This is a genomic window from Parageobacillus galactosidasius (assembly GCF_002217735.1).
In the GTDB taxonomy this organism is placed as follows: domain Bacteria; phylum Bacillota; class Bacilli; order Bacillales; family Anoxybacillaceae; genus Parageobacillus_B; species Parageobacillus_B toebii.
In genome coordinates this window covers 403,701-461,371 of the sequence record NZ_NDYL01000001.1, presented here as the reverse complement: position 1 = coordinate 461,371, position 57,671 = coordinate 403,701, and the positions used below count along the sequence as shown (strand labels likewise).

Genomic DNA, 57,671 nt, shown 5'->3' with positions numbered 1-57,671 from the left:
AAGGGGAAGATGTGCAAAAAGGCTGGAATCCTGGTTACTTCTATGGTGTCCATCGCCAAAAACAAGAAGGATTAAATTTCATCGGCTTTAATGTGCCAGTTGGCCGCTTGAGCGCGGATGAAGTATTCGAAATCGCGCGCATAGCCCGCCAATACGGCAACGGCGAAGTCCGCACATGCAATTCACAAAACCTAATTATTCCAAATATTCCAGATAAATATGTTGACGCTGTATTACAGGAAAAAGTGTTTGAACGGATTTCTATCCGTCCGAACACATTCACCGGCTATTCTGTTTCTTGTACTGGCACTGAATTTTGCAATTTGGCGCTCGTCGAGACGAAAGAACGGATGCGGCGCGTCGCTGAATATTTAGATCAGCATTTAGAACTGGACGTTCCAGTACGCATTCATATGGTTGGCTGTCCAAACTCATGTGGCCAACGGCAAATTGGAGATATCGGCCTGCAAGGAATCAAAACAAAAACAAAAGACAGAGGCATGATTGAAGCGTTTGAAATTTACGTCGGCGGCACGCTCTACAACGGCGGCAAATACAATCAAAAATTAAAAGGAAAAGTAGATGCGGAACGAATTTCCGAAGTGCTTTTGCAGCTATTAACCTATTTCAAAGAAACAAAATTGCCGGGCGAAACATTCTTAGCTTACTTAGATCGCGTTGGAATAGAAGCGTTGCAAACAAAACTAGACAGCATTTTAGCGCAAGTCAGCACGGTAGCATAAAAGGTGACAGCAATGTTTCTTTATCGATTTGAAGTAACAACAAAAACAGAAATCATCTATGTCGTCATTGCCGCAAACGATGATGAACAAGCATTTCGCCTCGTCGAAGTAGAATTAGAAAAACATTTTTTAAAAGTTCCTGATTATACGGATATTTCTCTACATGAAAAAAAACTGATTCGTCGCGGAGGCGGGTTCGTTGTCTACAGCGAACCCCGCCATTCTTCATAAAAAACATGCAAACGAGAAAGGGCTGAAACAAAGATGGGAAAAGTATACCTAGTTGGAGCGGGCCCTGGTGACCCTGAACTAATTACCATAAAAGGCCTCAAATGCATCCAGCAAGCCGATGTTATTTTATACGACCGCCTCATCAATGAAGAGCTGTTATCCTATGCGAAAAAAGATGCAGAACTCATCTTTTGCGGCAAATTGCCGGGTTACCATACCATGCAGCAAGAAACCATTAATCATTTCCTCGTTCGGTACGCCAAAAAAGGAAAAACGGTTGTTCGTTTGAAAGGCGGCGACCCGTTCGTATTTGGCAGAGGCGGTGAGGAAGCAGAGGCGCTTGCGAAACATGGAATCGAGTTTGAAATCGTTCCCGGCATTACTTCTGGAATCGCCGCTGCTGCTTACGCTGGTATTCCTGTCACCCATCGAGATTTCAGCTCTAGCGTCGCCTTCATCACCGGTCATAAGCGGAAAGGAAGCGAAGAAGAAATCAAATGGGAAAATCTCGCGAAAGGCATTGATACGCTTGCCATTTACATGGGCATCAGCAATCTCCCATATATTTGCAGCCAGCTCATCCAATACGGGAAAGCTCCTTCAACCCCCGTTGCGGTCATTCAATGGGGAACCATGTCCGAACAACGGACTGTAACTGCTACCTTATCGACGATCGCTGAGGTTGTCGCAAAAGAAAAGATCGAAAATCCAAGCATGATTATTATCGGGAACGTCGTAAAACTTCGCGAAAACATTCAATGGTTTGAACAGCTTCTTCAAAAACAACAGACGGCCGCTAACGCAGCATTATGACGAGGTGGAATATGCAAGCGATATTGTACGTCTGTCACGGCAGCCGCATCGCCAAAGCTCGCGCGGAAGCAAGTAACTTTGTAGAACAATGCAAGGCAAATATCAATGTTCCCATTCAAGAACTTTGTTTTATTGAACTTGCCTATCCAGATATTGTCACTGGAATCGATATTTGCGTTCAAAAAGGGGCATCTCGCATCGTTGTTCTCCCGCTTCTGCTTTTATCAGCAGGACATGCTAAACATGATATTCCAGAGGCAATCCGGCAAGCAAAACAGCGCCATCCCCACTTAGAAATCGTGCTTGGAGAACCGTTTGGCGTGCATGAAATGATGATTGATATTGTTGTAGACCGGATAAAAGAACAAGCAGTGCCGCTAGACCATGAATCGATGATTCTGCTTATCGGACGCGGCAGCAGCGATCCGGATACAAAGCGTGATATCACCGCGATCGCTAATCTGCTTCAAGCAAAAACAAACGTCCCGCGCGTTGATATATGTTTTTTAGCCGCCATCCGGCCAACATTGGAAGACGGTTTATATGAAGCAAGCCGTTCTTTCTACAAAAAAATTTTCGTCGTTCCTTATTTATTATTTACTGGCGTATTAATGAAAACAATTGAAAAACAGCTCCGTTCTCTTTCTTCATCCAATAAACAGTGGATTTTATGCAACTATTTAGGATACCATCCTTTTTTGCAGAATATGATCAAAGAAAACGCACAAATATTGTTACGAGCGAATAAGGGAGCTTAACATCGCCAAGCTCCCTTTCGCTTTTCGTCCTCCCTCTTATCTTACATCCACATATACAAAATCCCCTATCTATTGTATGATGAGAATAGAAAAAAGATGGCGAGGGGCGAGCAATATGAAACGGTTTCACTTAATCGTTCATGGGCGCGTTCAAGGCGTGGGATTCCGGTATTTTACCCAATATGAAGCACTAAAACGGCAATTGACAGGCTGGGTCAGAAACAATGACGATGGAACAGTGGAACTTGAAGTACAAGGAAATGAAGAGGCGATCCAGTTATTTATTGACACGATCCGAGAAGGAACGCTTTTTGCGAAAGTAACCGATGTTTCCGCACAAGAAATTCCAATTATTAATAATGAAACGCAATTTCGCATCATGTACTAAGGGGCTGCAAATAGATACAGCTCTTTTATTTGTAATATAAGTTTATCTGGAAGATTCAACTTCTGGCGGACAAGAAGTTTGCCGCAGATTTTTCGTCTGTCCGGGGCAAGGCCGTGGCTTGCCTCAATCACGCTTATGCGCAGCCGAAAAACATCGTGATTCTTTGATCAAAAGGCAAAACTTACATCTATAATGCTACTGTATGATGGTGAGCAATTACGCAGGAAGGGGATGTGTAGATGTGTAGTGTAAACACGTTTCAATAATGCATCGGTTCGCATATTCGTTTTTTCGATTCGCTTCGCGGCAAACAGGGTTAAAAACATCAATGGAAGCTTGCGGATATTCACCGCACACATCCACACCTACTACCTTTTTATAGAATAATAGATGACGCAGACAGGAAAGCAAAAACGAAAGCGGCATCGTTCCTTGATCCCAGTTTGTCACCGCATCATCACGGCAAAGCACGTCTTTATCAATACTAATATATATACAATGAGTAGGAATGACGGAAAAAAGCATGCTTGGAGAAATATCGTAATGATCAATTGGGAAGACAGTAATATTAGAAGATAAACGAAGATACTGTTGTGAAGGTTTTGGACCGATCATAACCACCTTTTTTAAATAAGGATGCTTTAGCGCATACGATACCCATGAACCGCACGAAATAACAGGAACATCCCCAGTTCCAACATCCGTATGATGGTCAAACAAAACGAGAGTAAAAGGCTCCTTTATTTCTTGAATAAGCAAATAAGAAACATAGTGATAGTTTCCGTTTCCGATGAACACCGCTCCTTTTTGTTTACGAAGACGTATGCGTCTCTCAATCTCGCGTAATGATTCGGGTTCACAATACAAGTTTGTATGTGCTAAATCGGTAAAATCGATCCATTCATGTGGAAAATGAAAAAGCTGTTTTTGCGAAACATACGTATTGTCAAAGTTTAAAAACGTTATGCCATTTCCTTGAAAACTCATCAATAACACCTCTTCTCTATTTTGGCGTAAAATCGAAGCTTGATGAGTCTCAATAACTGTCTTCTTTTATTATAATCAAGAAGTTCGATAGACGAAATATTTTCGTTTTTTTGCTCGTTTCATGTAAAATAATAGAAAATAAATAGCAGGAGGGATTCGCTTGCAGCCGATTGATGTTTGGGAAGTGCAAGCCGCATTAAACCGCTTTGCCAACCAAGACGTATATATTCATTTAGAGACGACAAATGGAGCATATGCTTCTCACCATAATGAAGGATTTTTTTCTGCTGGAGCTTATATTCGCAACGGTCTTATTCGTTTCAGCCGCGGGAAAATCGTTGGAAACGGGCCGTATCGTGTCGGCTTAAAACTTGATTTCGGCTGGGTGTATGCGGAAGGATTAACAGACTGGGAAATGACAGAGAAAGGACAATTGCTGTTAGCCGGGCACGATTATGAAGGAAGGCTGGCTGTTGCACTGCAATTAAGCCACGAGCCATTTTAATGAAGGAGTGATTTTCATGGAAAGACATATATTAGTCGTATTCCCCCATCCCGACGACGAGGCGTTTGGAGTGTCTGGAACGTTAGCGCAGCACGCTGAAAGTGGCACACCGATTACGTACGCCTGCTTAACCCTTGGGGAAATGGGAAGAAATATGGGAGTGCCGCCATTTGCCAACCGTGAAACACTTCCTCTCATTCGCAAAAAAGAACTCGAAGAAGCATGTAAAACTATCGGCATCCATGACTTGCGCTTACTTGGATACCGCGATAAAACGATAGAATTTGAGGATGAAGAATTGCTTGCCGATCGAATCGGAGAAATTGTCGCAGAAACGAATCCATCGCTTGTCATTACGTTTTACCCTGGTTATAGCGTCCATCCTGATCATGACGCATGCGGCGCCGCCGTTATTCGCGCTCTCAAGCGCCTTCCGAAAGACAAGCGCCCTGTCGTTCACTGCGTCGCATTTGCAAAAAACTGTGAGCAAGACTTGGGCAAGCCAGATGTCATCCGTGATGTCAGTTCGGTCATCGAAAAAAAACTTGCTGCCATCCAAGCGCACCGCTCACAAACGGAAGGATTGATGAAAGCGGCGAAAAAACGCGGCGGCGACGTGTTAGAATGGCTGAAGACCGAGCGGTTTTGGACGTATAAATGGGATGATTGAGAAGAAACAAGCAGGTCGATCTTTATTGAAGCAGACCTGCTTGTGAAATATACTTCTTCCCCCACATTCTGATAAAACAAGTTTTATGCTAAAATTCACGTTTGCGGTAAAACTGTAACGAAAGGAAAAAGGAAATCGTCAATAATGAAATCATCGCCACTATGACGATTGCCATCACTTCGACATCAGAAAGACGTTCAAGATAATGAACCACATTTTGAATAAATGGATGATTAGCTTGTTCAAAAAATTTTGGAACAAGCGCAAATGTGCCGAAAAATAAAGCAAAACTCACCAATCTAGAGTGAATAAATCCAACTTTAAAAAGCACCGGAAAGTAAATGCTGTTAATAAAAATGACAGCACATAACGCAACTATTATACTTTCGAGTGAAACACTGTGAACCTGGATAGAAGGACCTATCATTTGCAATATGTACGCAATCACTAGGTAATACGCAATAGCAATGATGGTAAAAACAAATATAGAACAATATCTTGCCATTACAATAGTCCGTCTTGTTAAAGGAAAACTATTTAACAAAATATCAGCTTTGTTTTTATCGTCATGCGCACATGCTGATAGTATTAGTATGTAATTCACCGCAATAATACTAACAAGAAAAACAACTGCGCTATCTTGTTTTAAAAATATGATCATCACTATAATATAAATTGCGGCAAATAAAAGCGTTTTCTTAAGAAGTAGTATATCTTTCAATATAAGTTGAAACATTTGTTACATCCCCCTTTGAAAATACACGATAATATCTTCAAGAGAAGGCTTATCCACAATAACTTTGTCTCCTAACATTCTTTTTATTTTTTGCTTATCTTTCACTAATGCCTCAAATCCAAATTGATTTTCTCTAACACCAATCAAAAGTGACTGTATATCGCTATGTAACAATTCCTTTGGCCCTTTAACAAGCCCATAGTTTTCAAATATTTCGTCTTTTGTACAAGAAAATATAGTTTCCCCATCATGAATAAATGTAATGTAATCCGCTATCTTATCTAAATCGGAAGTAATATGCGTAGAAAAAAACACGCCCTTGTTTTCGTCTTGTATAAAAGAGGACAGTATATCAAGCAGTTCGCTTCGAATAATTGGATCAAGCCCTGAAGTAGGTTCATCCATTATTAATAATTCGGCATGATGGGATAATGCTATTGCAAGGGAAAGTTTCATTTTCATTCCTTTTGATAGATGTTTAATTTTCTTTTTTAAAGGCAATGAAAATTCCTTTACATATTTATTAAATAGCTCGTTATCCCATTTTCTATAAAGAGATGCAACTACTCGTTTCACTTCTGATATGGTTAGTTCATCATAAAAATAGTTTTCGTCGAACACAAATCCGATCCGTTCTTTTATTTCTTTCTCATATTTCACATTATCCAGGCCAAAAACTTGAATTTCTCCCCCATCTTTATGAATAAGGTTCATAATTAGCTTAATTGTTGTGCTTTTTCCTGCTCCATTTGGACCGATAAATCCCATAATATATCCTTTTTCCAAAGCAAAACTAACGTTTTTTAATGAAAATCCTTGGAACTCTTTTCGCAAATTTCTGACCTCTAAAATAGGTTCCATATTATACCTCCTCATAAATGACTTTTAATATTTCCTGCATTTCTTCCATGGTTAAATTAATCGATTTTCCTGCTTCGACTGCTTCTGTTAACTTTTCCTCAATCATCTTTAGCTGATTTTCTTTTAATAACTCTTTGTTTTGAGCCGCCACAAAGGTTCCTTTTCCTTGTACCGTAACAATATAGCCTTCATTCTCCAATTCTTGATATGCCCTTTTCGTCGTAATAACACTTATTTGCAGTTCCTTTGCCAGAGTCCTTATAGAAGGCAGCATTTCATTTTCCGAAAGTTCGCCTTTGATAATAAGGTTTTTTATTTGTTTTACAATTTGCTGATAAATTGGTTCATCTGATGAGTTAGATATAATAATATTCATCGTCATCACTCATTCCTTCTAAATAAAAAAGCAATACTGTATATATACAATATATACAGTATTGCTCGTTATGTCAATATTTTCTATTTATCTATTTGCCTAAGTAAATGTTTTAAATCTTCCACCCAATTCCCCCTCTTCCGAAATGATTCATCCGCAATTGCTTTAAATAATTTTTTCCTTTTTTGTTCATCGTGCACATTTCGTAAAATCCATTGCCGGCATTGGTAAAGAAAATCGATATACCGTCCGTAGTCATCATCGTACAGTTCCTCAAGCTGGCGGCGAATTTGCTGGGCGATGGTCGGGCTTGCGCCGCCTGTCGAAATCGCAATCGTCAATCTGCCGCGCCTTATGACCGCAGGAACATGAAAATTGGACCGTTCCGGATCATCGGCAATGTTAATAAGCTGATAAGGCTTCGCCGCTTTCGCCACCGCTTCGTTGACATCCCGATTATTCGTTGCGGCAATCACAACCCATGCTTCTTCCAAATCGTCAGGAGAAAACGTTTTTTGTCGCCAAATAAGTTTTCCAGCTGCTTCTAACTGTTGAATTCCCGATGTAATCGTAGGAGCCACAACCGTAATGTTTGCCTTTGCTTCAAGCAATCCATGAATTTTCCGTTCCGCTACCTTTCCGCCGCCGATGACGACAACGTGCTGATTTGCGATATTTAGCATAACCGGATATCCCATACGAATTTCCCCTTTATAAAAAACAGCCGTGTAGAAACCCACGGCCTTTTTCTCCATTATATTATCTTTGCGTTGCTGCTTGAATCCATTTTGCCAACCGTTCATTTTCTTTTTTCATATGCTCCAGCCATTGGGGCAATAACATGGCCATGGCATTTTTGTCGTTTTCCTTCATCGCTTCATATGTTTGATAATGAAGCTTGCGCAATTTTTGCTTTTCCTCTTTTGACATCCACTTTTTCCGTTTATGTAATTGGTTCAATTCTTGTTTAAATTGTTCTTTCGTTATTTCTTTATTAGCGAAACGATCAATTAATTGGTCAAGCGCTGCTTCACGCTTCTTTTTCATTTCCTTGCATTTTGCTTTCAACGCTTTTTTCACTTGTTCGTCCTGCATTTGTTTTCTTAGCGTTTTCCGCTCATCAAGCACCTTTTGCCATTCATCCGCTTGGTCTGGCGTATATTGTCTGACTATTTTCATCCATTTTTGTTCATCTAATTCTCCATGCTTGAACATATGTCCTGCAAGCACATGACCGATTGCTTCCGTGTCTCGCTGTTTTACATTTGCATTCTCATGTACCGCAAACGCTCCTGTCGGGATGATGAGCATCATCACTATCGCAAAAGAAAGCCACATTTTTTTCATTCCATTTCCACTCTCCTTTTAATAACTGAATCGGCTTCCTGCTGCAAGTGCTGTTTGTTTTCTTTATCAGGCGAGAAAACAAATTCGCAAAACCTAACGATATTTTCCCCTTTTTTCTAAAAACGTTGCATAAAAAACAAAAAAAGCTTGCTGTGGAAAAACTGCAAGCTTTCCCTAGATTACCGAAATTTTTCATCAATTCGCCGCTGGTAGTCGCGCAATGCTTGGGAATTTGTTTTATTTCGCTTTTTCATGAGCGCATTCCACCGCAACAATTTCTCATTTAGCTTCTTCTTTAATTTCTCTTTTTCGTCTTCATCTTCACAGCAGCGCAACAAATCTTCTAGCGTCATTAAATCTTTTTTTAACTCGACTTCCTCAAAGACGTAGCCGGCGTTTTTTAACATCAAATAACCGATTCGCAAATCTTCTGGAATATGGGACAAATCCTCCAGTTCAAGCGGTTTTCCAAAGCCGGGAAGATTGTCAAATTCGCCGTTTTTCATCGCTTCACGGATTTTATCTTCAGCAACTCTCCAAATAATATCCATCATTTCATCTCCTATGCTTGCAGCACTTTACAGCGATGTTCATACAAAAACGCTTTTAACTCCTTATACGATAACGGCTGCGCAAAATAATATCCTTGTGCTTCATCACAATGCTTATCCTTTAAGTATGCGACTTCCGCTTCTGTCTCTACTCCTTCGGCAAGCACCTTCACGCCAATATTATGCCCGAGGCGAATAATAGATGGCAAAATCGCCTCTTTTTTTCCTTGAATGTTTCGTACAAATGAACGGTCAATTTTTAAACGGTCGATCGGAAGGTCTGTTAAATAACTTAACGAGCTATATCCTGTTCCAAAGTCATCCATGCTAATCGTAACGCCGATCGATTTTAGCCTTTTTAAAATAGTAATCGCTCTTTCTGTATCTATCGTCATTCGTTCCGTAATTTCCAAATCTAAATGGTGTGGCGGCAGTCCTGTCTCCTCCAATAGTTTCATAAGCTTATGAACAAAGCGGCGATTTTCAAATTCATACGGAGATAAATTTACAGACACCGATAAATTTGGAAAATCATTTAACAATTGTTTCGTTTGTTGACATGCCATGCGGATTACCCATTCGTTAATCGGTATAATCATTCCCGTTTGTTCTGCAACAGGGATAAACGCATAAGGGGATATCAATCCTTTTTCTGGATGATTCCAGCGAATCAGCGCCTCCATTCCTGTCACCATACCGGTGTCTAACTGAATTTGCGGTTGATAATAAAGCTCAAATTCTCCTTTTTCCAACGCACGGCGCAATTCTCTCTCCATCCCAATTTTTTCTTGAATTACTCGAGCCATTGGCTCTTCAAAGAACAAAAATTGACTTGCCGGTTTTTGACGCAACTTGTACCGTGCAATATCCGCTTTTCGAATTAGTGTTTTTGGATCCATTCCATCTTGCGGATATAAACTGATTCCAATTTTTATCGTAACATATAGTTCACGACCTTCAACGATCACTGGCTCATCAGCGATTTCGCTAAACTGATTTGCTGCAGCTGTCGCCTTTTCTTTTGTGCTTCCCGACAAAATAGCAATAAATTCATTTCCGCTCCATCTTCCTAACAAGACATCTTTACAACTTCGTTTTTTCCACTCTTCTACAATTTGCAGCAACACTTGATCGCCAACGGAATATCCGTAAAAATCGTTAATGGTTTTCATACCGCTAATTTCAAGAAACATAATCGCCACTTCTTCCTGACGATCAAACGCTTCTTGAATTTTTTCCGTGATGGCGCGATGCAATGCCTCTTTGTTCGGCAGACCTGTCAGATCGTCATGAGTAGCGATATAATGCATCTTATCTTCATTGTTCTTTCGTTCTGTAATATCACGGATCGCAGTGACGTTCACCTTTCTGCCGTCATAGTCATACTCACGTTGAACCATTTCCGCTGGAAAAATGGTCCCATCTTTTCTCCGCAATTGAATTTCATAGAGCTCTTCTTGATCATTATGTTCTATCTTTTTCAACGATTCAAGAATCATTAAATCTTGAACCGGCATATGAATAAGTTCGCTTTCTACATATCCGAACAACCGGCATGCAGCCTTGTTAGCTTCGATTACCTTTCCATGCGCATGTACAATAATTCCTTCCATTATACTTTCCGCCAATCGTTTAAAACGATTTTCACTCACTTCTAGTGCTTGCTTATGTTTCTCAAACAACTTCCGTTCGACTTGCATATATATACCTAATAAATAAAACGCCTTCCAGACGAGGAGAACAAGGGAACAGATCCACATCCCTTTCTGACGCTCTTTTTCTAGTCTTTCCTTATATATTTTTGCATCATAACCAATCCCTAAAACCGCGTCTACCGTTCCATCCTGTTTGAATACCGGCATAAACACACCGATGCTTTCTCCCCATTCATCCTTCGTAGGGTATTTCTCCATAGCAAATTTTCCTTGAAAAGCCTGTTCAAGCTCGGGAATATAGGTGCGATAAACCGTACCGATCGGCAAATGCTGCTCTCTCTTATCATTTATCTTCCCCTTGCGTTTGTAATCCACTTCCGAGGCAACAACAAAGTAATAATTCCCTCGTTCATTCTTTTTTAACGTGTACATACTCAATATTTCGGAATGATCATTTTGCCATTGTTCCATCATTTGTAAAATATGAACATAAGTTTCATCATTTTCATCTGTTTGTTCATTCAACTGCTCATGATGCATATTTGACAAACCGTCAGCCAACAACCTTGCCAAATTCCTGGCACCTTCTTCATATTCCTTATGTTCTTCTTTTTCTAAATAATTGATATAGATGATTCCGCTAAAAAGCAATGCCGCAGCAATCATGTAAAAACTTACTGTTAACCGAGGCGCAATTTGGAAAAGCGATAATGATAGCTTCTTTTTCACGACACGATAGAGCCATAGATGTATAACAAGAACAATGAATATAGCAATCAATACAAACAACGTATATTCGATTTCTTTCGACATAAGTGACCACCATATTATTTTAAATTCGGCTTCTCATGAACATTATAGAAGCATTATTCCTGCCCTTCCTCCCCACCCCATTCCTATTTTTTCGACATTTTACGACATCATTCGCAATTATTTGGTACATAAGTATTGTACTATGATTAGTTATATTTTCATTTATCGACAAAAAACACTACTTAATAGCAAAAATTTATATGAGAACTTAGCACCAAGTCACATATTTGTAACTTTTCTGTAATATTATTTAATTCAACTGTAAAAGAACAGCGGTAATTCCTTTGTTATACTATAGCCATGGAAAGTCGAATTGGAAAAATTGTTGTCGGGGGTTTACGGAAAATGAAAAAATTCATCGCATTAGTTTCACTATCTTTTTTAGTTATGTTTTCTTCCTTATTTACAAACACTTCTAGTACGGAAGCAGCTGGAAACTCAAAATTACTGATCACTGAAGCGAAAAAACTGATCGGCACTCCATACAGATATGGCGGGACAACACCAAAAGGATTTGATTGTTCGGGATTTGTCTACTATACACATAAAAAAATCGGAAAAATTTTACCGCGCACTTCCAAACAAATGTATCAAAAAGGAAAAACGGTACATAAATCAAACTTACGTGCGGGCGACCTAGTGTTCTTTAATACATCTAAAACCAAAACAGGCGTTTCTCATGTAGCAATTTACATCGGGAACAACCAAATTATTCATGCTACATCCAAAGGAGTAAAAATTGACAGTTTAAATAATTCTTATTGGAAGTCAAAATATGTTGGAGCAAAACGGTTATAAGGGAAGCATGAAAAACTCTCTGGCATATTAAGTAAACATACTTGATATGTAGGAGAGTTTTTCATTTTTCAAAAAAAGTGCCCTCCTTTATTAGGAGGGCGTTCTATATATTCATAGGGGATCGGGGGAATACTTGGAAAACTTTTCGCTACTATTTATTCCCCCTTTTTTGTTATTTTATACATGAAAATAAAAAAATTTTTTTCTAATGTTCATTTATGTGGAGAAACTTAACAATTGATACATTTCGTCATTTTATAGTCATAAATGTGAGAAATAAGTCGAAAGTTATATATGTGTGAACTTATAGTTATGCTTTTTTTACTTCTTTCGGTAGATTTTTTAAGTATATTAAAGGCAGGTGTTGACAATGTTCGGTTCGTCGGAGATTGGAATCGACCTAGGAACGATGAATATACTGCTATATAGTAAAAATAAAGGAATTGTCTTTAACGAACCAGCGGTGATCGCTTTCGACGTCCAAACGAATGAAGTGCTCACCATTGGAACGGAAGCAAAAATGATGATCGGTAAAACACCTAATAATGTTGAAACAATATATCCATTAAAACATGGTGTTATTGCAGATTTTGACAAAACGACAACAATGCTAAAACAAGTGTTTAAGCTCGCTAGCAAGCGCATCGGTTTTTCCATTAAAAAACCAAATGTTGTCATTAGCATTCCATTTCATTCTACTTCCGTAGAACGCCGCTCTTTTTATGAATTAGCAAAACATTGCGGTGCCAAACAAGTATATTTACTCGAGGAGCCAATCGCTGCGGCGATCGGCGCCGACTTGCCAGTAGATGAGCCAGTGGCAAATGTCGTTGTTAATTTGGGAGCCGGCAAAACAGAGGCAGCGATTATTTCTCTCGGCGGAGTTGTCGCATGCCAGTCGCTTCGCATCGGCGGCAATCAACTCGACGAGGATATTATTCAATACGTAAGGCAACATTATAACTTGCTCATTGGCGAGCAGACAGCGGAACGAATTAAAATCGAAATTGGCCATGCACCAATTGCTCATGAAGAAAAAACAATGACCATTCATGGCCGTGATTTAGTGACCGGTTTTCTTAAAGCCGTTCCATTGAGTTCTACAGAAGTGCAAAAAGCGATGGAAGAATCGCTTTCACAAATTCTTAGCGCGATTCGAACTGTGCTCGAAGAATGTCCTGCGGAACTTAGCGGCGATATTATTGACCACGGCATCGTCTTAACCGGCGGCGTCGCCCTTCTTCACGGAATCGAGAAATGGCTAAGTTCAGAATTGCATGTTCCAGTCCATACTGCTCCGAACCCGCTTGAAGCAGTAGCAATCGGAACGGGAAAAGCACTCAGTACGATTCAAAAGCTTATCACTTCCGTTCCGTAAAGAGTCTTTTCACTAAAAACCCCCGCATATAGAATAATGCGGGGGTTTTTTATGCACCGGACAAGAGTCCTTTGTTTGTCATAACTGTTATAATGTTTTATGAATGCGCCTTTTTTCGCAACTCTTAGTCCACTAGGCACCGTCCCTCTCTACAAACGTTATTATGGAATCATCCACGATAAAATATTAGATTGCAAAAATACGAGTATACCAATCAAAATAATTAGGAAAATACTATGCTTCACCGTAAATCGGAATAAATCGGATTCTTTTCCGGTTAATCCGACGGCCGCGCAGGCTACCGCAATCGATTGCGGCGAAATCATTTTTCCGACAACCCCGCCGGAAGAGTTCGCTGCTAGCGCTAAAACAGGATCCATGCCAATGGAAGTCGCCGTCACTTTTTGTAAATTGGCAAACAGTAAGTTCGAGGACGTATCGGAACCAGTAATAAATACGCCGAGCCATCCTAAAAACGGGGAGAAAAACGGGAATAAGAAATTTGTCTTCGCTAAGGCCATCCCAAGCGTCGTGCTCATACCGGAGGCGTTTGTTACATATGCAAAACCGACAACCGAAGCAATCGTAACAATTGGAAACTTTAATTCATTTAATGTTTCGATAAACGTACTTCCCCAATCTTTCCAAGACATTTTTATAATAAATTTGGTTACCACCGCAGCCAACAAAATAGCTGTACCGGCTGCGCCGAGCAGTTCTAGTTTATATACTGCCGCAATCGGCTGGCCGCTTCCATTAATGATTTTATTGTTCAATCCCGGTACTTCCGGCATAAATGTCAGCTGATAACCAATTGCGTTGACTAGCTTTAACAGCCCATTCGTTCCCTCGTAATGTCCTGTCAAAGCCGCTTTCACTTGCGGAATTCCCCAGAGGGAAATGAATGCGGTTAGCACTAAAAATGGAGACCATGCCTTAAATACTTCCCCGCTTGTATAGGCAGCTTTATTTGCTTGGGCTGCTGCTGCCACTTCGGATTCCGTTGAAAAACGATACGTGCTTTTTGGCTTCCAATACCTTAAAAAGACGGCGAGTGCAAACATCGAAACTAAAGCCGATAAAATGTCCGGAAGCTCAGGACCTAAAAAGTTAGAGCTAACATATTGCGTAATCGCAAAGGAGACCCCTGACACAATGATCGCCGGCAATACCTCCACTGTTTTTTTCCATCCAGCCATAATAAGGACAAGATAAAACGGAATCAATACCGACAAGAAAGGCAATTGCCGCCCTACCATTTTCGAAATTTCCATCGCCGGAATACCAGTTGGCCCTTCCATCGCAGTAATCGGAATTCCGATCGCCCCAAAGGCAACTGGAGCTGTGTTGGCAATTAAGCAAATTCCCGCTGCATACAACGGATTGAATCCTAAGCCGACAAGCAGTGCTGCAGAAATAGCTACCGGCGCCCCAAATCCAGCTGCTCCCTCAAGAAACGCCCCAAATGAGAACGCTATCAACAATGCTTGCAGACGACGGTCTTCCGTGATCGACAACACGGAGTTGCGAATAATATCAAACTGGCCGGATTTAACTGTCAGTTTATACAAAAAGACGGAAGTGATAATAATCCATCCAATTGGCAATAATCCATAAACGGCTCCTTGTGTTATCGACATCACTGCCATTCCGGCCGGCATCCTGTAAGCGATTACAGAAATTGCTAAAGCAAGAAGCAAGGTGGTAACTCCAGCTATATGGCCCTTCATCCGCTTGATAGCCAGCGCCCAGAAAAAATATAAAATTGGAATAAGTGCTACAATAGCTGATAACCAAAGATGATCAGCTATTGGCGTAAAATCTTGTTTCCACTGCATCAACACTCCTCCTATATTTTGTTAATTTTTTCTCTTGTTCTCACATTGTTGTAGCTGACAATTCACCCATCAAGTCATCAGATGACCGGATAATAAAATACTGTTCTGAGTCAAATTATAGAAGATGATGAGCCAAAAATGCAATATGGTTTTTTAATTTTCTAAATCTTTAGTTTTATAAAGCATTTTTTGAAGAGAGAAGATTTCTTATTACCGTCTCATTCCGTGTATTATAATAATAAACAACGTCAGTTCCTTTCCCGTTTGCTTTTTTATTGAACATCCAATGCTAAATAACAAATGTAGCTGACCTTTCCGTTAGCAGAAATAATTCAAAACGTGTATCATCAAGTTAGGACTTATATCGAGGTGAATACATTGGAATTTAAACAAATTAAAACGAAAAAGATTTACGAAGAAGTAGCGGAAGCAATTTTTCATATGATCAAGACCGGTGTATTAAAACCTGGAGATAAATTGGACTCTGTTCAGCAACTGGCTGAGAAGTTTCAAGTGGGACGAGCCGCCATTCGTGAAGCGCTAACTGCTTTAAAAGCAATGGGGCTCATCGAATTAAAGCAAGGAGAAGGCACCTATGTCCGAGAATTTGATCCAGCAACGATTTCCTTTCCTCTTTCCATTGCGGTATTAATGAATAAAGAAGATATTTGGCACTTACTTGAAGTGCGCAAACTGTTGGAAGTAGGCGCTGCCTCCTTAGCTGCACAAAAACGGACAGATGACGATTTAATTGCGATGGAACAAGCTCTTCACGAAATGCAGGAAGCGATTGGAAACGATGAGCTTGGGGAAAAAGCGGACCTTGCTTTTCATATGGCAGTTGCGGCCGCCTCCCACAATCCGATTTTAGTGAGCTTAATGAACAGCGTATCAGAAATGATGATAGAAACGATGCGGGAAACCCGGCGGATTTGGCTGTTTTCCAAGCAAACAACAACGGAAAAACTGCTTCAACAACACACCGAAATTTTTAAAGCAATAAAAGAAAAAAACGCCGATGCCGCGCAAGAACGAATGCTTCAGCATTTAACCAACGTGGAAAATATACTTCATAAATATATATATTCTCGATAAGCGCCCGGTAAAACAGCTGGGTGCTTTATTTTTTATATTGCAAAATTTCGTAAAAGAATACTTTTCATCACTGAAAATAGTATATAATGTTATACAAGATCATCAGATGACCTGTTCACCTAATCATATATTAATTGGAAGGGGATTCACAATGAAAGTTTCATTATTCGTCACCTGCCTCATCGATTTATTCTATACCAATGCTGGAAAAGCAACGGTGGAGCTATTGAAGCGTTTAGGGTGCGAAATGGACTTTCCGGAAGCGCAAACATGCTGTGGCCAGCCCGCCTATAACAGCGGTTATGTAAAAGAAGCGAAAGAAGCAATGAAACATATGATCCGTACGTTTGAACATGCCGATTATGTTGTCACTCCTTCCGGCTCGTGCGCAACCATGTTGAAAGAATATCCACGCGTTTTCCAAGGAGATCGCGAATGGGAATCGAAGGCGAAAGCACTCGCTGATAAAACGTATGAACTCACCCAATTCATCGTCGACGTGTTGAAGGTGGAGGACGTCGGCGCTAAATTTCAGGGACGCGCAACTTATCATACCTCGTGCCATATGACACGTCTGCTCGGCGTCAAAGAAGCGCCTTTTAAGCTTCTAAAAAATGTAAAGGGATTGGAACTTGTTCCGTTGCCGAATGCCTATCAGTGCTGCGGGTTCGGTGGAACGTTTTCTGTAAAAATGGGAACGATTTCCGAACAAATGGTGGATGAAAAAATTGAACATATCGAAGAAGTAAATGCAGATTATCTAATCGGAGCCGACTGCGGCTGTTTAATGAACATTGGCGGACGTTTAAAGCGGCAAGGGAAGCCAATCAAAGTGATGCACATTGCTGAAGTACTAAACAGCAGATAAAAGGAGGGATTCACATGGCGATGAAAATTGACGGTGCAAATTTCCATGAACGAGTCGAAATAAATCTTCACAACACGTTTATGCGCGGCGCTGTCGCAGGAGCACAAGAACGGCTACATACAAGACGGCTCGAAGCGGCCGAAGAGCTTGGAAACTGGGAAGAATGGCGCGCACTCGGGGAAGAAATTCGTCAGCATACACTAGAAAACTTAGATTATTATTTAATGCAATTAAGCGAAAACGTTGCCAAACGCGGAGGCCACGTCTTTTTCGCGCAAACCGCAGAAGAAGCAAATGACTATATTCGCAATGTCGTCATTCGGAAAAACGCGAAAAAAATTGTCAAATCAAAATCGATGGTAACGGAAGAAATTAATTTAAATCCTGTGTTGGAAGCAGTGGGCTGTGAAGTCATTGAAACGGATCTTGGCGAATACATTTTGCAAGTGGACGATCACGATCCTCCTTCACACATCGTCGCTCCAGCACTTCATAAAAATAAAGAACAAATTCGCGACGTCTTTCGCGAAAAGCTCGGCTACAAGCAAACGGAAAAACCGGAAGAACTCGCGCTTCATGCCCGCAAAATGCTCCGTCGCGAATACTTAACCGCCGATATCGGCATCACCGGCTGCAACTTTGCCATTGCCGAATCCGGCTCCATTACGCTCGTCACCAATGAAGGAAACGCCGATTTAGTTACCGCCCTTCCGAAAACGCAAATCACCGTCATGGGGATGGAGCGCATTGTCCCGACGTTTGAAGAAATGGAAGTGCTTGTCAGCCTTTTAACGCGGAGTGCTGTCGGACAAAAATTAACGAGCTATATTACGGTATTAACGGGACCACGCGATGATGGCGACGTGGACGGTCCGGAAGAGTTTCATTTAGTCATCGTTGATAACGGCCGCTCCAACATTCTCGGCACAGAGTTTCAGCCGGTATTGCAATGTATTCGCTGCGCTGCCTGCGTCAACGTATGCCCGGTTTATCGCCATATTGGGGGACATTCGTATGGCTCCATTTATTCCGGTCCGATTGGCGCCGTTCTGTCACCGTTGTTAGGAGGATATGACAATTATAAAGAGCTGCCGTACGCCTCCACACTTTGTGCGGCCTGTACGGAAGCGTGCCCAGTCAGAATTCCGCTTCATGAATTGTTGTTAAAACACCGTCAAGTGATCGTCGAGCGCGAAGAAAAAGCGCCGATTTCGGAAAAATTGGCGATGAAAGCGTTCGGTTTAGGCGCTGCTTCACCCTTCCTTTACAAGCTCGGTTCTAAAGTTGCCCCAAGAGCATTGACGCCGTTTACAAAAGACGACCGAATTTCCAAAGGGCCTGGACCACTGAAAGCATGGACGGAAATTCGCGAGTTTCCTGCGCCAAATAAAGAACGATTCCGCGACTGGTTTCGCGAACATCAAAAAGGAGTTGGAAAATGATGCAGACTGGCATGATTTATAACCGTAACAAGTTTTTGCAAACTGTTGCCAATCGGCTTGGACGCAAACAACGTACAACAGGAGTATCCCGGCCGCATTGGAGCCACCAGCCGCAATGGAGGGTATTTCAAGGTTATAGCCAAGATGATTTATTGAAGGAGTTGAAAGCGCAATGTCCGCGCATTCATACCCAATGCGTTGAAACAACAGCTGTTGAACTAAAAGAAACGTTAAAAGAAGTTGTCGACAAGCACGGGGGCGGCCCGATTGTGACATGGGACGACCCGCGCTTTGATGAATACGGATTAACCCGCTTACTGCGCAACGAATGGCCGAATGAAAACATCGATGTCCACATCTGGGACGCATCTGCCGGCAGAAAAAATATCAACTATGCCGAACAAGCAAACATCGGTATTACATTCAGTGATATTACGCTTGCCGAATCAGGAACAGTCGTGCTATTTAGCGGAAATGGAAAAGGACGCACCGTCAGCTTTCTGCCAAAAACGTATATTGCCATCATCGCAAAAAGCACGATCGTACCGCGCATGACCCAAGCGGCCGCCTACATTCATGAACAAATCGAAAAAGGGCATCTCATTCCTTCATGCATTAATTTTATCACGGGACCAAGCAATTCGGCCGATATTGAAATGAACTTAGTCGTCGGGGTGCACGGCCCGATGAAAGCCACTTACATTGTCGTTAATGACCGTTAATATGTCTGTTTCCATAATAAACGGGCACGTCCGGAATGAACGTGCCCGTTTTTAATACCCTTTCTGCACATCCACTTTGTTGCAAAGCGGTTCATTCGCTTCAATTCGCTGTAGTGTTTGTAAAAAGCAGTCCACTGCCTCTTCAGCAGATGTCAATGCAGAAATATGCGGGGTGATGATGACGTTCGGATGTTGCCATAACGGCGATTCAGGCGGCAATGGTTCGTTTTCGAAGACATCTAAAACGGCAAGACGAACATTTCGGTTTTCCAACGCATCCCATAATGCCATTTCATCAACAGTTGCCCCCCTGCCTACGTTAATAAAACTAGCATTATTTAAAAGGGCAAAAAACTGTTCGTCAAATAAATGATACGTTTCGTTTGTCAATGGAAGCGCGGCAATGACCCAATCGGCTTTCGGCAACACTTCGCTCGCTTGATCGGTTGGAAATACTTTAACAAAATGCGGTTTCATCTGCCCGCTTCGTGAAATTCCAATCGGTTGAACACCAAACATGCCCAAATAACTAGCCAGCTGCTGTCCGATATGTCCTGTCCCATAAATAACGACACATTGACTTTGCAATGGCTGCGGGGGAATTGGCTTCCACTGCCGCTGTGATTGGTACCATCCATAAACGTCATGACATTGTAAATCGCGAAGCATATAGCTAAGGCAATATTCGCTAATTTGTTTACCGAACGAGCCGACCGTCTTTGTCAGCAACACATCTTCTTTCCACTCTCTATTCCATAAAAATGAATCGACGCCTGCTCCGAGAGAATGCACCCAACGAATGTTGCCAAATTCAAAACGAGGTGCTGGGCGAAACCCGACATATGCGTCCGCCCAAAAAAAGTCGTCTCGACATACCTCATTTTCAGCAACAAAACGAAAATTTTTATTGACCCCCTTTTCTTGCAATAGCTTTGCCATCTCCGAATATAACCGTCCCGTTACTAAAATATTATGAATTTTCATCAACCTTCCTCCTTTACCACCAATCAGTTATGAAAGAAAAAGGGATATCCCCAAATGGAGAAATCCCTCCGTTTACACAATGGTCCCTTCTTTGCTTTCTGCTCTTTTATTTGTTATATATCCAGCAGCTAACACGAAAATCGTTAATCCAGCGCTAACAGCATACGTTAACGTTCCTTCGCGGAAATGAAGAAGCTGCATAAACCCTTCGTCTTCCATCATCATTTTTCCGCCTGTCCATGCCAAAATCCCAGATCCGACATAAGCGATCCAGCGATATTTTTCCATGACTTTCACAATTGCTTTTGACCCGAAAATCATAATCGGAATACTGATCGCCACTCCAAACGCAATCATGCCGATATGTCCTTCTGATGCTCCCGCTACCGCAACGACATTATCCAAACTCATCACCACATCGGCGACAATAATCGTCATAATGGCTTTGAAAAGGCGGTCTGATGACTGAATATGCGTCTCTTCTTCTTGTTCAAGAAGCACTTTATAAGCAATCCAAAGCAATAACAACCCGCCTGCTAAATGGACAAACGGAATTTCTAATAAAAACACAATGACTGTCGCAAATAAAATACGTAAAAGAACCGCACCGCCTGTCCCCCAAAAAATCGCTTTATTTTGCTGGTGCTTCGGCAACTTGCGCGTCGCCATCGCAATGACAACCGCATTATCACCGGATAAAATGATATCAATCGCTATAATCTTAAATAATGCCAACAGCGCTTCCGAAGATATTGTCAAATAAACGCACCTCTTCTCCTTTTCTGAAACTAACTTTTTCCCCTTTTTCTTTCATCTTACCGCAAATGCTCCCTATCAGCAACTTCTCAAAAATCGCAGAGTCAGTCAAGACTTTGTGGGAACTTTTTTGATTCCTGAAAACAGATGTAAGTCATAGGTTAGCGAACCATTTTTTTGAATTTCATCCGTAAGCGCTTTCGAACTCTCATCCCTTGCCATGCCAGATCGATATGTATACTTTTTTTACAATCCCTTGAGTTCAGACAGGGCATGATAGATCGGTGTCCCGGACGATTGCTGTAAATATGGCACGTTATTCCGCGTGATCTCCGGCCAAAGACTGCGGACGCGTTGTTTCGCCTTGTTCACGATCGTCTGTTTGGTAGATGCCGTTTCCTCCGCCGGATGCGACGATTCTTCTCCTAAACAACGTCCGAAAAGACGAATCCCATCCATCCGGGCAATCATTGCCTTGAAAAACGCCCTGAGTCCCTTGTCTGTCCAACTGCGGCGGTATTTCACCCGATACGCCAGCTGGCTCATCACGCTTTCAGCCCTCCCCATCGGATACATGCCCGTTGTGTCCACTCCTTGCTCACAGCTCAGCGAAGGTGTTTTGCAAGGCTCGAAACAAATCAAGTTCGATCTCTTTCCATGTCAACGAATTTGTGGTAAGATGTTGTTGAATATTCATAGGACTCTCTCCTCCTGTTTGATGGTGTGGACAATGATCATCTTACCAGGGAGAGAGTCCTTTTTCATGTTTCCTGCTTGGGATCCTACCGCGCTTCGCTTGGTGGCCCCGATGAGGGGGGATTGCGAACCTACGTTCCCAACCCCCTCATCGGGGAACTTCTAAGAATTTCTCCCACAAACATTTTACTCACACCAGTGAATGGACCTGCAACGCAAGGACCTCCGGGACCTCCGGGACCTCCAGGACCTCCAGGACCTCCAGGGGCTGGTGCTATTATTCCGTATGCATCTGGACTAACTCCTGTTGCACTGTCTACAACTGATGTTTTAGGTGTAGTAGTTAGTACTGGATCTATCCTTGGATTCGGAAGTTCTGCGCCAACTGTTGACCTTAGTGCAGGAACACTAAATCTAGGCACCGCCGCCATAAACATTCCTGACTTCGCATTTGTGGTTCCTCGTGCCGGAACAGTCACATCCATATCTGCATTCTTTAGCGCTACAGTAGGTGTAACTTTAGCTACAGCTGGAACAGTCAGAGCAGAATTATGGAGGGCATCTGCACTAAGCAACTCCTTTACTCCAACAGGCGTTTTTGTAGATTTAGCACCAAACTTCGGCCCTATAGTTTCCGTTGGCAATACTGCTGCTAATACTGCTGCGGCGTCACTTCCAGTAGCTGCGGGTGATAAACTATTACTGGTTTTTTCTTTAAGGACATCTGGATCTACTCTAATTAATATCGGCGCCCTTACAGGTTTTGCAAGTGCAGGTATTGGAATCAGTTAATAAATAGCCCATGACCTAGTCGACACAAAAGGGAGACATCCTCATAATAAGGATGCCTCTCCAAAGTGTTGAAAAAGGAAAAAGTTCACGCTCCTCGTGAACTTTTTCTTTTCTTTCATGATCCCTATCCGCGATCCACTGTGTAGAGCCCGCAATGATTTAAAATCTGCGTCCACCACCTATATTTCCTCCGCTAGCTCTTTCTCCTGCGGCTGTTTCATCACCACATCGTTAATCAGTCTTTCACTTTTTATGGTCAATAAGTGACACGACATAACTGCAAAAAAGGAAAACGGCACCGTCCCGAACAGTCTACGCTGTTCGGGACAGCGCCGATAATCGGTGATCCGATTTCAATCGTGCTCCACATCACCATGGAATAGTCAAGTTAAGCGGCGGCTTGCTGAGTACGTCAGCCAGCTGCTGTTTGATATCGGCCAATGTCTCCGGCGACTTGGCTTCGGCGCGCAGAACAAGGATAGGCTGCGTATTCGACGGACGCACCAATCCCCAACCATCCTTGAACTGAATGCGGGCGCCGTCCACGTCCACGACCTCATGACTGCTTGCAAACCGCTGTTTGACCGCGGCGATGGCTTCCGCCTTCTGCTCTTCCGGACAAGGCACGCGCGTCTCCGGAGTGGCATGATACCGTGGGACGTCGGCAAATAGCTGCGACAGCTTGCGGTCATCATTGGAGAGTATACGCAACAACCGCCCCGCCGCGTACAAGGCGTCATCATAGCCGTAGAACTCGTCATTGAAGAACAGATGTCCGGACATTTCTCCTGCAAACGGAATCTCTGGCCGGCTGCGCAGTGTCGCCTTAATATGTGAATGGCCAGTGCGATGGAAGAACGGTTTGCCGCCAAGCCGTTCGATTTCCTCGACCAACGCCTGCGAACACTTGACCTCAACCGGCGCTTCGGCCCCTGGATAGCGACGGAGAATCTCACGCCAGAATAAAATCATCAATTGGTCGCCCCAGAGGATGTTTCCTGCCTCGTCGACGACTCCCAATCGGTCACCGTCGCCATCGAATGCCACACCGAGATCCGCCTTTTCCCGTCGCACCACGTCAATTAAATCCTTCAGATTCTCCGGTACCACCGGATCTGGATGGTGATTAGGGAATGTCGGATCGGATTCGCAATACAAAGGTATGACCTCGCAGCCCCATGCCTCCAAGGCTTTCGGCGCAATCGCCGAAGGGGTCCCGTTGCCGCAATCGACCACTACCTTGAGCTTGCGCGATCCCAGCTGGATCTTGTCTTGCAGCATTTTCAGATAGGCCGGTTCGATGTCAAGCGTCTCCACATATCCTTCCTTCCACGTGTCGATGCGGCTGATCCCTTGTGAGTGGAGAATCCGCTCCATCGTCCGCCGCAATTCCTGAATGCGCTCGCCATAAATGGTAGTCTTATTCATTGCAATCTTAAAACCGTTTTCGTCGCCTGGATTGTGGCTTGCGGTGATGATCATGCCGCACGGCACATTAGTGTACTCGAGGCTGTAGTAGAACATCGGGGTCGTCACCTGACCGATGTCAATCACCCGACACGACGCCTGGCTAAGCCCCGCAATCAGCGCACGGTGTAATGCAGGTGAAGAGATGCGGTTGTCGTGGCCAACCACCACTTTCTCCTCACCGGCTTGCCGTACCATTTCCGCAAACGCCAATCCTAACAAATAGGCAAAATTCTCGTCGAGCTCCTCTCCTGCGCGTCCGCGAATATCGTACTCTTTAAACACGTGCTTCGGTAGAACGGATCGTTGTTCCATCGAAAGACTCATTGAAAGCCACCTCCAATTGCAAGGAATTTGCCATAGCTTCCGTCAATAAATAGGAAAGTGTCGACTCAGCCCCTCGATTCGGATTCGGCCCATCCGAATTTAGGCCGTCACAGCAGCTCCCATCGCTCAGATCGGCGAGGGGAACACCGAGGTCGTTATCGCCATAAAACCAATCGCGGCAGCGACGAACGACTTCTCGGTACGTGTCGTCTCCCAATACCCGATAGGCCTCGCGGGCGGCCAAGGCCAGTTTCATCACATCAACGGGTTGCTGATCCCAGTCAGCGCGTCCGTTGCGGCTGCACCAACCGCGATTGCCGATAGGACGGATGACGCCTCCCTGGCCGCTCATCTTATCCAGCAGGAAGTCGAGGCTTTCTTTAGCTACCTGCAGCGTCTCAACGCGGCCGCGATACCGATAGGCCACAAACAACGCCCACGGCAACAGCCCATTGGCGTAGGTGATTTGCGGCTCATACCAACGCCAGTCATCCGTTCTGTTCATGTGGTAAGCGTCGAGCAAACTCCGCTCAAATACGTCCGCCAGATTGATGAGATCAGCCTCGGTCACACCAGAAGGCAAATCCAAACCGTCTCTCCGCTTAGACAATAGCAGGCAACAAGTCGCAAGAGCCCATGCCTGACCGCGCAAAAACCGCAACCCGCGGCTGGCCGAAAGCGCCCGGCCCAGGATCTCGGCGGCCACACATCTCCGGGCCTCATCATCGAGATTTACGTACGCCACTGCCGCAGCCCAGAGTGATCGGCCTAGGCAGTCGTCTGAGCGTGATTCTGATTCCGGCGTCCGGTCAAAATGAAAGTTATTCTGGAACCAGCCGTCCTCCCTCTGCGCCCAGAGCAAGAAGGCCAAGTATCGATCCAACAGCCGATATAGCCTGTTTTGCTCCTTGGACTCATCGTCTCCAAATAAATCAAGCCACTCCATGCACACCCAGATGGCACGCGCATTGTCATCGGTTGAGTATCCCTCGCGTCGGCGCGGAATGCGCCCCAAGCTATGCTCAAGCAGCCCCGTGTCGTCAGTCATGCGTTCTAAATGATCGAACTTAACGACTGACAGAGGCAACGGGATTCACCTCTCCTTCCAATCGCTCTTTGGCTTTTTCATCACCGTCCGTTTCACTGCAGAGCTTTGCAAACAGTTGCAGGTGTTGCTCGCCTACACGAGGCCAGTGCGTCGTTTCACCAATCTTCCGAATCCGCTCTTCCCACTGCCGCAAAGCCGCATCATCGGCCAACAGCCGCCGCAACTGCCGCTCCCAGGCTTCAGTGTCGCCGTACGGCAGCAACAGTTCCTCGCATCCGCGCAACAGGTCGCGGGCATGTTCATATGGCGTCGAGAGAACCGGACGGCCCACGCCAACCGCATAGGCCAAGGTGCCGCTGGTAATTTGCTGCATCCCCGGATACGGAGTGACGTAAAGATCACACGCCGTCAAATAGGCGATGAGTTCCTCCTCGCTAAAATAGCGGTCGATCATTCGTACGTTCTCCTCCAGTCCGAGGCGACGGATCATCTCCTGAAGCTCCTCGCGGTACGCTTCTCCTTCGCGTTTTTTCACTTCAGGGTGTGTCTGTCCGGCGATGACATATAGCGTCTCCGGCACTTCGCGAACGACTCCCGGCAAGGCGGAGATCACTGACTCGATGCCCTTGCCGCGATTGAGCAATCCAAAAGTGAACATAACCTTGCGTCCTTCGAAGCCCAAGCGGCGGCGAAGGCGATCCCGTTCCTCACTGAGCGGCTTTGGTGAACCGTGCGGAATGTAGAAGATTTTACTCTCCGGCAAGTTAAACGCTCGTGTCAGGTACGAAATCGCCTGACGATTCATAACCACGATAGCGTCGCTCGCATCGGCAATTTCTTGCTGAATACGGCGATAAGGCGGTTGAGGATCAGCAAAGATGGTATGAAACGTCGTGACAAGCGGCTTTTTCAGGGCTCGGACGAAGTCCAGTATGTATTCACCCGCTTCGCCTCCGAAAATACCGAACTCGTGCTGCAAGACCACTACTGAGACATCGCTAAGATTAACCCGTTCCGCCATTCGCGTGTAAGCCGCTCGGTCCTGTGCTGCCAGCGGCCAAAACTTCGGATTGTTCCGGTACACTGAATCGTCATCGCTTTCGTTATAGAGCACAATCACCGGATCGACATCTCGTCGTTTGCCGGCGGCGCTCACGCTCTCAAGAAGATGCTCGGTGAACGTGGCAATGCCGCAACGACGCGGTGGATATGTGCTGACGTATGCGATCCGCTTCATGCCTGCATCACCTCTTGAGGTTGGTTGATAATGGAATTTTTGAACTCCTCGCCGGCAGGCGCCACGGTCCGATACCCGAAAATGCTGTTGCTGAGACGGCTACCATCGCGCACGACTGAACGATCCCAAAGGATGGAGTTCGAACAATGCACGCGAGCACCGATGTAGCAGTTATCACCAATCACCGCGTATGGACCAATCACCGCTTGGTCGCCTACTTTCACATTATTTCCAATTAATACCGGTGGCACCAAGAGGACGCCGGAACCTAATTCGACGCCTTCCCCTGTCCAAACACCAGGCTGAACCTGACGCCCTTGCATGGAAAGAGGAAAACGTCGGTCGAGCGCATCCCAATGGACTTGGCGATAACGTGCCGGAGTTCCCATGTCGCGCCAGTAGCCACTGCTTACCATACCGTAGACGCCAGCGTTTTCCTGAATCAAACGCGGGAACGTTTCGCGTTCAATCGAGACCTCGCGTTGCGCCGGAATATAACGCATAACCTCCGGTTCGAGGATGTACAAGCCGGCGTTGATTCGATTTGACGGTGCCTCTTCAGGGCGCGGTTTCTCAATAAAACGCAAGATCCGTCCGGTATCATCCTGTTCAACTACTCCGTATGAAGAAGGATCATCTACTTCTGTCAGTGCAATGGTGGCAATTCCACCGTGCTGGCGGTGAAACTCAAGAAGAGGAATCAACTGTGGCAAGTGGACGATGTCGGCGTTGAAAACCAAGAACCGCTCATCGAGTAGTCGCTCCGCGTTTTTGATGGCTCCTGCCGTCCCCATCGGAAACGGTTCGAGAGCATACTCAATCTTCACTCCCCAGCGCCGTCCGTCGCCGAAGTAACGACGAATCACATCTGAGCAGTGGTGAGCGGCTATGACAAACTGATCGACGCCTTGTTCACGCAGATGAGTGATGAGGTGTTCCAACCATGGGCGATTTGCAATAGGTGCCATTGGTTTCGGTAGGTTTTCAGTTAGCGGACGTAGACGTGTGCCCAAACCTCCAGCTAGCAGCAATGCTTTCATTTTGCCATCCCTCCATTAGTTTCGAAATTCATAGGGTTTACTAAATTACTATGAAGACCGAAACAGATGGATGAATGAAAAAATGAAAGATGAGAGGTTGATTGTTAGCACTCAATATCACCGGTTGCTAATAATTAGTATACATAATATCCCCTGTGATGGCAAGTAAAACGCTCGTACTTTTGGTTGGACCACATTGAGTTTGCTCAGCGATCTCCATGCTGCTAAAGAGAAAGCCTGAGGATTTGGGACTTTGCGTCCCTCTGTGCTAAGAAGAACGCAAAACAGGAGCGCCAAAAGCTGTCTTTTCGGTATAATACAATTGTTGACATAATATAAGATAATAAGGATTCATACGAGATGAAGGAGGTAAAGATGCCATGCCTTATCCGCTCCCACCATATCGCGTAGGAATTGCCGGCGCAGGCGCTTTTGCTGAGTTCTTGGCCGGCGCTCTCGCTCCGTTGCCGGAATTTCAGTTGACAGCCGTTGCTGGCCGTACTGACGAAAAGCGCCAGCGCGTGCTGGACGCCTATCGCCACCATCGATCCGATGCCGCTCCCCCGCGCGAATATCGGGAAGCGTCCGAACTTATCCACGATCCGGACATCGACGTGGTGATCCTGACAACACCGCCTCACCTCCACGCACCGCTCGGCGAACTTGCGTTGACGAAAGGAAAGCATCTGTTGCTGGAAAAACCAGGGGCGCTGACTTCAGCGGCGCTGAAAAGCAATGCCCAGCTCGCAGCGAAACAACGGCGAGCGTTCGCCGTCAATCTGGTCTTGCGCTACAACCCGTTGGTGGAAGCGGTCGAATGGATGCTCCGTCACCATCTATTGGGTCGTGCGCACCACGCCAGTCTCCACAACGCCGCACACCGCGTCACATCTGGGCATTGGTTCTGGAACCGCGAATTGAGTGGAGGCATCTTCATCGAACATGGGGTTCACTTCTTCGAAGTCGGTCGCCACTGGTTTGGCGAACCTGTGGATGCGCGCGGTTTTGCCGCAACCGAAGCAAACGGCGAGCAGTCGCGCGTGTGGGCGAGTGTGATTCACCGCAGCTGCACACGTCAGGGCCATGTACAGAAAGCGCAATTGCCGACAAAAGAGGCAGGCGCCGAATCTCCGAACGAGTACGTACCGGTTCAGTACTACCACGGATTCACAATGGAGGCGGACGCTCCCGAATCGACACAATGGGAAGTCCACTGTGCCCAAGGGCGGATTGTGCTTGAAGGCTGGATTCCTCAACGTCTGTACGTCGAGGGCGTGCTCACAGCAGAACAGGCAGAACTAATCGACGCTCTTCTCGACACCATACCTACGCAACCTGCGGCAAACGCTGGCGAACAGGTACGGACATGGGCCGCATCGCGGTTCCCGTCGTCCGATCGTACATCCTCTTCTTCTGTTTCCCGCCTACCGTATCGGCGGACGTTATCATTAGTTGATCGACAAGGATGGTATGAGGCGATGGTCCAAGCCCGCTTCCTAGACTTTTGCCGGATGATCCAAGACCCGAACTGGAGCGGACTGGTAACGCCTGACGACGCCGCATCCGACCTAGCCCTCGCCGAAGCTTGCACGGTTTCGGAAGCTTGGCAGGAAGGCTTGAGTCGGGACTTTTCATCCAATCAGACGAGACCGCTTTCACCTTGATTCGCACCCAACCATCTCCTTTCTGGACATCATTAAATAATTCCATCTGTTGGGCGTACGAAAAAAAAACCGCCAACCAGGGAAACGCCTGGTTGACGGTTTCAAATTTTTATAGTTCTGTCGTTGGAAATCAAAACTACCCTATCGTCGTGAACCTTTCTCACCTATTCCACTGAGCCGAATATCATCTATGAAGTAAAAGAAAATCTATATATTTGACCAATGATGCACAACAGGGATTAAGAGTAACCATTCTTCCAAAAATAACAACTGCCCGCTAATTTATCCGGCATCCACGTCGCCTCCCTTTCGCCAATACAATACAGAAAACTAAGACAGGCACAAATCGAAAGAAAAGATCCCTTCATCCATCTTAATAGAAAATAGATAACAAATAATAACATTAACAAACTTAATTTGCTAAAATAATAGAAAAAAAAATAAATTTTCAGGTGAGCAACTTGGAAAAGAAAGGTTTCTTTGAAGAACTATATCTCGCAAATAAAACATATCCCGAATCAAATATCATTCAACGTCTTTCTCCAAAAGAATATATAGAAGTCCTTATTCTTCATGCAGCAAAGCAGCTTGGAGATAAATTTAAGCGCCTTGCCGACGAAAATCGTTTTGATGAGATTATCCAGCTGACAGAACACATTTCCAATTTAGCATCCGATCATCAACAAGAATTTTCTTTACCGCTTTCGATGATTACATATAACTATTCCAACAGGGAATTACCTGTTATTAAAGATTTGTTTTTATCAAGATTGAACTTGTTGCATAATGAGAAACACTCAATGAAAAACTTTTTTAAAACTCTTAAATATGAAATGTTGACGGCCGACTCTGTTGATTTTATGGTCAGTTTTATTCGTATGTCGGGATTACAGCTCATCATCCGGCCGCTATTAGAGCTTGAAAAACGAAACATACCGGTTCGCATTATTACCTCTACCTACTTAGGAATTACAGAAGTCAAAGCGCTCAAAAAACTCATGCAATTTTCCAACGTTCAAGTCAAGATGATCGATACGCAAACAGAATCATTTCATACAAAAGCGTATATGTTTCATAGAAATTCAGGATTGAATACGGTCATTATCGGCTCTTCCAATCTTTCTCATTCCGCTTTAATTAATGGGCATGAGTTGAACGTTAAACTCCCTGATACGAGTTTTCTGCCTATTTATGAACAAACAAAATGGATATTTGATCAAATCTGGAACAGCGAAGAAGCAGTTACGCTTGATAGCGAGTTTATTCGTTATTACAGTGAATTTATTGAGGCAAAACGAAAGCTCGAAAACTTCAGGAAAAAAGAAATGATAGCAGCCGAAACAAAAGAACACTATCAAACCAAACACAGCATTAAACCAAATGCCATGCAGGAAAAAGCATTAAGAAATCTTCAACATACAAGAAAAAATGGCAATAACAAAGGCGTCATCATAGCGGCAACTGGAACGGGAAAAACGTACTTGTCCGCATTTGATGTGAAAGCATTTAATCCGAAAAAACTTCTCTTTATCGCTCATCGGGAAGAGCTTTTAGATAATGCGATTAAGACATTTCAGCAAGTGATCCCGAAGAAAGAAATTTTCGGAAAAATTACTGGAACGGTCAAAGAATTTGATAAACCTTATCTGTTCAGCACGGTCCAATCCCTGCATAAAGACGAGATTTTAAAACGATTTAAGCGAGACGAATTTGACTATATAATTATCGATGAATTTCATCATGCCGAAGCACCGACGTATCGAAAAGTGATCGACTATTTTCAACCGAAGTTTTTACTAGGCTTGACCGCTACGCCGGAACGAATGGATGGACGAGATGTTTTAGCGCTTTGTGACCATAACATTGTCTACGAAATTCGCTTGAGAGAAGCACTAGAGGCCAATTTACTAGCACCGTTTCACTATTTCGGTGTATCAGACCATACCGTTGACTACAGTAAAATCCCTCTTAAAAACGGCTTCTTTGATGAAGATGCTCTTGTAAAAGCATTAAAAACCAATGAACGGACAGATTTTATTATCGAAATGATTAAGACCTACGGCTACCACGGTGACCGGATGATCGGGCTAGGATTTTGCACAAACATTGAACACGCGAAATATATGAGTGAGGAATTTAACAAACGTGGGTATCATACAACCTACTTGACCGGTGAGCACAGCATCGATTATCGAGAAAAAGTCATTAAACAGCTAGAAGATGAAAACCACCCTTTAGAGTTGATTTTTACTGTCAATATTTTTAACGAGGGAATCGATATTCCAAAGTTAAATCTAATTCTTTTTCTTAGACCAACGGAATCTTCTACTGTTTTTATCCAGCAGCTTGGAAGAGGATTGCGGAAAGTAGAGGGGAAAGAATTTGTCACGATACTAGATTTCATTGGTAACTACCAAAAGTCGTTCGTCGTGCCGCTCGCTTTATCAGGGCAACTAAATCATAAAGCCTTTGACAAAGATTCACTCCGGGTTGCGGTGACACATGAATTTGCTGATTTGCCTGCTGGTTCTTACGTTGATTTAGACCCGATTACGCAAAAAGAAATTTTAGACCGCATTGATTCGATCAAAATGAATTCAACGGACATGCTGAAGTCTCTGTATCAGCAATTTAAAAATGAACTTGGACGAGCTCCAGAAATTTTGGATTTCTTATATTATGAACAATCCCCAAGTCTGACGTTTTTCATTTATAAATATCAATCATGGGTAAAAACAAAAGAAAAAATGAATGATGTAAATGAATTAGATAGAAAAATTTTGAGCCACCAGTTAATGAGTGAAATAGTAGAACGGCTCGAAAACCAGTTTCCAATAAAGTGGCCTTACGATTTCATTATTTTAGAATTAGCCTTTTTACAAAAAAATGTTTCGTATACAGATGTCGTCAAACAGTTAGAAAAGAGATTTGCAACAAAAATTGACTTAGAAAAACATCAAACGCTTATTAGGCAGTCAATGGCCCGACTAGCAACCCCATATAAAAAACAAAAATGGTCGTTTGGCAAAGTCGTTGATGACAAATTTGTATTGAATGATGATATTCTTGCGGTAACAGAAGATCCAGAGTTTTATCAATACTTAAAGGATCGAATTGATTATGGAATTATTGAATTTAGACGAACGTATCATCCAGAAAGATTTCTCGCAGAAGGCGAAAAGCTTGTTCTTTATCAAAATTACACGAGAAATGACCTAATCTTCTTATTTGAAGCAGGAGTAAAAGAAGGCTCTTGGAGAGAAGGAGTAAGCCGAGTAGGCAACCATTATTTCTTGTTCGTAAACTTGAACAAATCAGAAAAAGTAGAAGAGCATTTGCAATATAAGGATTACTTTATCGATCAGCAGCATTTTCATTGGCAAAGTCAAAATCAAACGTCCCACGAGTCTTCTGTCGGGCAAAATTATATTTATCACAAAGAAAGAGGCATTCATATTCATTTGTTTGTGCGCAAGTTTGATCAAATGCACGGGATGACCTTGCCATTTATGTATCTTGGTGAGGTAGACTATGTATCCAGTTATGGCGATAAGCCAATGAACATTAAATGGCGGCTGCACCACCCCGTACCAGAAGACTTATACATTGACCTGATTCGTTAACAACATGGGGGCTTCCCCCCACTGTGTTAAAACATTAAGGTGATGAGGGACAGCCCCCTTTTAATAACGCTTCTACGGTTGGAATATCAGCCGGTGCCCATTCAAGAGAGTGCAATTCTTGAAGCGGCACCCATTTTAATTCCGCATGCTCTTTCGCTTTTGGCTCTCCTTCAATGATTTTTGCTTTATATGTAAGCAAATTAACAATCACATTCGGATATTCATGATGTACTTCTTCAATTTTTTCATACACTTCAATCGTGCATCCTAATTCTTCACGAATTTCTCTTACTAATGTCTCTTCAGGATTTTCTCCTTCTTCGATCTTTCCACCTGGAAACTCCCATAGATTCGGAAGTGACATTTCCGGAGAGCGTAGCGCGCACAAAATCTCATTTTGTTCATTATAAATGACCGCACCAACCACACGAACTGTTTTCTTCATCACAACCCGCTCCTTTTTCATGGCATTTTCTAGTTTATTTTAGCAAACAATTGGATTATGCAAAAACAAAAATCGGGTAGTGACAGGAGCATGATGATTTGAAAAGGACAAATCACACTCAAACAAAGACAAAGATCATCTCTTGTTTTTTGAAATATTTTCGAACTTTTTTCTATTAGAAAAAATAATATAAATTTTAATGATATAATAATAATGAATATAGAATGGAGAGGGGATATCTATGAAAGCAGCAAGATGGCATAACGCTAGAGACATTCGAGTAGAAGAAGTGGAAGAACCTAAAGCAGGAAAAGGAAAAGTAAAAATTAAAGTCGAATGGGCAGGAATCTGCGGAAGCGATTTACACGAATACGCGGCTGGCCCAATTTTTGTTCCTGTGAAAGATCCTCATCCCGTCAGTAAAGATGTGGCTCCTATTATCATGGGTCACGAATTTTCTGGACGAGTCGTTGAAGTCGGGGAAGGAGTTACGAAAGTCAAGGTAGGAGATCCTGTCGTTGTTGAACCTATTCTTCGCTGTGGAAAATGCCCAGCTTGCAAAAAAGGAAAATACAATCTTTGCGAACATTTAGGATTCCACGGTCTATCCGGAGGTGGCGGCGGATTCTCTGAATATACCGTGGTTGATGAATATATGGTTCACAAAATGCCTGAGGGCCTTTCTTTTGAACAAGGAGCACTGGTGGAACCAGCGGCCGTAGCTTTGCACGCTGTTCGATCAAGCAAAATCAAACCTGGTGACAAAGCCGCTGTCTTTGGAACAGGTCCTATAGGCCTTCTTGTTATTGAAGCATTAAAAGCAGCTGGCGCGTCAGAAATTTATGCAGTAGAAGTTTCCAAAGAACGTCTGCAAAAAGCGAAAGAACTCGGCGCCACATCTGTCATCAATCCAAAAGAAGAAGATCCGGTTCAAAAACTCCGCGAATTGACCGATGGCGGTGTCGATGTTGCGTTTGAAGTAACAGGAGTACCGGCTGTTTTACAACAAGCTATTGACAGCACTACATTCGAAGGAGAAACGATTATCGTTAGTATATGGGAAAAAGAAGCAAACCTTCAGCCGAATAATATCGTATTAAAAGAAAGAAATGTAAAGGGAGTTATTGCATACCGCGATATTTTCCCTGCTGTAATGGAATTGATGAAACGAGGCTACTTCCAAGCTGAAAAGCTCGTTACGAAACGAATTAAGCTAGATGATATTGTAACAGAAGGATTTGAAACGCTCATCAAAGAAAAAAAACAAGTGAAAATTCTGGTCAAACCAGAATAAAGACAGCTAAAAAATCACTTCAGGGATTAGTCCATGATGGATTAATCCCTTTTTTGTTTCAGAAGTCAAGCCGGATTCATTTTTGTTTCTTGAGCATATTTGCCAAAACATCGAATTGCGTTTTTTTCATTATCTGTATTAATTCCTCCAAATTAAATGTTTGTCTTATACAGACTCGCTATGTTTTGCATAGGATGTACTATCCTATGTAAAGCAGGAGGTGTACTAAATGTCAGGTGGCTTTCGATCAAACTTTGCTTTAATTGTGGTGCTGTTTATCCTTTTAATTATTGTTGGGTGCAGTTGTTTTTTTGGTCGTTACTAATCTAGAATCGGCTGAAAAGTTTTACAGGACGGATCGTATAGATCTGTCCTTTTTTAATTCAAGGCAACCCAATTACTCTTTTGTTTCTCTCCCTAATCCAAAAACTCATAAATATCTGTTAATTAACATATGTCTGCTTATAACAAAACCAAAGCGTTACTCTTGTCTCTTCTAGCTGCGCAAACTCCCTTTTAACCAGGCGCGGGGACGATAGGGTCCGATCGGGATTTGGATTAAGCTTGTTTTCCCTTGCGAATCGATCTTGTAAAGTTTATCGCATAAGTTTACATCAAATCCGAGAAGCGGGTGCCCACCCATCCCCATGGCAGACGCCACCAAGAGCAGTCGTTGCACGAGCATCCCCGCCTCCATCTGTTGAATGCGATATCCTCTGTACCCTAATGCCATTTGGAGGTGATCCCTGTCTCCTATCACATGTAGACAGAGCGGTACTTGGAATAGATTTACATTGTCCATTGACATTCCGTATTGCAGGTAGTGTCGATAATCTCCGGAACGTATCCGACCTAGCGCATGAGCAGCACTGTCATAGTAGTAAGCTCCATCTGGAACGCCTTCAACGTTATAAAAACAGCCATACAGGGAGACACGGGACGGCGGCTTCTCGTGTTCTCCATCCAAATCATTTCGATACGAGAAAGAAAGCGTCGCCTCTTTTAGCAAAGCTGCCAATTGTTCTTGGCTTACCTTTCCCAAAACAAAATCCATATCTGGTGAATGCCGCTTCTGGCAGACTGACGCCAGATCATACGATAACCGCTTCACACAAGGCAGAACTACTGCTTGCATCCCACAGGCATCTCTCTTATCTCCCTTAATCTGCCGAAATGATCGCGGCGATTCCAACATCGATGCCTCATTCATTTTTCTCAGCATCGGATAGTCGATAATCCTTCGTGACCGAACATAGTAATGATGCTGAACTGCTGGCAATTCTCTGCACAATTCAGTGGCAGAGGCACTTTCTTTTGAGTTATTATCGTTATCAAACCAAGTGATCGAAGACTCCGTAGCTAATGGAATAACCGAATACACACTCTCCTCCTGTTCGGACAGTCCAAGCAGATGGTTGACGGCCCTGTCAAGAAATTGGAAATACACTGCCGATGCGAAGCCGAACCGTTTCGCCGCTTCCAACAGCTGTCCGATTAGCACGCCAGCATCCAGCCCTTGCAGACGGTAAGCAAAATTATTGTATTTAAAGAAATTCTTCCAAAACATTGTCGATACAAAAACAACACCGAAACAAGCCGATACGTCACAGCGATTGCCCAGCGCCCTAGTTAGATAGGAATCGAAATTGCCTTCCCGCAACAACACCAAGCGATGGTGTGCCACATCGTAATGGTACACTCCATCTGGAATATCCCTTATTTTCAAATACACGTATAATTCATTTGGATACAACGCCCCTCCCGAGGGAACAAACCGCCGGTACAAATGCATTAGGTTTACTGTTTGTTCTGTGGGATCCACGGAAAAGGCTAGCTGAGAAAATTGAGTAAGGCCGAAAACGTACCAGAGAAAATGACCTATTTCTTCTAGATCGAGCTTGCCATCCGCTTTCCTTCCCTCGAGTGTTAACGGCACTTCTGGAGAAAGCGGAATCACTGGCAAGTTACGGTACAGCTTATACGCAAGCGGCGCATCTTCCCAATCTACCTCCCAATTTGGCGGCATAATCTTATCGATGTCAAAATGAAGATGGTGTAAAAATGTCTCTAGCTCCATCCTACTACCTCCTATGGGAACGGATGGGGATGTGGATTAAGCTGTTCAAGCGTGAGCGGTTTTGTCGTATACCCGAGTTCCATTGGTACCCGGAGCACCCTCTCCAGGCCTGTCACGCGGGTAAGATGATGCCCAAATGTCATCGGTAACATTCCCGGAATCAGTACTTTCACACAATATAATCCATTCCGTTTGATGACAGGTGTTGTCTGGTCCACGACAATTACCTCAAGATTCAATCGTCGGAACTTCTGAAGAATAACCCGCAGGTCATCCGTCAAGTCTGCATTCTTCGTTTGCTGCTTGAATTCCTCTTCAAACGTTCGCAACGGACGATGATCATCCAACAAAAATTGCAGGCGCTCCTCTGCTTCCGGCAAACCGTACAGCATGCCATGGTCTTCCATCTGCCGTACTAATAGCGGATCATGCAACATTTTTTCATATTTCTTTCGGTTTGCCTCAAATTTCTCGTCAAGCACAAGCATCATGCCCGCTAACTCGTGAATCGAGCTTTTCACCGCCCGTATAGGGTCCGGATGAGCTCCAGCGGCACAGATGAGATTCAATCCCTTTTGTTTTCTGTTTTTCGCCACTGCCCAGACGCTTGGAATTCCGTGCTCCATCGTCGAGTTGAAAAAATACAGATCATATCCCGCCACCGCACGTACACGATCGACCATCAACTGTAATTCTTTATCGTTAGCCGAACGAAGGTCAAGACGCGGAAGAGGTAGCTGCGCATACCAAGCCATCAAGAATGAATCGCGCTCCACCACCTCCAAAATGGCATGGAAAATCGCTTCTTCTAAACTCCCGCCTAATGCACATCCGTTGGAAGTTTCATAGACAAAGCCATCCCCACCTCCCAAACTGTAATATGCGAGCAACTCTGGAACCAAAATCGGACGCTCTTGTAAAAACGAATAGCCCCATACCCAATTCATTGGACGGTCAGGATCAAACGGTTTGAACGGAAAATCAGGCCGCGCATATTGTTCCTTCGCGTGTACTCCTGCCCTTACTGGGTTGAGTGCTTGATCTTTCAAATTTCGGTAGCTGTCATGAATCACTGTCCGTTTGCCACGAGGTTCGATGCCACAATATCTCTCTAACCCCTCCAAAATGGCGGTTAACTCGCTAACCTCATAGGAATGAGTCCGGCCTGCTACTCCCTCGTCCCCTATAAACATCGGCATATTTACAACAACATCCGCAAACGGCAACGCGAAATTATGCATTTTACCATTCAATAATCCAGTTCGATAATCTAGATAGTCTTTAACCAGAACTTCTTTTAACTCCTCGATCGGACGGCAGCGGTAACTGTCAGCGCTGATCTTCGGACTTGGTTGCAGCGATATGCAGGCTGCTGCCGGCGAATCGTCAGGTAATTGGCTGCATACCGTACATAACGGGTCGGGCAGAAAGAAGTGACATGAGTTCTTTAATGTTTTCAGGTTGATTAGGAACAACCTTTCTTCTAAACGGGTATGACTGCCTTCCAACACCCTCTGCGTCTCCGCGACAATCAGGTGAGCCATCTGCAAAAGTCCTATTCGTGATGCCCATGCATCATGCTGTATTCCTCCTTGCACCGCCATCACCTGTTGCAGCTCCCACATTTCCTTGCGGTCGTATCCCGCTATAAGGCGCCGCATGTCAGCACACTGAGAACATCCCGGGGTATTAGGGCGAACTAGCGGACCGATCACGCCCTCCCCAAATGAAACAAAGCCCCGGAGCCATGGAATGCCTGACGATCGTAATGCCTCTTCCGCCTTGTGGTGAACAGAGGGATGCCAAGCATCGTGCAACACCAGAGCCAAACCTGTTTCTTCCGGAATTCCTTCCTCGAAATCGATTTGCCGAACTACCTGATATTGGACGGACAATTTTTCATACACAAAATCCGCCAACACTCCTTCTCCAACCATCAATACGCGAGAACCCATCAGAAATCCTCCTTTCTCAACAGCACGCCAAACACCCCTGCCAGTTCCTCTTTCAAAAAAGGTTCTATCGCTAAATCAAAGACGAAGAGCCGCATACGGTTTTGTTCCAAAACCTGCATGGCGGACTGCAAGAGCTCTGATTGCGTCGTCTCTTCACAAGCGGGGATCTCCAGTCTCAGTGGCTTCTCTTCATTTAGAAAAATGGATGATTCCTCCAGCGCTTGTATTTGGAAAGAAGTCGCTTGATTTTGTGCATCCATAATCGCCTGCTCTAGCGCTTTCCGCAACGCCATTGTGATATTCAAACCTGCGCTGCCATACCAACGGCCGCCCGTGCCGACCCATACTACAGGAAAGCCTGACACCTTTTCTCCCAAGCCGATCGTCGGTGGCCCATGCATCGTCGCCAGTGACTGCAAATAAAATCTGCAGTGTTCATCCTCCACCGCACCCAATCGTACCTGAAAAATAGGTTCTCTTCGGTTAACCTGCCGTTTGCTCAGCTCCTCATCCAAGCACTTTTGCAATCCCCGGCAAACGCCTTCCGCCATCGTTTCCCCTGCTCCGACACCAATAAATTCCTGTGGTGTGACCACACCAACCTCTTTTTCGGTGTTAACGAGTAAATCTATCATTCCCGATACATACGATTCAATCCCAGCTAGCCCCGCTTCCCGCCGCGCCTCCTCATGTGTTAGACCTGCACAGACAACTTCTGTCAATAGCTCAGCCGGTCCCTCCGATAATGGGTTAACCGCTTGAACGCAGCACTGGGACAACGGGAGCTGATTCAAGTTCCTTTCCTCCCATATATGGAAAATTCCCGATTCTGTGGATGTCAATTGACTGAAATAATGAAACAATCTGCTCGAATCATCGCGGCTCGAATTTTGTTTAAGCCTCGAATCAAGATCTTGAATCAATTCAGCCGTCACACGTTCCGTCGTTGCCAGCGGATGTGGTATGAACGAATGCCAGTCACCTTCCAATGTTTCTAAGTCAAGAAGGAAAAATTGATTTCTCTGTTCCGATTTCGTCACTCCTGTAACTTTTTTAAATAATTCAAATACAATCACATTCGCCAACATTGCTCCCGCTGTTGCAGAAAAAGCTTGCACCAGCCGGTCTTCGCGAAGCGCGGATCGATGTATGCGACGCCATACGGACTCCCAGCATCCCTCAGAGTCCGGATGCACTAATGGACCAGCTAAACCCACTTGCTGCAAAGATATGGCAGGGAGAAACCCCTTCTTCTCCTCCCTGCAAACGGCATGAAGGGCCCGTAGTTCCTCTACATTGCCTTCCTGAGAGACATATAAAATCCACTCAAATGGCTGTACCACTTCTCGCCAAGAACTCTCCCCTGCTCCCCTGTGTAGAGATATTTCCTCTATTGCTACTTCGGAGTCCATTTTGCGGGCATGCTCCGCCAGTTCCTTCAACCGCTGTCGATTAGTAGGCATCGAATCTGTAATCAGAACATGGAACTTAGGCAATCCAGATTCGATCAACGCCGAAACTAATGAGACCAAAAAAGGTCCAGAGCCGACTGCCAATACTTTAGATTGGCGATATACTTGAAAACGGAACGCACCGGAATCAACGAAACTTTCTATAAATTCAATTTGTGAAGCATACTTTTTGAGAATCTTGCTGTCCAATTGATGCGGACGATCTTGGTTCACATCCCGAACAAAGCCGTTTCGGTACAGAATTTCTGCGATTTCATACACCCTGTTCCGATATGGGGCCGATAATCCTTTTGTCAATTCTCCCAATGTGTGCTCTCCATTGAACATTGGCATTAGTTTTTCAATCCACTGATAGATTGTTTTGCCTTTCATACGAAATGAGCTGGAGTTATTCCTAAAATACACGCCGCCATTTGGATCAGGGAGAAAAAACGTGTCTCTTTTCACCTTCAGACGCGCGGAATCGTTCAGTTTTGACATCCTGCTCCCTCCTTATCCGTAGTTGTTCCTAAATGCGTAGTATCATTTTATGTATTTGTATTTGTCCTTTATGTTCATTTCATAGAAAGGGCCCCTGCAGAGGATTATGCAGGGGCAGTTCCTTCTTAAATTCCTCCAAAACAATGGTCAAAGCAATTGTGGCATCTAAAGCAATTGAAGCATCTAAAGCAGTTAAAACAGCGTCCAAAGCACTGTCCTCCGCAACGTCCAAAACACTGTCCTCCACAACGTCCAAAACACTGTCCTCCACAACGTCCAAAACACTGTCCTCCGCAACGTCCACCACAATGTCCACCGAATTGACGAGCATCATCGACAACATAGGTCTGGGTTTGAGGATCCCAAACCATCACCTCGTCCGCTACGAAATCATCCATACCTAACATTTGAAGTTCATTTTGGAAATTATACATTTCACACCATCTCCTTATTGTTATAAATTTGTTGTTTCCGTCGACGCAACCAAGAGTGGAGAGTAGAACGAAAGCAATCAGAAAGATATCTGTGAAGCAGATAATTCCACCGACTACTTCGAGTACTCTCTTCAACAAGCTATGTGCTCTGTTGGGTGGTTGTTACTGATTGAAGTGCCTATTTTGCTGATTGAAACGCCTATTTTCATTGAGACTTCGTAAAACCGTACGAACCTCCCTACCTTCATTCCATGAAAGAGGCGGTTACCATTTCCATCGAAAAAGCTGCTGCTAAGAAGAAGACGGCCTTCTTCCACTCGATGCCTGCGTTGGAAGTCTTCTCAATAGATTCCGTTCTTTCCTTTCCTGATTGGATAGTTTGGTCATAAAACATACGTTTGTTTTTATGGATCAAAAAATTTCCGAATCATATCCCTCCTTCCTTCGTGTAGAGGAAGGAGATGATTCGGGAAAAATGGTTAGCTTAATTTTGATAATATAAAACCTTAGTCTACAGCATTTTATGATTCTACTCATATACTGAAATAGCTTAATAAAAATTGAAAGTAGGTGAAACACATTGCTAGAACATAAAAAAAGAAAAAATGTGCAGCAGGTGAGGGTGACATGTAGTTGTACCAATACGCAAATCGTGCAAGTGCATGGACCTACACCAGCAGACGTTGCATTAGCTGCTGTGAATGCCGCAACCACTGTTTCGGAAATGAGAGCCGCCATCGAAAATCCTCTGCTTGGATTGGATCTTACAGAATATAACACATTATCAGAAACAGCTAAAAACGATGTTGCCCAGCAATTGCTCGATGATCGGCCTGCTTTAGGTTACCCTTCCGTTGCTAGTGTCCAAGCTGCTCTGGATCAAGCCGTAAATCAAGTTGTCAGTTTAGCTGCTGTCAATGCCGCAACAACTGTTCCGGAAATGAGAGCTGCCATCGAAAATCCTTTGCTTGGATTGGATCTTACAGAATATAACGCGTTATCAGAAACAGCTAAAAACGATGTTGCCCAGCAATTGCTCGATAATCGGCCTGCTTTAGGTTACCCTTCTGTTGCTAGTGTCCAAGCTGCTCTTGATCAAGCCGTAAATCAGGTCGTTGATTTGGATAATATTTATGTTCAAGCTGGTGCCGTTGGTGGAAATGGTAGTAGAGCAAATCCTTTTGGAACGATTCCTCAAGGAATTGCTGCGGTGAATCCAGGTGGAACTGTTCATATTCTAAGTGGAACGTATCCAATTACATCACAAATTGTCGTCAATAAGGCTGGAATTACTTTAAAAGGAGAACCAGGTACCCTTCTATTCTTGCAAGCAGACATTATTGCAATGTTAATTACTGCTCCGAATACGACAATCGATGGTTTAACGATGACAAGCGATATTCCTTATCAAAAAGAATTTATCCAAATTGGCGGGAATAACACGACGATCGTCAATAATACCATTTACGGGCCACCTCAAGCATTGCCTATGAGCAGCTGGGTTGTTAACAGAGCGATTGTACCTCAAGGAGGCCTTGCTATTTCGGTGATGAATAATACTTTCCATTCTTTAAGGACAGGAATGTATATTAATCCGAATGTGACAGGCCCTATTAACAATAATGTGGTTTACGATACAAAAGGGGGATTTTTAGTAGACGGTGCATTCACAACCTTCTTTGGAAACTCATGGGGAACCCCACCGAATGAATTTGATATTGTTTTGCTTCTAGGTACAACATCTGGTCCTCCATATGATAATCTTGCTGAATTAAGTGCACTTAATAATAATGCAACCATTTCGGACCAAAGATAAAAGGTTAAAGACAAAGGCTTGAGGGATAAGGATTTTCCTTTTTCCCTCAAGCCTTTTTCCAGCCATTTATCAAAACTTTATTTCGATTTTGGCAGGTGTTTTTTTATTTTACAAGAGTTTATTTATGCTCTACAATTTCAAGGTTAGTTTAGCGACACACTCCACATGCGTTGAGTAGTGATCGCAGATATTCAAGATAGTAGCAGTGTTCACCTAATCCTTTTTGATAAAAAAAGAACAGCAGGAAACAATACAAATCAGCCATGATAGAAGCATGATTCCAAAAACGAGGTAGTTCTTTTGGGATGTTTAGTGCAAAATAAAAGTGCAGAGATGCGCAAAACAAACGTTATACATAGGGTCTTTACATGGAGTAGTAGCCATGATGACCTGCTTAGGTTTGCCAAATCTGCTACAGCTGGCTGCTTAGCAAAAGAATCATGGCTGCAGAGGCTCCATATTAAGCCTTTAATAGCGAGAATTTGGTTGAATTTTTATTCAATATGACAGAATTTATATACTGAAATACTCTGCACTTTTTTCTTACAAAAAACAACAAAAGCTGAGCGATTGGTTGGCGATAACTTGTTCCTCTGTTGATGAAAACCCAATTATTTGTAAAACTCATTTAGAAAACTGCTCAGGAGGCATCATACGCTCCCCGTAGGAATTTCCCGCTTTGATACCTCAATTTGTTATTCGTAATTGTTAGCCGCTACAAAATTCACATCAGTACCCCTTTATAGTTTGCCTAATCCTTAACCGTTATTTATCAGATTCACGAAAATTGAATTAATTGTCGAGAGAGTTAGCCAAACAATTTTCATAAAAACCGGGAGTGTTATTTCACCGACACTTATATCTATTGAATGAGCCAATCTATTACGATAATTAAGGCCTACATCTCTATCCTCATGTAAAAAATAATATCTAGTCCAGCGATGATGGTGTTCACCAATTATATTGTCTAATACACCCACATTATTACTTGAAGTCCCTAGGATTGTACCAAGTGTTATCCTTGACCTTTCAAAAAAGGCATTCTCTTCAATACATATATAAATAAGTCTAAGCACTTTCTCTAGAAATGTGATCACAAACATTGCTTTCATATGGTAAAACACAGCTTTTCCAGTATCTCTAAAGGCAGGGGAGTTTTGTTACTTCACACGAATTTTCCGGTCAGGATAAATTAGATTTGAATTTGGGTTTAATGCTTGAATTTGCTTTACGGATATTCCGTATTTTTGAGCGATACGAGAAAGAACATCACCTTTTTTAACAACGTAGTATTCTGCTTTAAGTATGTTTAGTACAAGTTTTTATAATCCGACCTCAATAAATGAGGTTAGGATTTGCAATGTTATTGGCTTTTACAAGAGCATCCACATTCGTTCCGAATCTAGTACCACGTGTTCATTAATTATAAATTTCTTTATTGCTTTAAGAAACCATTTTTATTAAAATAAATGATGCAAACGTTTTCGCAAACGCCACTGAATACATACATTCACTTAAAAACTAGTTATCTTTAAAAATGAATTAGTTACATTTTTTATTTTGACAGATATAGAAACGTTCCCATAACCATAAAATAGGAGGAGACCACAGTATATGAAGAAAATGAAACTTGCTTCATTTGATTTCTGGCAAAAATTTGGTAAAGCGTTAATAGTGGTAGTAGCGGTAATGCCAGCTGCAGGTTTAATGATTTCGATCGGGAAATTAATCGGAATGTTCGGTGGCGATATCGCTTTTGTGCAAACGGTTGCGCGAATCATGGAAGACATCGGTTGGGGAATCATTGTGAACTTGCATATTTTATTTGCAGTTGCCATTGGTGGTTCTTGGGCAAAGGAGCGTGCGGGCGGTGCATTTGCCGCATTAATTGCCTTTATTTTAATTAATCGTATTACAGGCGCTATTTTCGGAGTAAGCAACGATATGCTGCAAGATCCGAAAGCAACCATTTCCTCTTTATTAGGTAGCGAACTAGTAGTAAAAGATTACTTTACATCTGTACTTGGCGCTCCTGCATTAAATATGGGAGTGTTCGTTGGAATCATTTCCGGGTTCTTAGGCGCATCTTTATATAATAAATACTATAATTATGATAAACTTCCAAAATCACTTGCATTTTTCAACGGAAAGCGTTTCGTTCCGTTTGTAGTCATTGTCGGTTCTGTTGTAGCTGCCTTAATTTTGGCGCTCGTTTGGCCATTTGTTCAAGGCGTGCTAAATGAATTCGGCCGCTGGATTGCAACATCGAAAGACAGCGCGCCAATCATCGCTCCATTTATTTTCGGTACATTAGAGCGCTTATTACTGCCATTCGGTTTACATCATATGTTAACCGTACCAATAAACTATACAGAACTTGGCGGTACTTATCAAATTTTAACCGGTGCAAAAGCTGGACAAATTGTTGCTGGTCAAGATCCATTATGGCTCGCATGGATTACAGATTTAAATAACTTATTAGCTGCCGGTGATACAAAAACATATAACGCTTTACTTGCTGATGTGCATCCAGCCCGTTTTAAAGCAGGACAGGTTATCGCTTCAACAGCATCTTTAATGGGTGCAGCTTTAGCAATGTACTTGAATGTCGATAAAGATAAGCGTGAAAAATATAAGCCGATGTTCCTTTCTGCTGCTCTAGCTGTATTCTTAACAGGTGTTACAGAACCAATTGAGTTTATGTTTATGTTCATTGCACCTGTACTATACATTTTTTATGCCGTTACAACAGGCTTAGCGTTTGCTATGGCGGATATTATTAACTTACGCATTCATGCTTTTGGTTTTATTGAATTTTTGACTCGTACGCCTATGATTGTTAACGCGGGATTAACAAAAGACCTTATTAACTTTGCGGCAACATGCTTATTGTTCTTCGGTCTAAACTTTACAATATTCAACGTTTTAATTAAAAAATTAAACCTTCCTACTCCTGGACGCGCAGGGAACTACATTGAATCAGAAGAAACTGCCGCACCTCAGCAAGCGAATACAAAAACAAATTCGCTTGCAGTAACTATCATCGATTTATTAGGTGGTAAAGAAAATATTGAAGATGTAGATGCTTGTATGACCCGCTTACGTGTAACAGTAAAAAATATCAATGCAGTCGCTCCAGAGCAAAAATGGAAAGAAAACGGAGCATTAGGATTAATTTTAAAAGATAAAGGGGTACAAGCGATTTACGGTCCAAAAGCCGATGTATTAAAATCTGATATTCAAGACATTTTAAGGAGCTTGAAGTGATGAAACTGCTAACGTTAAACTGTCATTCTTGGCAAGAAGAAAATCAACTCGAAAAAATGAAATGTTTAGCACAGACGATTAAACAAAAAGCATACGATATCATTGCCTTGCAAGAAGTAAGTCAGTCTATTAAAGCGCCATACGTATACAACAACATCAAATACGATAACTTCGCGTTCGTATTGCTTCAAGAACTAAAAAAAATCGGTGTAATGGACTATACATTCATTTGGGATTTTTCCCATATCGGCTATGATGTGTACGAAGAAGGATTAGCTCTCTTGACAAAACATCCCATTATCGAGGATTTCTCCTTCTTCGTATCGAAAAGTACCGATACGAACTATTGGAAAACGCGGAAAATTGTCGGGGCGAAAATCCGTTACCATGATAGCGCTCTCTCCTTTTATTCATGTCATCTCGGCTGGTGGCATGATAAAGAGGAACCGTTTCAAAAACAGGCGGACCTTCTTCTTCAACATGTCAAACAAGAGGAATTATTCTTTCTTATGGGGGACTTTAATAACAATGCATTTATAAAAGGTGAAGGATATGATTATTTAATGAGCCAAGGCCTTTATGACACTTACCATCTTGCGAAAGAAAAAGATGACGGAGTGACCGTTAAAGGAAAAATTGCCGGTTGGGACAATAACAGGCACGATTTGCGTCTCGATCTTATTTTGACAAATCAGCCTGTAACAGTAAAATATTCAAACGTGATTTTCAATGCCAAAAATAAACCGATTATCTCAGATCATTTTGGTGTGGAGATTGAAGTAGAAGGGATATAAACATAAGGGCTGCCCCATCAATGTTGGACCTTCCGCGCAACCATCATGTTATGTACGATAGATGATGGTTGTAGGTTCGGACACTTGAGGGTCAGCCCTTTTTATAAACATCCTTTAGTTCCTACTTAAGTTGACAACTAACACGCTTAGAAAAACCTTATAAACCAAAACAGCCCGTTTCTTCTTTCAATACAAGCTTCGCAACGTTTTCAACGTGCCTTGAGTGGTAATCGCAAACAATTTTGATGTAGCAGTGTTTGCCTTTAACTATCAGCATGGCTTATCTTTATAAGCCATTTTCCCTTCTTATTTTCTCTATAAAATTTTCAGTAACCCACTCATTTAGTATTTTATCGAAACTAGCAATATAAATTTGATTATTGCTTTTCATTTCATTAAGTTGTTTTTCAATTATAGGAAGTAATTTTTCAAGCGCTAAATCTAACTCCTCTACACTCTCAAGGCCTTCCAACGTGACATACTCCCACCACCTACGCTTCGCTTAGAGGTGGGGGCTTCTCGGGTAATCCCATCTCATGATGGGAAGTTGACCGAGCGATCCCCGTGTGCCCCACGGTTCGAGGACAAATTAGACGATCGCCAATCGTTTCATGCCCTCATGTTTGATATTGATGGCCGCATTGACGTCCCTGTCGCTCTCGAATCCACATTCACAGCGGAATGTCCGTTCAGAAAGCGATAGAGACTCCTTGACTCGACCGCAGCACGAACACGTTTTGGACGAGGGGAACCATTTGTCGATTTTGATCAGCTTCTTCCCCTGTTCGACCAGCTTGTACTGAAGGAAAGTGGTGAACATGCCCCAGCCGTTGTCATGAACGCCTTGACCGAAATGGAGGGCTTGTGACATCCCTTTCATGTTGAGGTCTTCGATGACCACGCAATCATACCGTTTCGCTAATTTGTGCGACTCCTTATGCAGAAAGTCCTTGCGCTGGTTGGCAATTTTCTCATGCAGCTTCGCTACTTTCAGACGCTGTTTGTGCCAACGATTCGAGCCTTTCTTTTTACGAGACAATTTACGCTGTTCTTTCGCTAATGTTTCCAATGCTTTGCGATAGAATCGAGGATAATTGGCTCTCTTACCCTCGCTATCGACATACAGCGTACTCATGGAAAAGTCAAGCCCAACAACCGTTTGTACTTCTTTTAGGGCAGGTTGATGTTCGTACTCTGTGAGAATAGAAATATAGTATTTTCCTGTTTTGGTTTTCGTGATCGTACAAGACTTGATGATATGGTGGGCAGGAATCTCCCGGTGTTGCTTGAACTTGATCCATTTCAGTTTGGGCAGCTTGATATAGCCATCTGAAAGCTTGATGTTGCCATTTACCATATTTGTGGTGTACGACTGTTTCGCCTTGCGGTTTTTGAACTTGGGAAATCCAGCGCGGCCAGAAAAGAAGTGTTGAAACGCTTTCTGCAAATTTAGTTGAGCATTTGCCAGCGCAAGGCTGTCCACTTCTTTTAGCCAAGGAAACTCCTTTTTGTACTTGGCAGGGGTCGGAAATGTTTGCTGTTTCAAGGATTCTTGATCGTCCTTGAACTTTTCAAACATTTGTATGCGTTCTTCAAGCATTTTGTTATACACAAAACGGACACAACCGAAGGTTTTGGCGAGCAATTCTTCTTGTTCTTTTGTTGGGTATAGACGGAACTGATAGGCTTTGTTTGCCATATCGACACCACATCACTTCATACCTTGATTTTCGATATATTTTTTGATTACTTCAATGGGCGCACCACCCGTTGTAAGCAGGCAAAAGCTTCTTGACCAAAAATATTCTTTCCACAGTTTTCTTTTCACTTGCGGAAAATGCTTTTTGATCAGTCGAGAACTTGCACTTTTATAGGCATTGATGAACTTGGATAATTCACTATTTGGATGTGCTTTGAACAAAATATGCACATGGTCCATATCGTGATTCCATTCGACCAAGGAAATATTGTAATTTTTACCCAATCTCACAAACATATCTTTTGCATAGTCAGATATGGTATCATCAATCACTTGTCTGCGATATTTTACAACCAGCACAAGATGATAATACAATAGGAACACTGAATGGTTATTATTGTCTAATTTCATTGATACAACAGCCTTTCATTTTTCTAAAACTGATTATATCATAACACACAAAAAAGAGACAATTTTAGGCTATACCTAACCGAAATTCATCTCCCACTTTCACTTCGTTTAGAAGTGGGAGACTTCTTTCGGAAAGATGTTAAAACAACCATTCTACGCCGGTTACTATATGACTCAGAACGAATATCATCGTTTGCCGCATGTTCCTGCAATTATCACACTCGATGAATACAAGAGTGCAAATAAAAAATTGGAACAATTAGAAAAGCAATATTATGAACTTAAAGCGAAAACGCAAGACAATGTATTCATTCGACCTATATGCTTCATCTGTAACAGCGAAATGTCATTGAAAATGAACACAGTGGGAACTGAAGGATACTTTTTATGCAACAGAAAACATGAATTGGTCGATATTTCAATTCAACAACTTAACAAAGTGATTGATGAAATTGTAACAGAAGCATTAAACAACCTTAATACAAACGAATTGGAAAAGAAATGCATTTCGTTTCTCACTTCATTAAAAAAAGCCAATGATCAGGATAAAACAGCTTGTTTGCAAGCCATTCGACATATTGAATACAAACTATGCACCACATACAACCTATCCAAACCTTGCAATGAAGCCCAAAAACTTTTAGAAGAAATACGTGCATTAGAGTCGAAATTGAACAATATCGTGCAAAAAGAACAAAAAATAAATGAATGCCTACGGGAGATTAACGAATTGGTGCGGCTCATTCAAGTAATGCTGCGGGAAAATCTAGAAGACCATGAGCGCCGCTTACTAGCAAAAATGATGATTAAAAACTTAATTGTCCACCATGATTATGTAATTTGTGAGTTATTTTTCCACGAATTTTTCAAATCGGAGGTTTTAACATGACAATACCCAAATTAAATAAAGGAGTCGGTTATATTCGCCGCTCCAGTCATAAGCAACTGGATAACCATTCAATTGAGATTCAAAAACGCGAGATTGAAATAAAGGCAAAAGCGGAAGGTTACGAAATTATTCACTGGTGTATTGATGACGCAGTCAGCGCCTATCAAAAAAACGCTACGGATCGACCGGGCATGTGGGAGCTTTTTATGTATATTATCAATAACGAAGCTGATGCTGTGTTCTTCTATGAAGAAAGCCGAATAGATCGTACATTCAACAGTTTTGTAACACAAATTTACAACCCCATTAAGTCTCTCAAACCAAATTGTAAGTTCTTTTGCACCACAGTTTCTGGCGAATGGGACGCACATAATACGATTACGGAAATGAAATTGTTATTTGCCGGACAGGAATCTATCATTAAATCCAAACGGACTAAAGATACCCAAGATGGTTTGCTAGCTAAAAAAATCCGTCCGGGCAGCCGAACACCGTTTGGTTATAAAAAAGTCACTGTTGACGAACAAACCGGTTACAAAACATTGATTCCCGACGAAAACGCCCCTATTGTTTTGCTCATTTTTTATCTATCTTCTTGGGGGTATAGCAATGAAAAAATCGCAAACCTTCTAAACGAATGCAATGTTCCTTCGCCATCGGGAAATGGATGGCATGAAAATACAATCGATGCAATCTTACATCGTTATATCTATGCTGGCCATTTAACTTGGAACGTTCGAAAAAGCGCTCATTCCAGTTCCCGTAAACCAAAAGAAGAAATCACTTTCATTGAAAATGTATATGAACCTATTGTGCCGCCCCATCTTTGGCATCTCGTCAATGAAATGAGGGAACTCAAAAAACAAACGAAACAATTTGATACGCCATTTTATTTACGGGGGATTGCTTATTGTAAAAATTGCAAGGTTTCCTTAAAAACTAAGGTTGATACACCTAGCCAATCAACTAAAAAATATATGAAATATGTCTGTCCGAACTGTAGACAAAAAATCGACATGAACGCTGTTCACGAAATTGTATTTACACGTTTCTCTACTCAATGGACCCAACAGTTATACAAGATGAGAAGCCATGCTCAACAACTGCTTCTTCGCTGGAAAAAAGCCTTGCGCAGAGAAGAAGAGTCGTCAAAAAAACAGAATGAGCTGCTATTATACAACGAGCGAATGATTGAGGGGAACAATGAGAAACGCGCGTTTTTAAAACATATTTCTTCTGCAAAAGAAACAATGCAGAAAAAACTTGCACAACTACATTCCGCTATGGAACAAATTGATTTACTGTTGAATAACGATGAGATTGACAAGGTATTTCAACGCTTTGAATATTTAACCTCTTTCGACCAGTTCAGTGATATTGAGAAACGGACACTATCACTAATGTTTATTAACCGTGTCGACATACATTTTGCAAGCAAACGAGTAGATATCGATTTCCGTTTATCTCCCTTTGTAGAGCTAGAAAAAGAAATTAAACAACTTACCGAAAAATCACACGTTTAAATTAAATGACTAACCGAAAAATAATTTTATCTTCTGATTCTCATTCCATGGCACTACGTCAAAAAGCCTTGATACACAAGGCTTTTTGATATGGGGAGTTCGGTCAATTGCCCGTCTAGGTATACCTAGACAGAGAACTAACCGAACCCTCCATTTGCTTGATGGGTAAAAAACCGAAAAATGAAACCACCAATTTTTTTAGAAAAGGCTATGTTAATTTTTAATGTAGATTTTTGTTAATTTTAAAATAGACTTGACTCAACAATTGTAGAATCAAGTCTGTTTCATTTACCATATTGCGTGAACTGACTCCTAAAAATGTGTTTAATCATAACCAATTTTTTACGTAAGCAACTAACCCGAAGAAAGCACCTATTCCTGCCCCAAAAAACAAGATAACAGATATAGGTATTTCTGAAATATTTTTTGTGATGTTCCATTTGTTGCTTTTACCAATCATAAAAATCCCTCCTCTCTCAACAACTATAACAATTTATACGTTCTTAATGAGTGATAAGTTTCGCTAATTGGAAATAAACAACTTTCAACTATCATTTTCCTAATAACTTCTATGTTTCACTATGTCTAAAATTGAAACCAACTCAAATAATGGTCGAAGTATTTTGTTGCAACACCATTAAACCGTTGTATCCAGCCTTTTAAACGACTATGATAGTTATTTACATTTTGAATATGATAAAGTCCTTTTACTCGTTCTTTTCCATCTGACTTGAAACGGTAATGCTCTAATCCTTGATTTTTTGCATACATAGGTAGAAAATGCCCTCCAAGCATCGGTACAAAGCGTATTATTTGAGGACAATTTAGAGCCAATAGCCTTGTCTAATTAAGTTTTCACAATTATACCTCTACCAAGAACACCTGAATAGGTAGATTTTTGACGGTCTCTTGCAATTAAAACACAAACTTGTTCGTGACTGATGCCACGAAATTTTGAAAAACCTCCACGTTTGCGAGGTTTACACCCTTCAATGTTTCTTTTGCCCTTTTCAGAGTACAGAAAATAGGTTTCATCCATTTCTACAATCCCTGAAAATGTGTCGAAGTCCATTTGTTTCAGAGCAGACAATACTTTATGTCTCCAATAGAACAGTGTAACGAAATGAACATCACCAATAAGGTCTGCCGATTTACGAAAGGAATATCCTTCCAACATACATTTAATGAAATCCAACCATTTGTCAGTCTTATGAGTACGATAAAGAGGGGGGGAAGGTTACATCTGTAAAGGTTTTTCGGCAATCTTTACAACGGTATCGTTGACGTTCAACTTCTTTTAGTCCAAGTTTCACCATATACTTACCGAAACACAACTTGTTTAGAACCACAATGTACGCAAGTGTAGCCATCTTTATTTTTACGTTCAGTTACTTCTTGAAATACAGGTTCACTTGCTGAAAATGACGCAAGAGAACTGATAAAGAATTCTTTTAAACGCTGTTGTTCTGCCGAATTCAATTTTTTTTATTTCTGCTATCAATTCTCTTAACGTCATTCTTAACCCTCTATTTGGTTTATTACAGAACATTTGTTTGATCTAATCAGATATCAACAAAATAATTTAACATTGCCTTAGAAAAAACCTTAAAATATAAAAAAACAAAGATATAATATATAAAGATTTCCAAACAAAAAATTAAATACTGACTCCGTAACCCGACAAAAAGCGAAAACCGCAGAGGTTACTAAGCCACTTAATGTATGTAGATGTGGCTGGGTACTCTGCGGTTTTTATTTTTAGACTTACCTTTAAATGAAAGGAGCCAACTATCATGAAGAAACCATTAAATTCTATAGAACGCATTTATAGTGACCCTAAAGTAACCTTTTCTGAACTTATTAAATCCATTATTAATAATAAAATTGACGAAATTGTCAATAATGCTAAAAAGGTGAACACTGCTACATCTCAATTTAGCAAGGAAGGATTGAATGCGAAATGAGATGTGGCGTTTATGTACGAGTTTCTTCTGATAAGTTAGAACAACAAGCTTCTTTGCAGTATCAAAAAGAATTGTTCTACAACTACATCGCAGATAAGGGCTGGGATTTGTATGAAGTTTACATCGATGTTGAATCAGGAACTACAGCAAAGCGCAAAAATCTGCAGCGATTAATTGACGATGCAATGAACAAAAAAATCGATGTTATTTTAGCCAAAGAGCTTTCGCGTTTAGCGAGAAACGGAGAACTCTCTTATCAAATCAAAAATCTTTGTGAAAATCACGGGGTTCACATCATTACGCTAGATGGAGCTATTAACACCTTACAAGGAAATACACACATGTTCGGACTTTATGCTTGGATGTATGAACAAGAAGCTCAACGTACAAGCGAACGAGTAAAAGAAACTCTCAAGACCCGTGCTAAAAAAGGGCTTTTTAAAGGAAGTACACCCCCTTACGGATATACAATCAAAGATGGAAAATTGCACATTCGAGATGATGAAACCCCAAACATTGTTCGCAGAATTTTCAATGAATATCTGGCAGGCTATGGACGCGATTCAATAGCAAGAAGACTCTATAACGAAGGAATACCAACACCAGCTGAAGTGGCTGGAAAAAAGAATGCGGGCGACAAATGGAACGATTCCACCATCAAACTCATTTTAACCAACCCGCACTATACAGGCGATTTGGTTCAAGGGCGTACAACGACTGTGAGTGTTACAAGCACCAAACGAAAAAAGGTGTCTGATGAGGAGCTAATTATTATTCCAAACGCTCATGAGCCGATTATTCCAAGAGACGTATTTGAAGCTGTGCAACATCAGATGAAATTACGTTCAAAAACAATCCCTGCTCCAAAACGGCACCTATTTACGAATATTGCCTATTGCGCTGATTGCGGCAAAGGCATGTGGTATCGCTCAAATCGTAAAGGTTATGTGTGCGGTGGATATGCCAGATTCGGCAAAAAAGCTTGCAGCAGCCATGTCATCAAAGAGGAAGTGCTTAAACAAACCATCATTCATGACATCCAGTCTCTCATGCAGCAAATTGATAAGGAATATTATTTAAAACAACTCGAAGAAAAAGCAAAACAATCTCAACTTTCCGTTCAAAAGAAACTGGATAAAATAAACAAGAAAATTGACGCCTTAAAAGCACGGAAACGCAAATATATCGAGCTACTCGCCGATGACAAAATCACCCAAGAGGATTATCAAGATATGATTGAGGCAAATAGCAAAGAAATCAATGAGCTTGTCGTTTCAAAAAAAGAACTTGAATCTTTGTTATCAAGCCATAAAGTTGTCGAGAACATCCAAAAGTTGAAACAGGAATTAGCCCAATTTTTAAACTTTGATGAATTAACACCGGAAATTCTGCATCGTCTCATTGATCGTATTGAAATTAAAGCCGATGGAACTCCAAAAATTTTTTACCGATTCTCCGCTCCAAAAATTGAATAAAGCAGGAAACAAAAGCGTTTCCTGCTTAATTTTCTCTCAAAACGATCTGCGAGACACACTCAACGTGCGCGGTATGCGGAAACATATCGACCGGCTGCACTTCGATCGTTTGATAGCCGCCGTCTTCTAATATACGCAAATCGCGCGCGAGTGTGGCTGGGTTGCAGGAAACGTACACCACGCGCTTTGGTTTCATGGCAATGATCGTTTGCAAAAGTGTTTCATCGCAGCCTTTGCGCGGCGGGTCGACAACGATGCAGTCCGCGTGGATGCCTTGTTCATGCCATTTTGGAATGACTGCTTCCGCCTCGCCGATGGCAAATTCAACGTTGGTGATGCCGTTTAATTCAGCATTGCGTTTTGCATCTTCAATCGCTTCCGGCACCACTTCGACACCGTACACTTTTTTCGCTTTTTTTGCTAAAAACAACGAAATCGTGCCGATGCCGCAGTAGGCGTCAATGACCGTTTCTTCTCCCGTTAATTGCGCGTATTCCAACGCTTTTTCATACAGCACTTTCGTCTGTTCGGGATTGACTTGATAGAAAGAACGTGCCGAGATCGCGAATTTAATGTCACCGATGTAATCGTAAATGTATTCGGCTCCCCACAATACTTTCGTCTCGTCACCCATAATGACATTCGTCTTTTTCGGGTTAATGTTTTGAATAATCGATTTTACATTTGGCACGGAGTCAATAATTTCTTGCACAATTTTCTTTTTGTGCGGCAACTCTTCCGTGCGGGTAATAAGGACGACCATCACTTCTTTTGTCACTGCCCCGTAGCGCGCCATAATATGACGGAGCACCCCTTTATGCGCCACCTCATTATAGGCAGGCACCTTATATTTTTCACAAATTTTTTTCACCGTCTGTACGACGACATCGTTCATTTCCTGCTGGATGAGACAGGCATCCATATCGATAATTTCGTGGCTGCGCTCTTGGTAAAAGCCAGCGACAAGCCCGCCTTCGCGCTCGCCTACGGGAACTTGCGCCTTATTGCGGTAGCGCCACGGATCTTTCATCCCAATGACAGGATGAACGGTTACATTTTCCAGCTTCCCGATGCGCGCCATTACTTCTTTCACATGTTTCTGCTTCGCCTTCAGTTGGCCTTCGTAGCTTAAGTGCTGCAGCTGGCAGCCGCCGCACTGCTTATAAATCGGGCACAGGGGCGTGACGCGGTCCGGGCTTTGCTCATACAGCTCCATGAGACGTCCGTAGCCATATCCTTTTTTCACTTTAATGACTTTTATTTTCGCTTTTTCCCCCGGCAGACCGTTTTTGACAAAAATCGGGAATCCATCGATTTTCGCAACGCCTAACCCGTCATGCGTCAAATCTTCAAAAGTGACGTCATAGTATTCATTTTTCGCAACTGGAGCTTCTACTTTTGTCATCGTTCCTACTTCCTTTTCGTGAAAATGCTGCACTGATTGTATCATACAATCGCTTCGGACACAAAAAGAGAACAGGTCACAGCACTGTTACCATATAGGGTGCCCGAGGCTGACCAAAAGCAAAGTGTCAGACCCCGCAACATCATATATCGTGAAATGGATGTGAGGTCAGACACTTATCAGGCAGCTCCAGCACCACTATGTGCTCCGCGCTAATATCCTGCTCTCATTTGTTCTGCTTTTTCCTTTGGTACAAATACTTCAAGATGTTGATACAAGTTGACGAACTCGCCAGGCAACAGTCCGCCGTACTCGCCATCTAAATTAAGCTGGATTTTGTTTGGCGAGGTGACTTTAATGCGGTTCGCCTTCGTACAAATTAAATGCGGATCGTTAATGTGCGCACCTCTTGCAGCAAGCGTGGCAATACGGATAAATTCCGCAAGATTTGTTTTCTTTAAAATAATTAAATCAAACATGCCGTCATTCAACGAGGAGTCTGGCGCCAACTTTTCAAAACCGCCGACAGAATTCGTCAGCGAAGCTAAAAACAGCATAATTTCGCCTTCATACACCTTGCCGTCATACTCAATGCGCACCTCAGTCGCTTTAATCGACGGCAGCATTTCAATTCCTTTTAAATAATACGCCAGCTGACCGAGCATCGTTTTTAATTTGCTCGGCACTTCATACGTTAACTCGGTTAAACGGCCGCCTCCGGCAATGTTAATAAAGTAACGCGTCTTTCCTTCATTCGTCACACAGCCGATATCAATCGGCACCGCTTCACCGTTAATAATGATATCGCATGCTCCTTCAATTGTGCGCAGAACACCAACCGCCCGGGCAAAATCGTTCGTCATGCCAACCGGGATAATGCCAAGCTTCGGACGATATGTTTGATTGGCAATTCCATTCACTACTTCGTTAATCGTCCCATCTCCGCCGGCAGCGATAACAAGGTCAAATTTGCGCTCGACCACTGCCCGTTCCGCCTTTGTCGCATCCCCCGCTCCCGTTGTCGCATGACAAGACGTTTCATAACCGGCTTGTTCCAGCTGA

General features: G+C 42.7%; 50 protein-coding genes and 3 pseudogenes (2 of these 53 cut by a window edge). 25 read left to right on the top strand and 28 right to left on the bottom strand.

The window, feature by feature from the left end; all coding sequences use genetic code 11:
• The 5 genes from B9L23_RS02430 to B9L23_RS02410 form a co-directional block, all read left to right on the top strand.
• On the top strand, positions 1-743 hold the final stretch of the coding sequence (locus tag B9L23_RS02430) for a nitrite/sulfite reductase (protein WP_081188336.1). 883 nt of this gene lie to the left of the window's left edge; only the last 743 of its 1,626 coding nucleotides appear in the window; its start codon lies off the left edge, out of view; it ends in the stop codon at positions 741-743.
• Between the two features lie 12 nt (positions 744-755).
• A complete protein-coding gene (locus tag B9L23_RS02425; protein ID WP_062679350.1) occupies positions 756-974 on the top strand; it encodes a DUF3906 family protein in 219 nt (72 codons plus the stop codon).
• Positions 975-1,007: 33 nt separating this feature from the next.
• The gene (cobA, locus tag B9L23_RS02420) at positions 1,008-1,787 is read left to right on the top strand and encodes a uroporphyrinogen-III C-methyltransferase (protein ID WP_081188338.1); all 780 of its coding nucleotides are present in this window, start codon (positions 1,008-1,010) and stop codon (positions 1,785-1,787) included.
• Between the two features lie 11 nt (positions 1,788-1,798).
• Positions 1,799-2,545 carry a sirohydrochlorin chelatase gene (locus B9L23_RS02415; protein WP_089096830.1) on the top strand — a complete coding sequence of 249 codons (747 nt, stop codon included), beginning with the start codon at positions 1,799-1,801 and terminating at the stop codon, positions 2,543-2,545.
• A 115-nt stretch (positions 2,546-2,660) separates the two neighbouring features.
• On the top strand, positions 2,661-2,933 hold the full coding sequence (locus tag B9L23_RS02410; RefSeq protein WP_081188342.1) for an acylphosphatase: 273 nt from the start codon (positions 2,661-2,663) through the stop codon (positions 2,931-2,933).
• A gap of 216 nt (positions 2,934-3,149) precedes the next feature.
• Here the strand turns inward: B9L23_RS02410 and B9L23_RS02405 are convergent, their stop codons facing one another.
• Positions 3,150-3,920 carry an arginase family protein gene (locus B9L23_RS02405; RefSeq protein ID WP_089096829.1) on the bottom strand — a complete coding sequence of 257 codons (771 nt, stop codon included), beginning with the start codon at positions 3,918-3,920 and terminating at the stop codon, positions 3,150-3,152.
• Between the two features lie 160 nt (positions 3,921-4,080).
• Between B9L23_RS02405 and B9L23_RS02400 the strand changes: the two genes are divergently transcribed.
• Both B9L23_RS02400 and bshB2 read left to right on the top strand, forming a co-directional pair.
• Positions 4,081-4,425 (top strand): YojF family protein, encoded by a 345-nt coding sequence (locus B9L23_RS02400; protein WP_081188346.1) that lies wholly within the window; start codon positions 4,081-4,083, stop codon positions 4,423-4,425.
• 16 nt (positions 4,426-4,441) lie between these two features.
• Entirely contained in the window at positions 4,442-5,095 is a 654-nt protein-coding gene (bshB2, locus tag B9L23_RS02395; protein ID WP_062754881.1) for a bacillithiol biosynthesis deacetylase BshB2, read from the top strand.
• 88 nt (positions 5,096-5,183) lie between these two features.
• On the opposite strand, the gene B9L23_RS02390 is transcribed toward bshB2, so the two are convergent.
• The 7 genes from B9L23_RS02390 to B9L23_RS02360 all read right to left on the bottom strand — a co-directional run bounded on the left by B9L23_RS02390 (position 5,184) and on the right by B9L23_RS02360 (position 11,434).
• Positions 5,184-5,831 carry an ABC-2 transporter permease gene (locus B9L23_RS02390; RefSeq protein WP_089096828.1) on the bottom strand — a complete coding sequence of 216 codons (648 nt, stop codon included), beginning with the start codon at positions 5,829-5,831 and terminating at the stop codon, positions 5,184-5,186.
• A gap of 3 nt (positions 5,832-5,834) precedes the next feature.
• Positions 5,835-6,692 carry an ABC transporter ATP-binding protein gene (locus B9L23_RS02385; protein ID WP_089096827.1) on the bottom strand — a complete coding sequence of 286 codons (858 nt, stop codon included), beginning with the start codon at positions 6,690-6,692 and terminating at the stop codon, positions 5,835-5,837.
• A gap of 1 nt (position 6,693) precedes the next feature.
• On the bottom strand, positions 6,694-7,068 hold the full coding sequence (locus B9L23_RS02380; protein WP_089097463.1) for a GntR family transcriptional regulator: 375 nt from the start codon (positions 7,066-7,068) through the stop codon (positions 6,694-6,696).
• A gap of 83 nt (positions 7,069-7,151) precedes the next feature.
• Positions 7,152-7,766, bottom strand: a complete 615-nt coding sequence (locus B9L23_RS02375; RefSeq protein ID WP_211278789.1) for an NAD(P)-binding protein — start codon at positions 7,764-7,766, stop codon at positions 7,152-7,154.
• A gap of 61 nt (positions 7,767-7,827) precedes the next feature.
• Entirely contained in the window at positions 7,828-8,415 is a 588-nt protein-coding gene (locus tag B9L23_RS02370) for a hypothetical protein (RefSeq protein WP_089096826.1), read from the bottom strand.
• 179 nt (positions 8,416-8,594) lie between these two features.
• Positions 8,595-8,966 (bottom strand): DnaJ family domain-containing protein, encoded by a 372-nt coding sequence (locus tag B9L23_RS02365; protein ID WP_062679345.1) that lies wholly within the window; start codon positions 8,964-8,966, stop codon positions 8,595-8,597.
• A gap of 11 nt (positions 8,967-8,977) precedes the next feature.
• Positions 8,978-11,434: an EAL domain-containing protein gene (locus B9L23_RS02360; protein ID WP_089096825.1), complete on the bottom strand. Its 2,457-nt coding sequence runs from the start codon at positions 11,432-11,434 to the stop codon at positions 8,978-8,980.
• A 345-nt stretch (positions 11,435-11,779) separates the two neighbouring features.
• On the opposite strand from B9L23_RS02360, the gene B9L23_RS02355 reads away from it, so the two are divergent.
• Together B9L23_RS02355 and mreBH are read left to right on the top strand one after the other, a co-directional pair.
• A complete protein-coding gene (locus tag B9L23_RS02355) occupies positions 11,780-12,232 on the top strand; it encodes a C40 family peptidase (protein WP_062754891.1) in 453 nt (150 codons plus the stop codon).
• 370 nt (positions 12,233-12,602) lie between these two features.
• Positions 12,603-13,610, top strand: a complete 1,008-nt coding sequence (mreBH, locus tag B9L23_RS02350) for a rod-share determining protein MreBH (protein WP_012749130.1) — start codon at positions 12,603-12,605, stop codon at positions 13,608-13,610.
• Positions 13,611-13,771: 161 nt separating this feature from the next.
• Here the strand turns inward: mreBH and B9L23_RS02345 are convergent, their stop codons facing one another.
• Positions 13,772-15,448 (bottom strand): L-lactate permease, encoded by a 1,677-nt coding sequence (locus B9L23_RS02345; RefSeq protein ID WP_089096824.1) that lies wholly within the window; start codon positions 15,446-15,448, stop codon positions 13,772-13,774.
• Positions 15,449-15,826: 378 nt separating this feature from the next.
• Between B9L23_RS02345 and B9L23_RS02340 the strand changes: the two genes are divergently transcribed.
• The 4 genes from B9L23_RS02340 to B9L23_RS02325 all read left to right on the top strand — a co-directional run bounded on the left by B9L23_RS02340 (position 15,827) and on the right by B9L23_RS02325 (position 19,575).
• Entirely contained in the window at positions 15,827-16,543 is a 717-nt protein-coding gene (locus tag B9L23_RS02340; RefSeq protein WP_062754893.1) for a FadR/GntR family transcriptional regulator, read from the top strand.
• A gap of 151 nt (positions 16,544-16,694) precedes the next feature.
• Entirely contained in the window at positions 16,695-17,411 is a 717-nt protein-coding gene (locus tag B9L23_RS02335; RefSeq protein WP_081188360.1) for a (Fe-S)-binding protein, read from the top strand.
• A gap of 14 nt (positions 17,412-17,425) precedes the next feature.
• Complete coding sequence (locus B9L23_RS02330) at positions 17,426-18,853, top strand: LutB/LldF family L-lactate oxidation iron-sulfur protein (RefSeq protein WP_062754897.1); 1,428 nt, start codon at positions 17,426-17,428, stop codon at positions 18,851-18,853.
• Entirely contained in the window at positions 18,853-19,575 is a 723-nt protein-coding gene (locus B9L23_RS02325) for a LutC/YkgG family protein (RefSeq protein WP_089097461.1), read from the top strand. Before B9L23_RS02330 ends, B9L23_RS02325 begins: the two co-directional genes overlap by 1 nt.
• Positions 19,576-19,626: 51 nt before the next feature.
• On the opposite strand, the gene B9L23_RS02320 is transcribed toward B9L23_RS02325, so the two are convergent.
• From B9L23_RS02320 to B9L23_RS02310, 3 genes and pseudogenes are all read right to left on the bottom strand, one after another.
• Positions 19,627-20,559, bottom strand: a complete 933-nt coding sequence (locus tag B9L23_RS02320) for a D-2-hydroxyacid dehydrogenase (protein WP_062754898.1) — start codon at positions 20,557-20,559, stop codon at positions 19,627-19,629.
• 72 nt (positions 20,560-20,631) lie between these two features.
• Positions 20,632-21,318: a TerC family protein gene (locus B9L23_RS02315; RefSeq protein WP_089096823.1), complete on the bottom strand. Its 687-nt coding sequence runs from the start codon at positions 21,316-21,318 to the stop codon at positions 20,632-20,634.
• Positions 21,319-21,561: 243 nt separating this feature from the next.
• Positions 21,562-21,915: pseudogene (locus B9L23_RS02310) on the bottom strand (UPF0236 family transposase-like protein); the annotation flags it as partial.
• 219 nt (positions 21,916-22,134) lie between these two features.
• On the opposite strand from B9L23_RS02310, the gene B9L23_RS02305 reads away from it, so the two are divergent.
• The gene (locus tag B9L23_RS02305; RefSeq protein ID WP_089096822.1) at positions 22,135-22,803 is read left to right on the top strand and encodes an exosporium glycoprotein BclB-related protein; all 669 of its coding nucleotides are present in this window, start codon (positions 22,135-22,137) and stop codon (positions 22,801-22,803) included.
• Between the two features lie 369 nt (positions 22,804-23,172).
• Here B9L23_RS02305 and B9L23_RS02300 read toward each other — a convergent pair whose 3' ends face one another.
• The 4 genes from B9L23_RS02300 to B9L23_RS02285 are packed head-to-tail and all read right to left on the bottom strand — an operon-like array spanning position 23,173 to position 27,922.
• A complete protein-coding gene (locus tag B9L23_RS02300; RefSeq protein ID WP_089096821.1) occupies positions 23,173-24,597 on the bottom strand; it encodes a phosphomannomutase/phosphoglucomutase in 1,425 nt (474 codons plus the stop codon).
• Positions 24,548-25,684 (bottom strand): glycosyl transferase, encoded by a 1,137-nt coding sequence (locus B9L23_RS02295; protein WP_089096820.1) that lies wholly within the window; start codon positions 25,682-25,684, stop codon positions 24,548-24,550. Before B9L23_RS02295 ends, B9L23_RS02300 begins: the two co-directional genes overlap by 50 nt.
• A complete protein-coding gene (locus tag B9L23_RS02290) occupies positions 25,665-26,882 on the bottom strand; it encodes a glycosyltransferase family 4 protein (RefSeq protein WP_081188398.1) in 1,218 nt (405 codons plus the stop codon). The genes B9L23_RS02295 and B9L23_RS02290 overlap by 20 nt, the downstream gene beginning before the upstream one ends.
• Entirely contained in the window at positions 26,879-27,922 is a 1,044-nt protein-coding gene (locus B9L23_RS02285; protein WP_062679318.1) for a nucleotidyltransferase family protein, read from the bottom strand. Before B9L23_RS02285 ends, B9L23_RS02290 begins: the two co-directional genes overlap by 4 nt.
• Before the next feature lie 380 nt (positions 27,923-28,302).
• On the opposite strand from B9L23_RS02285, the gene B9L23_RS02280 reads away from it, so the two are divergent.
• Together B9L23_RS02280 and B9L23_RS02275 are read left to right on the top strand one after the other, a co-directional pair.
• Positions 28,303-29,586, top strand: coding sequence for a Gfo/Idh/MocA family protein (locus B9L23_RS02280; RefSeq protein WP_089096819.1), 1,284 nt, complete (start codon positions 28,303-28,305; stop codon positions 29,584-29,586).
• A gap of 461 nt (positions 29,587-30,047) precedes the next feature.
• Positions 30,048-33,209, top strand: a complete 3,162-nt coding sequence (locus B9L23_RS02275; RefSeq protein ID WP_089096818.1) for a DUF3427 domain-containing protein — start codon at positions 30,048-30,050, stop codon at positions 33,207-33,209.
• A gap of 34 nt (positions 33,210-33,243) precedes the next feature.
• Here the strand turns inward: B9L23_RS02275 and mutT are convergent, their stop codons facing one another.
• Entirely contained in the window at positions 33,244-33,654 is a 411-nt protein-coding gene (gene mutT, locus B9L23_RS02270) for an 8-oxo-dGTP diphosphatase MutT (protein WP_089096817.1), read from the bottom strand.
• A gap of 241 nt (positions 33,655-33,895) precedes the next feature.
• Between mutT and B9L23_RS02265 the strand changes: the two genes are divergently transcribed.
• Both B9L23_RS02265 and B9L23_RS02260 read left to right on the top strand, forming a co-directional pair.
• Positions 33,896-34,948, top strand: coding sequence for a 2,3-butanediol dehydrogenase (locus B9L23_RS02265; RefSeq protein WP_089096816.1), 1,053 nt, complete (start codon positions 33,896-33,898; stop codon positions 34,946-34,948).
• 229 nt (positions 34,949-35,177) lie between these two features.
• Positions 35,178-35,273, top strand: coding sequence for a YjcZ family sporulation protein (locus tag B9L23_RS02260; RefSeq protein ID WP_073967986.1), 96 nt, complete (start codon positions 35,178-35,180; stop codon positions 35,271-35,273).
• 171 nt (positions 35,274-35,444) lie between these two features.
• Here B9L23_RS02260 and B9L23_RS02255 read toward each other — a convergent pair whose 3' ends face one another.
• The 4 genes from B9L23_RS02255 to B9L23_RS02240 all read right to left on the bottom strand — a co-directional run bounded on the left by B9L23_RS02255 (position 35,445) and on the right by B9L23_RS02240 (position 41,330).
• Positions 35,445-37,025 carry a SagB family peptide dehydrogenase gene (locus B9L23_RS02255; protein ID WP_081189856.1) on the bottom strand — a complete coding sequence of 527 codons (1,581 nt, stop codon included), beginning with the start codon at positions 37,023-37,025 and terminating at the stop codon, positions 35,445-35,447.
• 11 nt (positions 37,026-37,036) lie between these two features.
• Complete coding sequence (locus B9L23_RS02250; protein WP_089096815.1) at positions 37,037-38,980, bottom strand: TOMM precursor leader peptide-binding protein; 1,944 nt, start codon at positions 38,978-38,980, stop codon at positions 37,037-37,039.
• Entirely contained in the window at positions 38,980-40,932 is a 1,953-nt protein-coding gene (locus B9L23_RS02245; RefSeq protein ID WP_089096814.1) for a putative thiazole-containing bacteriocin maturation protein, read from the bottom strand. Before B9L23_RS02245 ends, B9L23_RS02250 begins: the two co-directional genes overlap by 1 nt.
• A 125-nt stretch (positions 40,933-41,057) precedes the next feature.
• Positions 41,058-41,330: a heterocycloanthracin/sonorensin family bacteriocin gene (locus tag B9L23_RS02240; protein ID WP_425439779.1), complete on the bottom strand. Its 273-nt coding sequence runs from the start codon at positions 41,328-41,330 to the stop codon at positions 41,058-41,060.
• 658 nt (positions 41,331-41,988) lie between these two features.
• On the opposite strand from B9L23_RS02240, the gene B9L23_RS02235 reads away from it, so the two are divergent.
• The 3 genes from B9L23_RS02235 (at position 41,989) to B9L23_RS02215 (ending at position 47,243) form a co-directional block, all read left to right on the top strand.
• On the top strand, positions 41,989-43,182 hold the full coding sequence (locus B9L23_RS02235; protein ID WP_245842276.1) for a right-handed parallel beta-helix repeat-containing protein: 1,194 nt from the start codon (positions 41,989-41,991) through the stop codon (positions 43,180-43,182).
• Between the two features lie 1,623 nt (positions 43,183-44,805).
• The gene (locus B9L23_RS02220; protein ID WP_089097460.1) at positions 44,806-46,449 is read left to right on the top strand and encodes a PTS transporter subunit IIBC; all 1,644 of its coding nucleotides are present in this window, start codon (positions 44,806-44,808) and stop codon (positions 46,447-46,449) included.
• Complete coding sequence (locus tag B9L23_RS02215; RefSeq protein WP_089096810.1) at positions 46,449-47,243, top strand: endonuclease/exonuclease/phosphatase family protein; 795 nt, start codon at positions 46,449-46,451, stop codon at positions 47,241-47,243. Before B9L23_RS02220 ends, B9L23_RS02215 begins: the two co-directional genes overlap by 1 nt.
• Positions 47,244-47,529: 286 nt before the next feature.
• On the opposite strand, the gene B9L23_RS02210 is transcribed toward B9L23_RS02215, so the two are convergent.
• The 3 genes from B9L23_RS02210 to tnpA form a co-directional block, all read right to left on the bottom strand.
• Positions 47,530-47,715, bottom strand: a complete 186-nt coding sequence (locus tag B9L23_RS02210; protein WP_089096809.1) for a hypothetical protein — start codon at positions 47,713-47,715, stop codon at positions 47,530-47,532.
• A gap of 117 nt (positions 47,716-47,832) precedes the next feature.
• Entirely contained in the window at positions 47,833-48,942 is a 1,110-nt protein-coding gene (locus B9L23_RS02205; protein ID WP_089096808.1) for an RNA-guided endonuclease InsQ/TnpB family protein, read from the bottom strand.
• Positions 48,943-48,954: 12 nt separating this feature from the next.
• Entirely contained in the window at positions 48,955-49,353 is a 399-nt protein-coding gene (tnpA, locus tag B9L23_RS02200; RefSeq protein WP_012748944.1) for an IS200/IS605 family transposase, read from the bottom strand.
• Between the two features lie 136 nt (positions 49,354-49,489).
• Here tnpA and B9L23_RS02195 point away from each other — a divergent pair, with 136 nt between their 5' ends.
• Together B9L23_RS02195 and B9L23_RS02190 are read left to right on the top strand one after the other, a co-directional pair.
• Positions 49,490-50,242: a hypothetical protein gene (locus B9L23_RS02195; RefSeq protein ID WP_089096807.1), complete on the top strand. Its 753-nt coding sequence runs from the start codon at positions 49,490-49,492 to the stop codon at positions 50,240-50,242.
• On the top strand, positions 50,239-51,765 hold the full coding sequence (locus B9L23_RS02190) for a recombinase family protein (protein WP_089096806.1): 1,527 nt from the start codon (positions 50,239-50,241) through the stop codon (positions 51,763-51,765). The genes B9L23_RS02195 and B9L23_RS02190 overlap by 4 nt, the downstream gene beginning before the upstream one ends.
• Positions 51,766-52,093: 328 nt before the next feature.
• On the opposite strand, the gene B9L23_RS21325 is transcribed toward B9L23_RS02190, so the two are convergent.
• Together B9L23_RS21325 and B9L23_RS02185 are read right to left on the bottom strand one after the other, a co-directional pair.
• Complete coding sequence (locus B9L23_RS21325; protein WP_281255458.1) at positions 52,094-52,225, bottom strand: hypothetical protein; 132 nt, start codon at positions 52,223-52,225, stop codon at positions 52,094-52,096.
• Between the two features lie 23 nt (positions 52,226-52,248).
• Positions 52,249-53,281 (bottom strand): annotated as a pseudogene (locus B9L23_RS02185) (IS1595 family transposase).
• Between the two features lie 277 nt (positions 53,282-53,558).
• On the opposite strand from B9L23_RS02185, the gene B9L23_RS20255 reads away from it, so the two are divergent.
• Together B9L23_RS20255 and B9L23_RS02180 are read left to right on the top strand one after the other, a co-directional pair.
• Positions 53,559-53,729, top strand: a complete 171-nt coding sequence (locus tag B9L23_RS20255; protein WP_169712512.1) for a hypothetical protein — start codon at positions 53,559-53,561, stop codon at positions 53,727-53,729.
• A complete protein-coding gene (locus B9L23_RS02180; RefSeq protein ID WP_033010068.1) occupies positions 53,726-55,204 on the top strand; it encodes a recombinase family protein in 1,479 nt (492 codons plus the stop codon). The genes B9L23_RS20255 and B9L23_RS02180 overlap by 4 nt, the downstream gene beginning before the upstream one ends.
• Before the next feature lie 25 nt (positions 55,205-55,229).
• Here the strand turns inward: B9L23_RS02180 and rlmD are convergent, their stop codons facing one another.
• Both rlmD and B9L23_RS02170 read right to left on the bottom strand, forming a co-directional pair.
• Positions 55,230-56,609, bottom strand: a complete 1,380-nt coding sequence (gene rlmD / locus B9L23_RS02175; RefSeq protein WP_089096805.1) for a 23S rRNA (uracil(1939)-C(5))-methyltransferase RlmD — start codon at positions 56,607-56,609, stop codon at positions 55,230-55,232.
• Positions 56,610-56,821: 212 nt separating this feature from the next.
• Positions 56,822-57,671: pseudogene (locus B9L23_RS02170) on the bottom strand (diacylglycerol kinase); it runs 62 nt beyond the window's last position.

Bases quoted from the DNA above. Each gene is read 5' to 3' on its own strand.
- B9L23_RS02425 (WP_062679350.1), top strand. From the start codon at position 756: ATGTTTCTTTATCGATTTGAAGTAACAACAAAAACAGAAATCATCTAT.
- cobA (WP_081188338.1), top strand. From the start codon at position 1,008: ATGGGAAAAGTATACCTAGTTGGAGCGGGCCCTGGTGACCCTGAACTA.
- B9L23_RS02415 (WP_089096830.1), top strand. From the start codon at position 1,799: ATGCAAGCGATATTGTACGTCTGTCACGGCAGCCGCATCGCCAAAGCT.
- B9L23_RS02410 (WP_081188342.1), top strand. From the start codon at position 2,661: ATGAAACGGTTTCACTTAATCGTTCATGGGCGCGTTCAAGGCGTGGGA.
- B9L23_RS02405 (WP_089096829.1), bottom strand. From the start codon at position 3,920: ATGAGTTTTCAAGGAAATGGCATAACGTTTTTAAACTTTGACAATACG.
- bshB2 (WP_062754881.1), top strand. From the start codon at position 4,442: ATGGAAAGACATATATTAGTCGTATTCCCCCATCCCGACGACGAGGCG.
- B9L23_RS02390 (WP_089096828.1), bottom strand. From the start codon at position 5,831: ATGTTTCAACTTATATTGAAAGATATACTACTTCTTAAGAAAACGCTT.
- B9L23_RS02385 (WP_089096827.1), bottom strand. From the start codon at position 6,692: ATGGAACCTATTTTAGAGGTCAGAAATTTGCGAAAAGAGTTCCAAGGA.
- B9L23_RS02380 (WP_089097463.1), bottom strand. From the start codon at position 7,068: ATGAATATTATTATATCTAACTCATCAGATGAACCAATTTATCAGCAA.
- B9L23_RS02375 (WP_211278789.1), bottom strand. From the start codon at position 7,766: ATGGGATATCCGGTTATGCTAAATATCGCAAATCAGCACGTTGTCGTC.
- B9L23_RS02370 (WP_089096826.1), bottom strand. From the start codon at position 8,415: ATGAAAAAAATGTGGCTTTCTTTTGCGATAGTGATGATGCTCATCATC.
- B9L23_RS02365 (WP_062679345.1), bottom strand. From the start codon at position 8,966: ATGGATATTATTTGGAGAGTTGCTGAAGATAAAATCCGTGAAGCGATG.
- B9L23_RS02360 (WP_089096825.1), bottom strand. From the start codon at position 11,434: ATGTCGAAAGAAATCGAATATACGTTGTTTGTATTGATTGCTATATTC.
- B9L23_RS02355 (WP_062754891.1), top strand. From the start codon at position 11,780: ATGAAAAAATTCATCGCATTAGTTTCACTATCTTTTTTAGTTATGTTT.
- mreBH (WP_012749130.1), top strand. From the start codon at position 12,603: ATGTTCGGTTCGTCGGAGATTGGAATCGACCTAGGAACGATGAATATA.
- B9L23_RS02345 (WP_089096824.1), bottom strand. From the start codon at position 15,448: ATGCAGTGGAAACAAGATTTTACGCCAATAGCTGATCATCTTTGGTTA.
- B9L23_RS02335 (WP_081188360.1), top strand. From the start codon at position 16,695: ATGAAAGTTTCATTATTCGTCACCTGCCTCATCGATTTATTCTATACC.
- B9L23_RS02330 (WP_062754897.1), top strand. From the start codon at position 17,426: ATGGCGATGAAAATTGACGGTGCAAATTTCCATGAACGAGTCGAAATA.
- B9L23_RS02325 (WP_089097461.1), top strand. From the start codon at position 18,853: ATGCAGACTGGCATGATTTATAACCGTAACAAGTTTTTGCAAACTGTT.
- B9L23_RS02320 (WP_062754898.1), bottom strand. From the start codon at position 20,559: ATGAAAATTCATAATATTTTAGTAACGGGACGGTTATATTCGGAGATG.
- B9L23_RS02300 (WP_089096821.1), bottom strand. From the start codon at position 24,597: ATGAGTCTTTCGATGGAACAACGATCCGTTCTACCGAAGCACGTGTTT.
- B9L23_RS02290 (WP_081188398.1), bottom strand. From the start codon at position 26,882: ATGAAGCGGATCGCATACGTCAGCACATATCCACCGCGTCGTTGCGGC.
- B9L23_RS02285 (WP_062679318.1), bottom strand. From the start codon at position 27,922: ATGAAAGCATTGCTGCTAGCTGGAGGTTTGGGCACACGTCTACGTCCG.
- B9L23_RS02280 (WP_089096819.1), top strand. From the start codon at position 28,303: ATGCCTTATCCGCTCCCACCATATCGCGTAGGAATTGCCGGCGCAGGC.
- mutT (WP_089096817.1), bottom strand. From the start codon at position 33,654: ATGAAGAAAACAGTTCGTGTGGTTGGTGCGGTCATTTATAATGAACAA.
- B9L23_RS02265 (WP_089096816.1), top strand. From the start codon at position 33,896: ATGAAAGCAGCAAGATGGCATAACGCTAGAGACATTCGAGTAGAAGAA.
- B9L23_RS02260 (WP_073967986.1), top strand. From the start codon at position 35,178: ATGTCAGGTGGCTTTCGATCAAACTTTGCTTTAATTGTGGTGCTGTTT.
- B9L23_RS02255 (WP_081189856.1), bottom strand. From the start codon at position 37,025: ATGGAGCTAGAGACATTTTTACACCATCTTCATTTTGACATCGATAAG.
- B9L23_RS02250 (WP_089096815.1), bottom strand. From the start codon at position 38,980: ATGGGTTCTCGCGTATTGATGGTTGGAGAAGGAGTGTTGGCGGATTTT.
- B9L23_RS02245 (WP_089096814.1), bottom strand. From the start codon at position 40,932: ATGTCAAAACTGAACGATTCCGCGCGTCTGAAGGTGAAAAGAGACACG.
- B9L23_RS02240 (WP_425439779.1), bottom strand. From the start codon at position 41,330: ATGGATGATTTCGTAGCGGACGAGGTGATGGTTTGGGATCCTCAAACC.
- B9L23_RS02220 (WP_089097460.1), top strand. From the start codon at position 44,806: ATGAAACTTGCTTCATTTGATTTCTGGCAAAAATTTGGTAAAGCGTTA.
- B9L23_RS02215 (WP_089096810.1), top strand. From the start codon at position 46,449: ATGAAACTGCTAACGTTAAACTGTCATTCTTGGCAAGAAGAAAATCAA.
- B9L23_RS02205 (WP_089096808.1), bottom strand. From the start codon at position 48,942: ATGGCAAACAAAGCCTATCAGTTCCGTCTATACCCAACAAAAGAACAA.
- tnpA (WP_012748944.1), bottom strand. From the start codon at position 49,353: ATGAAATTAGACAATAATAACCATTCAGTGTTCCTATTGTATTATCAT.
- B9L23_RS02195 (WP_089096807.1), top strand. From the start codon at position 49,490: ATGTTAAAACAACCATTCTACGCCGGTTACTATATGACTCAGAACGAA.
- B9L23_RS02190 (WP_089096806.1), top strand. From the start codon at position 50,239: ATGACAATACCCAAATTAAATAAAGGAGTCGGTTATATTCGCCGCTCC.
- B9L23_RS21325 (WP_281255458.1), bottom strand. From the start codon at position 52,225: ATGATTGGTAAAAGCAACAAATGGAACATCACAAAAAATATTTCAGAA.
- B9L23_RS20255 (WP_169712512.1), top strand. From the start codon at position 53,559: ATGAAGAAACCATTAAATTCTATAGAACGCATTTATAGTGACCCTAAA.
- B9L23_RS02180 (WP_033010068.1), top strand. From the start codon at position 53,726: ATGAGATGTGGCGTTTATGTACGAGTTTCTTCTGATAAGTTAGAACAA.
- rlmD (WP_089096805.1), bottom strand. From the start codon at position 56,609: ATGACAAAAGTAGAAGCTCCAGTTGCGAAAAATGAATACTATGACGTC.